Below are 56,622 nucleotides of genomic sequence, written 5' to 3' on the forward strand. Positions count from 1 at the left end.
ATTAGGAGTCATGAAAAGCGAGATGCGGGCAACCAGCATGTCAGGAGGTTGACATTATGGTTCCCATTCTTCTTGTTCTGCTTCTGGCTCTGATCCTGTTCGGCGCCGGATTCGCCGTGAAGGCACTGTGGTGGATCGCGGTGGCAGTTCTCGTGGTGTGGCTGCTGGGCTTCGTGATGCGCAGCACCACAGCGGGCGGCGGCCGGGGACGCTGGTACCGGTGGTGACAAAGAGATAGTTCCCGACAAGCGCTACCCGGCTGCCCCGGAAGTGACCGGCCGGCGAAGCCCGGAAGGCCACCCCCGGGGCAGCAGCGGTTCGAGCAAGCCGAAATCCGGAAGGCCACTCGCGGGGCAGCAGCGGATTGAGCGGAAAACCGTCGAGGTCACTCCCGGGGAAGCAGCGGTCCGAGCGGCCCGAGGTCCAGATTGAGGTCCTCGGGCCGCAGTCCGTAGCGGTCCCGCAGCTCCGCCATGCGCTCCTCGAGCAACATCAGCGTCAATCCGATGCGCTCCTCCTGCTCCTCCGTCAGATCCCCCTGGTCGAAGCGGCGCACCGCCTGCCGCTCCATCAGCTGGCGCAGCAGCTCCACCACGGTCAGCACGAGCTTGACCAGGTCGCGCTCGACCGTGTCGGGTTCCAGGTCGAGCCGGGCCCGGCGCTTCGCGGGCGGCTGCTGGTCGTCGGTCAACGGGACTCCTCGAAGGGCGACGGGACATTGGCGTTCACCGAGCTGATGAGCGCGTTGAGATCGATGCGGACCAGGTCGACGTCCGCGATGCGCAGCGTGATGTCCCCGGTGATGACGACCCCGCCGGCCAGCAGCCGGTCCAGCAGGTCGACCAGCGCGATCTCACGGCGTTCGACGACGGTCACGACCGCTCCTTCGCATTGGGCCGTTCCTCGTCCGAGGCGGATTCCGGAGCGGTGTCACCGGCGAAAGAATAGGCGGCCCAGGGCCCGGTGAGTTCCACCCGAATTCCGGGCAATTCACCCTTTGTCTGGTCCACCTTTTCCACGAATTCCTCGGAGCCGGCGCGCGGCACGAGATAGGCGGCATTCAGCACATTGCGCCCGGAGGCGCCGGAGAGCGCGGGATTCTGCGGGGCGTGCAGCCGGGAGTCCTCGGCGACCCGGGACAGGGTCTCGTGCAATTGGGTCGCGAAGAGCTCGGCGCGCTGCCACAGCTCGTCCTGCGATTTCGTCTGGGAACGCCGCTGCCGCAGGTAGTCGCGGCCGGACGCGGGGCGGGCCGCCGGGGCGGCGGCCTCGGGCTTCGGCGCGTCCTCCAGGAAGACCTTGACGCCCCACTCCACGCGCCCCTCCAGCCGGTCCAGGGTGTGCCGGAACGACTCCTCGCGCGCCTCGATCATCGTCCGTACGCCGCTGTCGTCACGGAACACGGTGCCGAGCCGGAGCGGCAGCGGCGTGGTGACCGTGGTGAGCGCGTCGATCACCCCTTGGTGGGCCCGGGCCACGCCGGTCAGCCAGTCGAGGTCCTCCAGATGCGCGCGCAGCGGCTCCTCGGCGAAGTCCGCCTCCGGCACATGGCTGACCACGGCCACCAGGCCGTGGTGGGTCAGCAGCCGGGGCGGATCACCCGCCACGCCGGACAGCTGCGCCTGGAGGGGTGTGCTGAAGGGGCGGCATACGGCGTAGACGTACCGCAGTCCGATCACGGGGCCTCCCTGTGTGCCTGCTCCTGTGCGGACGCCGTGGACGAGGGCTCCTGGTCGCGGCCGGCCTCCAGTTCCTCCAGTGCGGCCAGCCGTTCCCGCAGCTCCGCGTTCTCCCGGGCCAGCTCGTCACGACGGGCCCGGGAGGAGAGCGCCGGGTCGGTCTCCCACCAGTCGATGCCCATCTCCTTGGCCTTGTCGACCGAGGCCACGATGAGGCGCAGCTTGATGGTGAGCAGTTCGATGTCGAGCAGATTGATGCGGATGTCGCCCGCGATCACGATGCCCTTGTCGAGCACCCGTTCCAGGATGTCGGCGAGGTTGGCGCCGCCGCCCTGGCCATAGGGGTCGGGAAGGCGGCCGGGTGTCGTCATCGGCGGCTCCTGCCCTCGTCACGGACGGGCTCGTCCTCGTCCGCCTCGTCGTCGTACTCTTCCTCGTCCTCGTAGCCCTCCTCGGGCTCGTCGTCGTCCTCGTACTCGGCGTCCTCGGCGTCCTCGGGCTCGTCGTCGTAGCCCTCGGGCGGCTCGCCCTCCTCGTACTCCTCTTCCGGCTCCTCGTCGTACTCGTCCCCTGGCTCGCCCTCTTCGTCCTCGTACTCGTCCTCGGGCTCGCCTTCGGATCCGTGCTCGTCCTCGGATTCGTACTCGTCCTCGGGCGCGCCCTCGGCGGCCTCCGCCCCTGGCTCCTCGCCCTCGGACTGCCCGCCCTCGGGCTCGCGCTCCTGCTCCTCCTCGGCGATGGCGTCCTCGTGGCTGCGCACGACCTCACCCTCGCGGATCTCGCCGCGCCAGCTGTCCTCCGCCTCGCCCTTGATGGTGATGAAGCGGGCGAAGTTCTTCAGGTCGAGCCTGGCCCTGCGGCCCTGGGCGCGCCAGATGTTGCCGGTCTTCTCGAAGAAGCCGGAGGGGTAGTACTCGATGACCAGCAGCACGCGGGTGAGGTTGTCCGCGAGCCTGTGGAAGGAGACCACGCCCTTCGTGGTGCCCTTGGCCCCCTCGGAGGTCCAGGCGATGCGGTCGTCGGGGATCTGCTCGGTGGTCTGCGCCTTCCAGCTGCGGTTGGACCACAGGACCTTCGCCTGCCAGTCCGACGTGGTGTCGTCCGACTTGTTGGCGCTCTTGACCCCCTTGGCGAAGGTGCTGAAGTCCTGGTACTGGGTCCACTGGTCGTAGGCCGTGCGCAGCGGGACGCCGACGTCGATGTGCTCGATGATGACGGTGGGCTTGCTGCCGGCGCTGCGCTTCTTCTTGCCCTTGCCGCCGCCGATGCCCTTCACCGCGCCCTTGACGCTGTCCTTGGCGCGCGAGGCGCCGAGCTCCAGGGCGCTGCGCAGGGGGCCCTTGCCCTCGGCGAGCTTGCGTCCGCCGTCCAGGGCCAGCTTGCCGATGCCGGGACTCTTGCCCTCGGCGATGTCGTTCAGCTTGCCGGTGGTCTCGCCGAGCTTGCGGCCGACTCCGGTGAGCACCCGGGTGGCCTGCGCGGCGAGGTAGTCCTGCAGCTCCGCCTTGAGGCGGTCGGCGGCCTCGCTGTGTGCGAGGTCGGCGAGCGGGTTTCCGCCGCCGTCCTGCCCGCGGGCGGTGTCGCGGGCCGAGTCCACTGTGTCGGTCATCGCTCACCGCCTCCCTTCGTGCTGCCCGAGCGGCCGCCGCGCGGGGCTGCCGTCTTCTTGGCGGCGGTCGTCCTGCGGGCGGCTGTCTTCTTGGTGGCCGCTGCCTTCTTGCCAGGTGCCTTCTTGGCGGGTGCCTTCTTCGCCGCCTTCTTGGCCGGCGGTTTCTGCGCCGCCTTGCGGGCGGGTGCCTCGTCGGCGGACTCCTCGGCCTCGTGCGCGTCGTCGGCCGAGTCGTCCGGCTCGCGCGCCTCCTGGTCCTCGTCGTACTCCTCCGCGGGCTCCTCGTCCGGCTCGTCACCGTCGCCCGTGCCGCCGCCCGCGACCTGCTCGCGCAGCGCGGCGGTGCGGCCGTGCAGCCGGTCGGCGACGGCGCCGAGCTGCCGCTCGACCAGCGCGCCGGAGGCGGCCTTGCCGACCCCGCGCAGGTCGCCGCGCAGCTGGTCCCCGATCTCCTTGAACTGCGGGTTGTTCCGCAGCTGCGGGGAGACCAGGTCGGCGACCATGCGCGGACTGAGATTGAGCTTCTTCCCGGCGACGAGGCCGCCGACGGCGACCGCCATCTTCAGCTTCTTCGTGCGTCCGAGAAGGTATCCGGCTCCTATGGCGAGCCCGAGTCCCATGCGATTCATTGCGGTGCCGTCCCGTCCCCTCTACCCGCGCCTTGGCGCGTCGCGATCTCCAACCGGTCCAGGAGCTCGTCCTCCTGCTGGTCGAACTCCTCCTCCGTGATCTCCCCGGCTTCCAGCTGCTCCTCGAGCCGGGCCAGTTCGGCCCGGATGGTGGCGGGGTCGTAATAGATGCGCTCCGCCTCACGGAGAACCTGCTTGATGGCCCAGCCGCTGCCGCGCACGGGGGCGAACGGCAGCAGCAGCACCTCGGAGATCAGCCCCATGACCTCACCCCGCTCCGGCGTCCGCCCCGCCCGCGGTGGTGCCCGCCGGCTCAGCCGGGCCGGGCTCGACGAAGCTGTACGGGGGAAGCGGACCGTTCAGGCGCACCTCGAGATGCGGCATGTCCGTGCGGACCTGCTCCACGGCGGCCAGGAAGTTCTCGGCCGTCGCCCGCTCCACCAGATACGAGACGTTGCCGAGCCAGCCCGTGGACTCGGGGCCCACGCTCACGGCGTCGGCGGCCGGCTCCAGGGCGCGCTGCAGAGCCAGGGCGTCCTCGGCCTCCTGGGCCTTCACCGCCGCGGCGACCATCTCGCCCAGGCGCAGCTTGTCGTCGTAACTCCCGCCGCCCGCCTGCCGGTTGGACTCGGCGAGGGCGCGGATCTCCGGGTTGGCGGCCATGACGTGGTGCAGCACGGCCTCTTCGACATGGTTGGCCTTGACGTTGTACTCGACCCGGCCGTCCAGGGCGCGCAGCCGCTCCTTGTAGTGGTCGGCCCGCTCGGTGAGCACCTGCGCGGCGGCGTCGTCGCCGGGGGCGACGCTGCCGAAGCGCATCGGCAGCACCGCGCCCGCCGCGCCGATCTCGGCGAGCACGTTCTGGTGGGCGAGCAGCTCCCTGCGCTTGGGGCGCAGGTCCTCGGGCGCGTCGCTGACGACGGCCGCGAGGTCCCCCGCCTTCACCACGCGCAGGGGCAGCGGCGGGTTGCCGACGCCCTCCATGCCCTCGGGGAGCGAGGGGTGCGAGCTCGCCGTGATGCCGTAGACGTAGGTGCTCACTCCTGCTCCTCCTTACGACGCGACGAGGTGCTCTTGCGGGCGCGCGGACGCGACTTGGTCTCGCGTTCGCCCTCACCGTCCCCCTCGCGCCCCTGCTGGAAGGCGTCGGAGATGGTCTCGGCGGCGCCCGACAGGGCGCCCTTGGACTTGCCGCGGGCGCCGGACTCGGTGACCTGGCCGACGATGTCGGGAAGGCCCGGGTCCTTGCGCGGCCCGGCCTCGAGGTCGAGCCTGTTGCACGCCTCGGCGAAGCGCAGATACGTGTCGACGCTGGCGACGACGACGCGAACGTCGATCTTGAGAATCTCGATACCGACCAGGGACACGCGCACGAATGCGTCGATGACGAGCCCCCTGTCCAGAACAAGCTCAAGCACGTCGTAGAGGCCGCTGCTGCCGCCTCCGCCGCCGGACTGCTGTGCCGGAACGACTGTCATGCCGGCTGTTCCTCCCTTGTGTGCGGATGCTGGGTGATCTCGCCCGGGCGGCCTAGCGGCCGCCGGACCTGCGCGCGTCCGAACGCCCGCGTTCATAGCGGCGTACGCGCCGGTAGCCGGTGAGCTGCCCGTCGGAGTCCAGCTCCACCTGGTAGCTCGCCATCAGGCTCATCGTGTCGGGCACGCGCTCGAGTTCGAGGACCTCGACCTCCAGCGACCAGCCCTCGTCCGTCTGCTCGAAGGACGTCACCGATTCGGCTTCCATGCCGGTCAGCTCCGCGAGCTGCCCGCGCGCCTGGCGCAGGATCTCCATCGCGGTCGGACGTTTCGCCGTTCTCGTGCTCTCGGCTCTCTTGGTGCTTCTGGTGCTTCGTGTCGGCTTGCGGGACTCGTGTGAGTCTTGGCTTTCCTGTGAACTCAATGGTTCGTCCGGGTCTTCTGTGTTCGCCATGGCCACCTCCCCCTCCGTGTGGCCGCAAGTCTGTTCGCCAAACCTCCGGGACCCGTCCCGATTGCCACGGCCCTGGTCAGGGGTGGCGGGCCGCCTCGGCCGGGCAGGGCCCGGTGCCTCCGCCGACGGGTCCCAGAGCCCTGGTCAGCGGCTTCCGGGCCTCTGGTCAGCGGCGTGGCGGGCGACCGGGATCAGCGGCTTCCGCGCAGCTCCCGCAGGCGACGGCGGGCCGGGCCGAGGGCGCGGCCTCGGCGCAGGAGTCCCGCCCAGGGATCGGTGCGGGCCTGCTCCAGCGCGTCGGCGACGGTCCAGCGGCGGGCAGTGAGGCCGGGGTCGTCCAGCTGGTCCCAGGTGAGGGGGGTGGCGACGGGGGCGCCGGGCAGCGCGCGCACGGTGTAGGGGGCGACCGCGGTCTGCGCGTAGGCGTTGCGCTGCACGTCCGGGTAGAGCCGGTCGCCGCGGTCCTTCTTGCGGGCGGCGGTGGTGAGCCGGTCGGGGTGGGCCTCGGCGAGGGTGCCGGCGGTCTCCCGGGCGAAGTCGCGCACCTCGTCGAAGGAGTGCCGGCCGTGCAGCGGCACCACCACGTGCAGGCCGCGCGAACCGGTGGTCATCAGCGCCGAGGGCAGCTTCAGCTCCGCGAGGAGCTCCCCCAGCAGCCGCGCCGTCTCACGCACCGTTGCGAAGTCGTCACCGGAAGGGTCGAGGTCGAAGACCAGCCGGTCGGGGTGGTCCGGCGAGTCCGTGCGGGACAGCCACCGGTGCAGGGTGATGCTCGCCTGGTCGACGAGGTACAGAAGGGTGCCGGTGTCGTCGCACACCGTGTGCACGACCGTGCCGCCCTCCTTGCGCAGCTTCGCCCGGGTGATCCACTCCGGGTAGCCGTCCGGGGTGTTCTTCTGCATGAAGGCGGGCCCGTCGATACCGTCCGGGCGCCGGTCCAGCATCAGCGGACGGCCGCGCAGATGCGGCAGCATGTACCGGGCCACCGCCCGGTGATAGTCGACGAGATCACCCTTCGTGTATTCCTGTGCGTTGCCGGAGGTGCCCGGGAACAGCACCTTGTCCGGCCGGTGCACCCGCACCGTGCGGCGGCCCGCCCGCACCGAGCGCGCGGCGCCCTCGCTCACGGCACGATCGCCTCCTCCACGAGAAGCCGCCCGGCCGCCGCGATCGACTCGGCGTCGATGCCGGCCGCGTGCAGCTGCTCTTCGGGAGTCGCCGAACCCGGCATCGAGCGCACGGCCAGCCGCACCAGCCGCGGTACCGGCCGCCCGTCGGTGAAGGCCCCGCTCACCGCGTCGCCGAGGCCGCCCTCGAGGTGGTGGTCCTCCACGGTGACCAGGCAGCCGGTCTCGTCGGCGGCCCGGCGCAGGGTGTCCCGGTCCACGGGCTTGACCGAGTACAGATCGATCACCCGCGCCGCGATGCCCAGCTCCGCCAGCGCATCCGCCGCCTTCAGCGCCTCGGGGACGGTGATCCCGGCAGCGACGAGCGTCAGCCGGTCCTCGCCGGAGGAGCGCAGCACCTTGCTGCCGCCGACGGGGAACCGCTCGTCGGGGCCGTAGATCACCGGGCCCGCGCCGCGGGAGGTGCGCAGATAGCGGATGCCGTCCAGACCGGCCATGGCCTCGACCAGGCGGGCGGTCTGGTTGGCGTCGCACGGGTACAGCACGGTCGAGCCGTGCACCGCCCGCATCATCGCCAGGTCCTCCAGGCCCATCTGGCTGGGCCCGTCCTGCCCGATGGCCACTCCGGCGTGCGAGCCGACGAGGCAGAGGCCGGAGCCGCTGATCGACGCCATGCGGACGAAGTCGTGGGCGCGGGTGAGGAACGCGGCGAAGGTGGCCGCGTACGGGGTCCAGCCGCGTGCCGCCATGCCGACGGCGGTGGCGACCATCTGCTGCTCGGCGATGTAGCACTCGAAGTAGCGCTCGGGGTGCTCCTTGGCGAACTGCTCGGCGCGGGTGGAGTCCCCCACCTCACCGTCGAGGACGACGACATCGGCGCGGGCCGTGCCGAGGGCGGCCAGCGCCTCACCGAAGGCGTCCCGGGTCGCCGCCTCCTCACCCCTGTCCCAGCGGGGCGGAGTGAACTGCCCGGCGGGCACGGAGTGCAGCGCACGGGCGTCCGGCGGCTGGTGCACCCGGACCGTCAGATCGCGGGGGCCGCCGAGTTCGGCGATGGCCTCCTCCGCGTCGGGCAGCGGCTTGCCGTGCAGGCCCTCGCGGTCCTGGACGGCCTCGACGCCCCTGCCCTTGAGAGTGCGGGCGAGGATCGCGGTGGGCTGGCCCGCGGTGGACAGCGCCTCGCCGTAGGCACGGTCCACGGCGTCCACGTCGTGACCGTCGACCTCGACGGTGTGCCAGCCGAACGCCTGGAAGCGGCGGGCATAGGCGTCGAGGTCATGGCCGTGCCGGGTGGGGCCGCGCTGGCCCAGCCGGTTGACGTCCACGATCGCGACCAGGTTGTCCAGGTGTTCGTACGCCGCGTGCTCGGCGGCCTCCCACACCGAACCCTCGGCGAGTTCGCTGTCCCCGCACAGCACCCACACCCGGTAGTCGGCGTGGTCCAGGCGCTTGCCGGCCAGCGCGAGGCCGACCCCGACGGGAAGTCCCTGCCCCAGCGAGCCGGTGGCGGTCTCCACCCAGGGCAGCTGCCGGGGTGTCGGGTGGCCCTCGAGGCGGCTGCCGAGCTTGCGGAAGGTCAGCAGTTCCTCGTCGTCGATGGCGCCCGCCGCCTTGAACGCCGCGTACATCAGCGGCGAGGCGTGCCCCTTGGAGAGCACGAAGCGGTCGTTGCCGGGGTGGTCGGGGTGGTCGAAGTCGTAGTGGAGGTGGCGCGCGAGCAGCACGGCCATCAGGTCGGCGGCGGACATCGAGGAGGTGGGATGCCCGGAGCCCGCGGCAGCCGCGGCACGGACGCTGTCCACCCGCAACTGCTGTCCGAGTTCGGCGAGTTCACCGGTGTTCATGAGTCTCCTTGGCCTGGTAGTGGGCCTTGATCGATAGGGATCGAAGGGGATCGGTAGCGATCGACGGGGATCGACGGGTCGGCGGATGCGGCGGGCGGGGCGCGGGCCCGTTGCGACACGGCCCGCTCGGGTCAGGGCAGCTCGGGGCGCCTCACGGGACCGGGCGCGGGGTGCGCCTCGTCCAGCACCTCGCCGGAGGACGCCCCGGGGCCGGGCTGGTTCCTGGCAGGTTCACCACCCGGCTGATTCTTCGCGGGCTCACCGCCCGGCTGATTCTTCGCGGGCTCACCACCCGGCTGATTCCTGGCAGGCTCCCGGCCGGACCCCGGCCCGGCCCCGGACCCGCCCTGGCTTCTGCCCCCGCTCCCGCTGCTGCTCCTGTCGCCACCGCCCGACGCCTGGGCCGTCCCGTTCCCGGAGCCGTCACCCGCGTCACCGTCCCGCCGCGGGCCGCCCGGCACGCGCGCCAGCTCCGGGGACGCCGTGTCCAGCGGCACGGACCAGGACCGTACGAGCCCCAACTGCACTGCCTGGCGCGGCAGTACGGCGTCCAGCAGCCAGTCGGCGGCGACCCGCACCCGGTTGCCGGGCATCGCCGCGAGGTGGTAGCCACGGGTGACCGCACCCGCCACGGCCCCGGACAGATGGACGCCGAGCGGATTGGCCGCGGCCTTCACCCCGCCGAGGTCCACCACGAACCCCATGTCCTTGTGCCGGTAGGCGCGCCGCTCCCCGTCGCCGAGGGACGCGGCGATGTTGTGGGCGCACACCTTGCCCTGCCGCCAGGCGTGCTGCGCGGTGGGCGCCGTGTACTCCCCCGGCCGGTCCAGGTCCGGCACCGCGGCGGCGTCGCCGCAGGCGAACACCTCGGGCCGGCCCGGCACCTGCAGGTGCGGATCGACCAGCAGCCGCCCGCGCTCCATCGGCAGTCCGAGGGACTCGGCGAGCGGATCGGGCCGGACGCCCACGCACCACACCAGCGTGCGGGTGTCGACGAACTCGCCGTCGGTCAGCAGCACCCCGTCGTGGGTGGCCTCCTTCACCGAGGTGCCCATCCGCACGTCCACGCCCCGCTCGTGCAGCACCCGGCCGGCGGTGCGTGAGAGCCGCTCGTCCAGCTCGGGCAGGACCCGGTCGGCGATGTCGAGCAGCAGCCAGCGGGGCCGCAGACCCGAGCGCAGCGGATGCTTGCGGACCTGCGCCTCGGTGAACAACTGCCCGTGCGCGGCGACCTCGGTGCCGGTGTAGCCGGCGCCGACCACCACGAAGGTGCAGCGTGCGGCGCAGCTCTTGGGGTCCTCGGCGGAGGCGGCCAGCTCCATCTGCCGGGTCACGTGGTCGCGCAGGTACAGCGCCTCCGGCAGCCCGCGGAAGCCGTGCGCGTGTTCGGCCACGCCCGGGATGGGCAGCAGCTTGTTGACGCTGCCGGCCGCGAGCACCAGCCGGTCGTAGGCGAGGGTGCCGGTCTCGCCCTCGGGGCCGGTGTAGTGCACGGTGCGCGCGTCGAGGTCGATGCCGTCGGCCTCCCCCAGCACCAGCCGCACCTCCGGCAGGGTGCCGGAGAGCGAGATGGTGACCCTGCGCGGTTCGAGGATGCCCGCGGCCACCTGGGGCAGCAGCGGCAGATACAGGAAGTAGTCGGTCGGGTTCAGCAGGGTGATGTCGGCCCGTCCCTTGGCCCGCCGGGCCAGGGTGCGGGCCGTGCGGTACCCGGCGAAACCGGCACCGACGATCACAATGCGGGGTCGACTCACGGTTCGCCTCCGGCGCGGTCGCGGACGTCGGGAGATGTCCGCGTCCCCCTGGCCGGGGTGGTCAAACGTCCGCCGGTTGCCGCTCCGGCCCCCGGGTACCCGGTTCCGGACACCGACCGCCCACGTCGCGGAGGCCCCGATGCCCGAGTACGGCTACTTCCTCTCGAGCGAGCAGTACGGCCCGGCGGAACTGATCGAACAGGCCAGGATGGCCGAGCAGGCGGGCTTCCAGCACCTGTGGATCTCCGACCACTACCACCCGTGGAACGACGAGCAGGGGCAGAGCCCCTTCGTGTGGTCGGTGATCGGCGCGCTGTCGGAGGCGGTGTCGCTGCCGGTCGGCACGGCGGTGACCTGCCCGACGGTGCGGACCCACCCGGCGGTGGTGGCGCAGGCCGCGGCGACGGCGGCGGTGATGTCGGAGGGCGCCTTCCGCCTCGGCGTGGGCACGGGCGAGGCGCTCAACGAGCACATCCTCGGCGGCCCCTGGCCGCCCGCCCACGTACGCCTGGAGATGCTGGAGGAGGCCGTCCAGGTGATGCGCCGGCTGCTCACCGGCGAGGAGGTCAACCACCACGGCACGCACTACACGGTGGAGAACGCCCGTCTCTACACCGTCCCGGACGAGCCGGTCCCCATCGACATCTCCGGCTTCGGCCCGGCCGCGACCAAGCTGGCTGCGCGGGTCGGCGACGGCTACATCACGATGATGCCGGACGCCCCGATGGTGCAGCAGTACCGCAAGGGCGGGGGCGGCGGAAAGCCGGTGAGCGGCGGCACCAAGGTCTGCTACGGCACCGACCGCGACGAGTGCGTCCGCACCGTGCACCGCCTGTGGGCGAACGAACTGCTCCCCGGCGAGCTGGGCCAGGTCCTGCCCTCACCGAAGCACTTCGAGCAGGCGCAGACCCTGGTCACCAAGGACATGGTGCGCGACAACCGCGTCTGCGGCGCCGACGTGGACGCCCACGTCACCGAACTGCGCCGCTTCGCCGACGCCGGCTTCGACCGCATCTACGTCAACCAGATCGGCCCCGACCTCCGCGGCTTCTTCGACTTCTACCGCACCAAGGTGCTGCCCCAGCTCCAGCAGGCCGGCTGACGCGCCGCTTCTGCGAGACGGCAGCGGGCCGGTGCCTTCCCTCCTGCAGCCCGCTGCCGCCCCATGGTTGACGCTCCGTCAGTCCCGCCGGATCAGCTCCGGGTCGATACGACGACCGGCCGGCGGCGCCGGTGCCGATGACCGCGACGACGGGGACACCTGCCGTGGCCGCCGGCAGCGGGGGCACGCCCGCGAGGAACGTCCACACACGGGGCGCCCTCGGCACCCCGGAACGACGTGTACTCAGCCGATCGCCGGCCGCGGCGCGCGCGCTCATGCGCCCCGCGAACCAGGCCGGCGCGGGGCAGCCGAGCAGGCAGACGGCGATCGTCCTGATGGAACATCGCTCCGACCGCCGGCCGATGACAGCGCTGGCCCTCGTCGGTTCGTCCAGGTGCTGGAGATGTTCGGAGCGTTGCAACGCGGCCGGGTACCCGGCGGGCGGGGCGGCGTAACGCAGCCGGGTGTGTGCCGTGGAGATCGCCGGAGAGCTCGCCACGGCGCGGGGCCCGCACAACTAGGCTCGTACGCATGGAGATTCTGGGTGCCACACTGCGCGTCTACGTCGACGACCTCGAGGCCGCGATCCCCTTCTACGAGCGGCTGGCGGGCACAGCGGCCCTGCGGTTCGAGCGGGGCGGGGTGCAGGTGGCCGCGGTGGGCTGCTTCCTGCTGATGAGCGGGCCCAGATCCCAGCTGGACCTGCTGCGCAAGGTCGCGGCGACGATCGCGGTCACGGACGTCGAGGAGGCCCACAAGACCCTGGTGGAGCTGGGCGCCGACATCGTCGCCGGGCCGGTCACGACTCCCGGGGGGCGCAACCTGATCGTCCGTCACCCGGACGGAATGGTGTACGAGTACGTGGACCGGCGAGGGTGAGCCACCGGCCGCCTTCAGCGGCCTCGGCGGCCTCGGCGGCTCCCGCGGCCCGGCGGGTCAGGAGCGGGTGAAGGCGGAGACGACCGTGTCGGTGAGCAGGGCCGCCCCGGTGGCGTCGGGGTCGAGGTCGGGGTCGTAGATGGTGACGGTGAGGCCCGCGCAGCGCGGTGATTCGAGCAACGGCCGCAGAAGCGCGACGAGTTCACCGGGCTCCAGGCCGTCCGGGTCGGGGCTGTCGACGGCGGGCATGACGGCCGGGTCGAGGACATCGGCGTCCAGGTGCACCCAGTAGCCGTCCAGGCCGGGCGCCTCGAAGGAGCGGGCGGCGCCCCTGGCGAGGTCGGCGGCGCCCCAGCGGCGCAGGTCCCCGACGGTGACGACGGGGATCTTCAGGGCGGCCAGTTCGGCGCGTTCGTCCTCGAAGTAGTCACGCACGCCGAAGAAGCGGACGTCCTCGTCCCGCAGGTAGGGCCGCAGTCCCTCCAGGTCGGTGAGGTCCTGCTGGCCGCGCCCGGTGGCCAGGGCGACCTCCTCGCCGCCGGCGGCGCCGACGTGCTCGGAGTTGCCGGGGTGGCGGAAGTCGGGCGAGGCGTCCACCGCGACCAGTCCGTAGCGCCCGATCCGGCGCAGGGCGAGCGAGGCGCCGAGCTGGACGGAGCAGTCGCCGCCGAGGACGACGGGCAGGTCCCCGGCGCGCACATGGTGCTCGACGCGGTCGGCGAGCTTGCGGGTGTAGGCGGCGAGGGCAGCCGCGTTGAAGACTCCGTCGCCCTCCTGCCAGTCGCCCCGGTCGTAGCGGGGCGGTACCACCACCCCGCCCTCCTGCGCGCCCAGCCGCTCGACGATGCGCTGTTCGCGCAGCGCGCCGGCGAGCTTGTAGCAGCCGGGGACGGTGCCCGGGGCGGGCGGGCGCAGTCCCAGGTTGCTGGGGGCGTCGATCACGACGATGTTCCGCATGTGATCATCCTCGCCGACGTGGTGTTTCGGGTTCAACGATCTTCCGGGCGTGCATCAACGGGCCGTCGGATCCGTGTCGCCGGGCGGGCGCAGCATGTCCGCGGTGACGGCCCAGCGTTCGTGGTCGCGCCAGGCTCCGTCGATGTAGAGCATGTCGGGCGAGTATCCCTCCAGGCGGAATCCGCATGCGCGGGCCAGGGCGATCGAGGCGCTGTTGCCGGGCTGGACGTTGATCTCCAGGCGGTGCAGTCCCATCGGCCCGAAGGCATGGCGGATCACCAGGCCGAGTGCCTCGCGCATCAGGCCCCGCCCGGCGGCGTGGGCGAAGGCGCCGTAGCCGAGGGCGCCGTTCCGGAAGGCGCCGTGGACGATGTTGTTGATGTTGATGAAGCCGGCGATCGCCCCGCCGGCCGCCTTCTCGCAGACCAGGAAGCCGGCCTTCGCCGGGTCCTGGATCAGCTGCCCGGCGTAGACGGAGTAGGCGGCGGCGGTGTCGGGCGGGAACAGCCAGGGGTGGTGCAGGTCCTTGCTCTCCCTGGCCCGGGCGGTGAACTCGGGGCCGTCCGCGTAGGTGAAGTGGCGTATCCCCACGCGGGGGCCTTCGGCGAGGTAGCGGGAGGTGTCGTGCGGCATCCTGTCACCCTATGGCGGCGTCCGGAGGGGGCCGTTCAGCTCAGCGGTGGTTCGTCGAGGGTCAGCGTGCCCGCCTCGGTGTCGAGTTCGGCCATGACGCCGAGGGGGACGGTGAGCGCGTCCTCGCAGTGACCGAACCCGAACTGCTCGGCCACGGGCACGCCGAGCCCGCCGAGCCGGTCGGCGAGCAGCGACCGCAGCCCGTCGTACGGTTCGCACTCCGTCCAGGAGCCGAGCAGTACGCCTGAGACGCCGTCGAGCAGGCCGGAGCGCAGCAGCTGGGTGAGGTAGCGGTCGATGCGGTAGGTCTCCTCCCCCACGTCCTCCAGGCACAGCAGTCCGCCGCGCGCGGTGGGTCTTGCGTGCGGGGTGCCGAGTTCGGCGGCGAGCAGGCTCAGGCAGCCGCCGAGGGTGACGCCGCGGGCCCGGCCGGGGATCAGCGCGCCGCCCCGGCAGGTGAGGGTGCGGACCGTCTCGGGCGCGAACAGGGTGGCCCGCAGGTGCTCCTGGGCGCGGGCGCTCTTGACGAAGTCGGCGCCGGCCGCCATCGGCCCGTGCAGGGTGACCAGGCCGAGGCGGGTGGCGAACGCCTCGTGCAGCGCGGTGATGTCGCTGAATCCGACGAACACCTTGGGCCCGGCCGCCCGCATCGCCGTCCAGTCGAGCAGATCGACGATGCGCTGGGCGCCGTAGCCGCCGCGGGCGCAGATCACCGCAGCCACGGACGGATCGCACCAGGCGGACTGCAGGTCGGCGGCCCGGTCGGCGTCGCCGCCCGCCAGATAGCCGAAGTCGGCGTGCCGGTCGAGGACATGGGGCGCCACCACGGGGTCGAGATCCCAGCCGCGCAGCACGTCGAGGCCGTTCTGCAGCCGCTCCTCGGGGACGGGGCCGCTGGGTGCGACCACGGCCACCCGTGCCCCGGGGGCGAGCCGGGGCGGGCGGGTCAGCGGTTCCAGGCGGCTCACCGGGTCAGCTCCAGGGGTGGCACGCCTTCGGGTTCGAACCCGAAGACCTGGGCGTACAGCGACAGTTCCGCCTCCAGGGCGCGCACCATGGTCTCGGCGCGGCGGAATCCGTGGCCCTCCCCCTCGAAGGTGAGGCAGGCGTGCGGGATCCCGCGTCCCTTCAGCCGGGCGAGGAAGCGCTCGCACTGCACGGGAGGGCAGATCACGTCGTCCAGGCCCTGCAGCAGCAGGAAGGGCGCGGTGAGCCGGTCGGCGTGGGTGAGCGGCGAGCGCTCGGTGTACCGCTCGGGCACCTCGGCGCGGGGGCCGATGAGGCTCTCCAGGTACCGGGACTCGAAGTCGTGGGTCTCGCCCGGACCCCAGCCGGCCAGGTCGAGCACCGGGTACAGGATGGTGCCGCAGGCGTAGACGTCGGTGGTGGTGAGCGAGGCGGCGGTGGTCCAGCCGCCGGCGCTGCCGCCGCGGATGGCGAGGCGGGCCGGGTCGGCGGTGCCCTCCTCGGCGAGGGCGCGCGCGACGGCCGCGCAGTCCTCGACGTCGACCACGCCCCACTGCCCGCGCAGCCGTTCGCGGTAGGCGCGCCCGTACCCGGTGGAGCCGCCGTAGTTGACCTCGGCGACGCCGATGCCGCGCGAGGTGAAGTAGGCGATCTCCAGGTCGAGCACCAGCGGCACCCGGCCGGTGGGACCGCCGTGCGCCCTGATGACGTACGGCGGCAGCTCGCCCTCGGGGGCCGTGCAGCCGGGGTTGCGGGGCGGGTGGACATGGGCGTGGATCTCCCGGCCGTCCGGGCCGGTGAAGGTGCGGCTGACCGGCTCGGGGTAGTAGGCGGGGTCCACGGCGTCCCGGTGCTCGCAGCCGATCACCCGGGCCCTGCCGGTCCTGGCGTCGAGCTCCACCACCTCGGGGGAGCTGTACGGGCCGGCGCCGACCGACACGATCCGCTCGCCGAGCACGGCGAGGGTCGGGGAGAACTCCGTCCAGGGTCCGGCGGCGTCGACGACCTCGCCGGTCTCGGGGTCGAGTATGCCGAGCCTGGTGGCGCCCCGGCCGTGGACGACGGCGATCAGTCCGTCCTCCAGTGGCGCGAACCAGCGCGAGCCCAGCTTCCACAGCGGTCCGCCGAACTCCTCCTCGCGCGGGCAGAGGGGCTCGCCGTCCCGGTAGAGGTTCCACCAGCCGGTGCGGTCGCTGACGTACAGCAGCCGCCCGTCGGGGGTCCAGTCGGCCTGGGGGATGGACTCGGCGGGGCCGCCGGCCACGGTGCGCGGCCGGCCCAGGGTGCCGTCGGGGGCGACGTCGGCGAGGAGGAGCTCGGTGCCGTCCCAGGGCATGCGCGGGTGGTCCCAGGCCAGCCAGGCGGCGCGCCTCCCGTCCGGTGAGAGCCGCGGCCCGGTGACGAAGCGGTGCCGGTCGTCGGTGAGTTCCCGCACGGCGGCCCGGTCCTCGGCGGCCGAGCCGTCCAGGGGGACGGCGGCGACGACCCGGCGCACGTCGTCGGGTCCGTCGCCGGTGTACTCCTCCAGGACGCACCACAGCTCGCCCCGCTCCGGCAGCAGCAGCGGCTCGGCCCAGCGCAGCCGAGGCCCGGCCGGGGACGCGGAGTCCGGGGTGAGCGGGCGCGGCTCGCCGCCGGGCTCGAAGCGGTAGAGGCGCTGGTCGGCGAAGTGGGCGAAGACCACCAGCGGACGGCCGTCGTGCACGGTCCCGGCCCAGGGGGCGCCGCCGTACTCCATGACCCGGCTGCGCACGTTCCACGGCGGCGGCAGCACCGACTCCTCGGTGCCGTCCGCGTGCCGCCGCACCAGGGCGCGCCGCCCCTGCTCGGCGGGCCGCGGCTCGGTCCACCACACCTCGTCGCCGACGAACCCGGTGTACTCGGGGCTGCCGTCGTGCGAGGCGGCGAGCGCCGCGTCCACGGGCGAGGGCCAGGAACCGTGCCTCAGGGTCCGTACCGTCTGCTCCACACTCATCAGGCCGTCCTCAGGAATCGGTCGAGGACCCGCACCCCGAAGTGCAGTGCCTCGACGGGGACACGCTCGTCGACGCCGTGGAAGAGCGCCTGGTAGTCGAGGTCCGGCGGCAGCTTCAGCGGCGCGAATCCGTAGCCGGTGATGCCGAGCCGGGAGAACTGCTTGGCGTCGGTGCCGCCCGACATGCAGTACGGCACCACATGGCCCTCCGGCGCGAACTCCTCGACGGCGGCCCGCATCCGCGCGTACGTGGGCGAGTCGAGCGGTGCCTGGAGGGCCACCTCGCGGTGCTCGAACTCCCAGTCGACGTCCGGGCCGGTGAGCCGGTCGAGCGTGGCCCTGAACTCGTCCTCGTGGCCGGGCAGATACCGGCCGTCGACGTGGGCCACGGCCTGCCCCGGAATCACATTGATCTTGTAGCCGGCGTCCAGCATGGTCGGGTTGGCGCTGTTGCGCACCGTCGCCTCGACGAGCCGGGCGGCGCTGCCGAGCTTGTCCAGCAGCGCGTCCACGTCGGACAGGTCGGTCTCGACGCCGTTCAGCGCGGCGAGTTCGGTGAGGGCGGCGCGGACGACCGGGGTGAGCCTGAGCGGCCAGCGGTGCTCGCCGATGCGGGTGACGGCGGCGGCGAGCCGGGTGACCGCGTTCTCCCCGTTGACCTTGGAGCCATGGCCCGCGCGTCCGCGCGCGGTGAGCTTCAGCCAGGCGGTGCCGCGCTCGCCGGCCGCGACCGGGTAGAGCTGCCTGCCCTGGTCGTCGTGGAAGGTGAAGGCGCCCGACTCGCTGACGCCCTCGGTGCAGCCCTCGAACAGCTCGGGGTGCCGGTCGGCGAGGAAGCCGGAGCCGTCCTCGGCGCTGGCCTCCTCGTCGGCGGTGAAGGCGATCACGATGTCGCGGCGGGGCCGTACGCCCGCGCGGGCCCAGGCCCGTACCACGGCGAGGATCATCGCGTCCATGTTCTTCATGTCGACGGCGCCCCGGCCCCAGACCACGCCGTCCTGCACCTCGCCGGAGAACGGGTGCACGCTCCAGTCGGCGGCCTCGGCCGGTACGACGTCCAGGTGCCCGTGCACCAGCAGCGCGTCGGCCGAGGGGGCGCTGCCCTCGACGCGGGCGACGACATTGGTGCGGCCCTCGGTGCGCTCGAGGAGCACCGGGTCCAGGCCCGCCTCGGCGAGCCGGGCGGCGGCGTACTCGGCGGCGGGCCGCTCCCGGCAGTCCCCGCCGCCGCGGTTGGTGGTGTCGATCCGGATGAGGTCCGAGGTGAAGGTCACGACCTCGTCCAGCGACAGTGCGTCAGCCATACTGCTCCTCCACCGCCGCCGAGACGATCGTGGTGACCGCTTTGAACGTGCGGATGCCCTCGTACATGGTCCCGCTGGTGTACGCCACCTTCCGCTCCCCGATCCGCGCCACACCCGGCACGACGGTGGCGGACATCGCCAGGTGCTCGGCGTCGAACTCCACGGCCACGGTGAACGGTCCCGCCGCCACCGGTTCGTGACGCACCGCAAGCGCGGCGGCCTGCTTCGCCGCCGCCCGGATGTCGGCGGCCGTGCGGGCCGGGGTGCGGCAGACCGCCGCGTAGCGCGAGACATGGTCCTTGACCGCGACCTTCAGCGCCTCCGGCGCGTATCCGAGCGCGTCCTCGCAGGCCACGTCGTCGCCGGTGACCAGCACCACGGGCACCCCGTACTCGGCGGCCACTGCGGCGTTCAGCAGCCCCTCGCTGGCCCGGGTGTCGTTGAGCCACACTCCGGTGATGGAGTTGGCCAGGTAGGTGTGGGCGAGGACGCCCTCCATGCCGGCGCCCGCGTGATAGCCGACGAAGGCGACCCCGTCCACGTCGCCGTGCTGCACGCCCTCGACCATGGACAGCGACTTGTGCCGCCCGGTGAGCATCTGCGCCCGCTCGTCGAGCTGCTCGAGCAGCAGATTGCGCATGGTCCAGTGCGCCTCGTTGATCAGCACCTCGTCCGCGCCGCCGTCCAGGAAGCCCAGCACGGCGGCGTTGACGTCCGAGGTGAACATGGAGCGGCAGCGCTCCCACTGCGGCGTCCCCGGCAGCACGTCGGCCGGCCAGGTGACGCCGGTGGCGCCCTCCATGTCGGCGCTGATGAGGATCTTCATGCGGCCCACGCTACGTGCTGGGCCCGAAGCGCTGCCAGGGCTGTGGAAAACTCTCACCGGCCCAGACCAATGCCGGTCGGCCACCGGCCCGGGCACGCCGCGCCGGTCGCCTCCGGCCTGGGCCTATCCGGCGCGTCCCACCACGTACCAGACCGAGGGCAGCTCGATGCGCGCGCCGTCCGGGGTGTGCTCGGTGGTGACCAGGGGCAGGGTGCCGCTCGTCAGGACGGCCAGTCCGGCCTCGGTGAGGATCCCGGGCACCGCCTCGTCGGAGACGGCACCGGGCGCGATGCCGTGCCGCAGCACCGGGGCGAGCTTGCGCGGCGGTCCGGAGGGCGAGGTGGCCAGCTCCTTCAGGATCGCTCCCGCGGCCTGGGAGGGTTCCACGACGAAGGCGCGGCCCCGGCCACCCAGCAGGGTGGCTATGGTCTCGGCGAGCGGGCGCCGGTCGTCCGGTTCGCACTGGTGCAGCACGCCCCGCATGTAGATGTTGGCGTCGCCCAGCTCGGCGTGCAGCGCCTGCGCCGCGCTCTTGTCGGAGGCGTCCAGCTCCCGGTAGGTGGCCCGGCCCTCCGGGTCGGCGGCGCGGGCGTGATCCAGGGCGGCGGCGGAGAGGTCGGTGCCCAGCACCTGCCCGAAGCGTCCTGCGAGAAACCGGGTCTGGGTGCCGTTGCCGCAGCCGAGGTCCACCAGGGGCAGACCGGGCTCGGTCAGGTGCGGTTCGAACAGGGCGAGGTGCCGGGCGACGGTGAGGTCGGGCTCCGCGTCCCAGAACACGGCTCCCTGCTCGTCCGGTGCCTCACGCCAGAAGCCCTCCCAGGCCTCCCGGTACCGACTGGTCACGCTCATGCCCAACTCCCCAGGGTGCGTTGCTGATTGAACCAACCGACGGGCCAGTACGGTCTACCGCTCGCGGCGCCGTCGGACAACCACACGGCGCACACCTTCACAAGCCGCACGCCTTCGCGCGCGCCGTCACGCCCCCGGGGACGGCAGCCGGGAGCGTCGCCGGCGACCGGCGTCGTTCGGGCAGGGATCAGCGCTGCAACCGGTCCCAGCGGGTCCCGAGCAGCGCCCCAGCCGGCCCGAACGCGGACAGGCATCAGCTTTCCCCCGATCCGGACGCGGACAGGGATCAGCGGCGCTCCGCCCGATCCGGACGCGGACAGGGAGCGACGTCCGGGAAGCCGGCGTCCAAAGATCAGCGCATCGACCGGCCCGGGGTCCGGGTCCGCTTCCACCCGCGCCGCGGCAGGCTCACCGCCGCCGCGGCAGGCTCAGCTCGAACCACACCGTCTTGCCCGTCTTGGTGCGGCTGGCGCCCCACTCCCGCGCCAGCGTGCTCACCACCCGGAGCCCGCGCCCCTTCTCGTCCGTCGGGCGGGCGCTGATCAGCGTGGGCAGCTCGTGATCGTCGTCCTCCACCTCGCACAGCAGGGTGTCCGCGCGCACCAGCCGCAGTGCCACGGGCCGGGCGTGGGAGTGCCGCACGGCGTTGGTGACCAGCTCGTCCGCCATCAGCTCGGCGTGGTCGGCGAGCTTTCCCAGCGACCACTCGTGCAACTGCTCCCTGACCACGGCGCGGGCCCGGCCCACCTCCACGGGGTCCGGGGCGAGCCGCCACTCGGCGACGTCCTCCGGCTCGATGCCGCCGAGCCGGACCATCAGCAGCGCCACGTCGTCCTTGCGGCCGCCGCGGGTGTTGAGCGCGCGGATGATGGTGTCGCAGGCGTCGTCCATGGAGGCGGCCGGGTGGGCCGCGGACTCGCACAGCGTGGCGAGACCGACACCGATGTCCTCGCCGCGCACCTCGACCAGCCCGTCGGTGCACATCACCAGCCGGTCGCCGGGCTCCACGGGCACCCGGACCTCCTCGAAGGGCACCCCGCCGACCCCGATGGGCGCGCCGGTGGGCAGCTCCAGCAGCTCACTGCGCCCGTCCGCGGCGCGCACCAGGACGGGCGGGATGTGCCCGGCGTTGGCGAGCCGCAGCTCGCCCGCGATGGGGTCGTAGACGGCGTACAGGCAGGTGGCGAGGTAGCTGTCGCCGAGGCGCTGGGCGAGGTCGTCGAGGTTGCGCAGCAGCTGGGCGGGCGGCAGGTCGAGCCCGGCCATGGTCTGCACGGCGGTGCGCAACTGGCCCATCATGGCCGCCGAGTTGAGCCCGTGTCCCATCACGTCGCCGACGACGAACCCGGTGCGGGCGCCGGGCAGCTTCACCGAGTCGAACCAGTCGCCGCCGACCCGGCCGAGCAGGGTGCCCGGCAGATAGCGGGTGGCGATGTCGCACCCGGCCCGGTGCGGCGGGATGTGCGGCAGCATGCTGTCCTGGAGCGTCTCGGCGACGTTCTCCTGGTGCGTGTACATCCGCGCGTTGTCCAGCACGAGACCGGCGCGGGCGGCGAGTTCGGCGCCGGTGACGCGGTCCATGTCGTTGAAGACGGGCCGCTCCGGGTGGCGCAGCAGGATCATGAAGCCGAGCACCACATTGCGCGCCTTGAGCGGCACGACCAGCATGGACCGCCCGGTGATCAGCGGCCGGATGTCGCGCTTCTCGAACTGGGAGGCGATGGCGTGTCCCATCTCCTCGGTGATGCGCGGCACCAGCACGGGCTCGCCGGTGGTCATGCACTGGAAGAACGGGGTGTGCGCGGGGAAGGGCATGGCCTCGCCGACGGGCACCACGTCGTCCCAGCGCCCCGGTTCGTCGGTGTGCTCGATGGCGACCCGGTGCCACATGGTGGTGGTGTCCGGCACGCCCTCGTCGAATCCCTCACCGGCGACGACCTGTTCACGCAGGTAGGTGCCGGCGACGTCGGTGAAGCGGGGTACGACGGCTCTGCTCACCTCGACGATGGTCTGCGACAGGTCGAGGGAGCTGCCGATGCGGGAGCTGACCTCGTTGAGGAATTCCAGGCGTTCGCGGACGGCCGCGTACTCGAGGTCCTCGTCGTCGGCGTCGGCCAGGTCCTCCGGCACCGGCTGCCCGGCGGCGCGTGCCCGGGCCGCCCGCTCCCGCCGCGCCCTGCGCTCGGCCCGCCGGGGCACGCCCCAGTCGGGGGTGACGGGCACCCGTTCGTTCTGGCTGAACTCCAGGATCGGGTACCCGAGTTCGAGCACCTGGGCGACGATCCGGGCGCTGTCGCCGACGCTCATGCTGGGCAGGATCTCGGGGAGCCGGCGGGCGAGGTCCTCGGAGCCGGGGAAGTCGGTGTGCAGAGCGAAACCGGGGGCGATCCGCTCGAACGCCCCCGCGTCCTCCCCGCGCACCGCGTGCGCGTCCGCCGCCAGCACCAGCAGGCGTTCCGGCCCCGGCCCGACCAGCGGGTACGCCCACCAGAGCACATCGGCCCCGCCGGGTCCCGGCACCGCGAGCCGGGCGCGACCCGCGGCCGGGTAGGACAGCCCCTGGTCCAGGGAGGCCTCGAGGTCGGGGCCTAGACCGTCGTAGGCGGCTGTGTGGCCCTCGCCCGAGGGTGCCTCGGGCGGCTCCTCGGGCAGTGCGCCGGAGACGGGCAGCAGATCCACGGCGGGCCTGCCGATCGCGTCCTCCTTGGCGATCCCGAACAGCCGCCGCGCGCCGGTGCTCCAGTGGGAGACCAGCCCTTCCCGGTCGACCACCACGACGGCGAGCGGGATCCTGCCCGCGTCCAGCTGCCCGGCCGGCGGCCCGTCGCCGCTGTGGCCGGCCGCCGCTTCCCCTCCGGCGGCGTGGCCGACAGGTGCCTCCCGCTCGGTGCCACGGTCCATGGCCCAGGCCCTCTCTCCCCCGGCTCGGCAAGATCTGTAGCGCCGTCACCACGGTACGGCCACGGCCGGTCGCGATGTGTGGCAATGCACGAATTCCCCACCGGCGGGTGCACCGGCGCGCGTTCTGGTGTAAACGGCGGCCCCGGCCGGCCTCAGTCCTGGTGCCCGAGCTGCAGGTCCCGTTCGGTGCGGCCGCCCCCGGCGACCTGAAGCACCGTCGCAACCGGCGGGTAGCCGGCCGCGATCACCGTGTACTCGCCCGAGGAGAGGTCGACGAAGCGGAAGCTGCCGTCGGGGCCCGTGGTGAGGGTGTCGACGACGTTGCCCGCCGCGTCCAGCAGTGTCACCCGCGCGTCCTCCACCGGACGCCCGCCGCCGGCCCGCACGGTGCCGCGCAGCACGGCGCCGCCCGCGAGTTCGACGTCCTGCCGGGTCTCGCGCGCCGCCTGGACGGTGACCGGGAGGGCGGCCGGGCGGAAGGCGGGCGCGCTGGCGGCGAGGGTGTACTCACCGGCGACCAGTTCGGTGATCACGTACCCGCCCTCCCGTCCGCTGCGGGTGCTGGCGACGACCTCGCCGTGCACGTTGGTGAGCGTGACGGTGGCGTCCCGGACGGGGGTGCCGTCGGCGGTGAGGACGCTGCCGGCGAGGCGTCCGGCGCCGCCGAGGACGACGTCGAGTTCCACGGGACGCTCGCCGACGGTGACGGAGACGGCCTGCGGCTGGTGACCGCCGGCGGCGGCGATCAGGACGTAGGCGCCGGATCCGGGGGTGGCGAGGGCGTAGCGCCCGTCCTCGCCACTGGCGCCCCGCCCGATCTGCTGCCCGGCGACGTCGATGAGGGTGAGCGCCGCGCGCGGTACGACCGTGCCGTCGGGGTGCTGCACGGTTCCGCAGACGGGGATGCCGCCGGTGTGCGGGGTGCGGGCCTGCGGCACGGCCGCCTGGGCGTGCGGTGCTTCCTGGGCCGGGTCGGCGAGGGGGGTGTTGTGGGACACCAGTGGTTTCTCCTTGAGGAAGAAGGCGATGAGCAGGCCGAGGACGAGCACCGGCACCAGGTAGAGGAAGATGCGCGGCATGGCGTCGGCGTAGGCCTGGATGTAGGGCTCGCGCAGCTCGGGCGGGAGGGAGTGGACCAGCTGCGGGGTGATCGACTCCGGGTCGGGCAGCCCGTGGCCGGCGTGGGCGGGCAGGCGCTCGGCGAGAGCGTCGGTGAGCCGGTCCGCGAAGAGGGTGCCGAAGACGGCGGCGCCGACCGATCCGCCGATCTGCCGGAAGTAGTTGTGGGCACTGGTGGCCGTGCCGAGGTCGGCGGGGCGCACGGAGTTCTGCACGGCGAGGATCAGCACCGGCATGACCATCCCGATGCCGGTGCCGAGGACGGCCATCCAGATGCTGTAGTGCAGGCGCGGGGTACCGGTGTCCAGCCGGGACAGCAGCCACATGCCGACGACGGACAGGGCGGTGCCGAGGATGGGGTGGATCCGGTAGCGGCCGGTGCTGCTGATGAGCTGTCCGGTGACGACGGAGGCGACGACGACGCCGGCCATCATCGGCAGCATCAGCAGGCCCGACTCGGTGGCCGTGGCCCCGTCGACCATCTGCAGGTAGGTCGGCAGATAGCTGGCGGCGCCGAAGAGGCCGACGCCGATCACCAGGCCGACCAGCGAGGTGACGTTGAAGACGGAGTCCCTGAACAGCCTGAGCGGCATCAGGGGCTCGACGGCGAACTTCTCGACCACCAGGAAGAGCACCGTGCTGGCCACGGCGCCCGCACCGAGGCCGAGGATGACGCGGGAGTCCCAGGCGTACTCGGTGCCGCCCCAGGCGCTGAGCAGCAGCAGACAGGTGGATCCCGCGGTCAGCAGCAGGCAGCCGAGCATGTCGAGACGGGGCCGGACGGCGGGCTTGGGCAGCTTCAGGACCAGCCCGACCACGAGGAGGGTGACCAGGCCGAAGGGCACGTTGATGTAGAAGCACCAGCGCCAGGTCAGCGAATCGGTGAAGTAGCCGCCGAGCAGCGGGCCGGCCACGGAGGCCAGGCCGAAGGCGGCGCCGATCAGGCCCATGAAGCGGCCGCGTTCCCGCGCGGGCACGATGTCCGCGATGATCGCCTGGACCCCGATCATCAGGCCGCCCGCGCCGACGCCCTGGACGGCGCGGAAGGCGATCAGCTGGTCCATGGTCCGTGCCCGCCCGGCGAGCGCGGAACCGAGGACGAAGACGACGATCGCGAACTGGAAGACGCCCTTGCGGCCGAGCAGATCGCCGAGCTTGCCGTAGATCGGCAGTCCGACGGTGGCGGTGAGCAGATAGGCGGTGATCGCCCAGGACATCTTGTCGAGGCCGTGCAGATCGCCGACGATCTTCGGCAGCGCGGTGGCGACGATCATCTGCTCGAGCGCGGCGAGCAGCAGCGCCAGCATCAGCGCGAGAAAGACCAGCCTCACCCGGCGCGGACCGAGCCGGGGTTCGGCCACCGGGGGCGGGGGCGGCTGCTGCTGCTCGGCCACGGCGGCCGTCTCCGGCGCCTGTCGCGTCAGGGTGATCCCGCCCACGTACCGCTCCCCTCGTCGTGCTGCTGCACCATTCCCGCGTAAAAGCGACAACTATGAGCAAGCACGACGAGTTACGGCACCATCCCGTTCGCCGGAGAGATCACCCGAACCGGTGAGGGGCCAACACCCCCTCCGTGTCGGCCCGTTGAGGTTCCCGCCGCCGTCCTACTTCTCGACCTCGGCGGCCAGCCGGGCGAGCACCGCGTCGTAGATGCGGCCGAGACCCTTGGGGGCGAAGGTCTTCTCGAAGAAGCCGCCGATACCGCCGGCCCCGTTCCAGGTGGTGGTGACGAGGACCCGGCTCTTGCCCTCGCCGGCGGGGGTGACGCGCCAGGTGGTGACCATGGAGGAGTTGCGGTCCTTCTCGACCAGCTCGCCGTCGCCGGGCTCGGTGACCTCCAGGAGGCAGTCGCGGACCCGCTTGCTGGTGGCCTGGAGCTTCCAGTGGACGACGGTGCCCTCGCCGTCGCCGCCCTCCCGGACCTCGTACTCGCTGAACTGCTCGGGCAGCAGCTTCTCCCGGGTGCCGCTGTAGTCGGCCAGCGCGTCGAACACCGTCTCCGCGTCCGCCGCGACGATCCGCTCCGTAGTGGCTTCGACCTGCGCCATCGCAATCCTCCAGGACCTGGTTTCTCGGGGGTCGGGCCAAGCCAACCACCCCTCGGGCGGCCGCCCAAATCGGGAGTCCGGAAGTGATCGAGTGGGTGACCGAAGTTGTCGCTCGCACGATCAAGGGAACACTTGTTCTATTCTGTGGGCCAGTGCTACCGAGGAGGCGTCATGCGCTGGGAGAACCTCACCGTGGACTCCGAACACAGCCGGGCCGACGCCGCGCTGTTCGGGGCGGAGACGGTCACCACCCGTACCTTCGACACGCCGGAGTTCCGCGGCATCACCTTCCACGAGATCCGGGCCCGCTCGATCATCAACCGGGTGCCGGGGGCCTCCCGCATGCCCTTCGAGTGGACGGTCAACCCGTACCGGGGCTGCACGCACGCGTGCGTGTACTGCTTCGCCCGCAGGACGCACAGCTATCTGGACCTCGACACCGGTCACGGCTTCGACAGCCAGATCGTGGTGAAGGTCAACGCGCCCGAGCTGCTGCGCCGGCAGCTCGCCTCGCGCCGCTGGCACGGCGACCACATAGCGATGGGCACCAATGTCGACTGCTACCAGCGCGCCGAGGGCCGCTACCGCCTGATGCCGGGCATCCTGGCCGCCCTGCGCGACCACGCCAACCCGTTCTCCATCCTGACCAAGGGCACGCTGATCCTGCGCGACCTGGAGCTGCTGCGGCGGGCGGCCGAGGTCACGGACGTCGGCGTCTCGGTCTCGGTCGGCTTCACCGACGAGACGCTGTGGCGCACGGTGGAGCCGGGAACGCCCGCCCCCGAGCGGCGCCTGGACGTCGTACGCACACTGGCCCGGCACGGCATCGGCTGCGGAGTGCTGATGGCCCCGGTGATCCCGTTCCTGAGCGACCGCCCGGAGCAGCTGCGCTCCACCGTGCGGGCGATCGCCGCCTCGGGCGCCACCTCCGTCACACCGCTCGTGCTGCATCTGCGGCCCGGCGCCCGCGAGTGGTTCATGGCCTGGCTGTCGCGCCACCACCCGTATCTGGTGGGCCGCTACGAGCGGCTGTACGCGGACGGCGCCTACGCCCCCAGGTGGTACCAGCGCCGGATCACCCGTCAGGTGCACGAACTGGCCCAGGAGTACGGCATCGGCCCCGCCCGCCCGGGACTGCCGCGCCGCACACCCGCCGCCGCACCGGCCCCGCCCGGGACCGCCGAGCCCACCCAGCTCACCCTGCTCTAGCGCCTCGTCCGCCCCCGCGGTCCGCCCCGAGCATTCGAGCGCATCCGGCGGTCCAAAGGAGTCAAGAAGTCCTCCGGGATGTTCGTCAGGGGTCCGCTTCCCGGAACGATCCGGTGTGGACCGTGAGTTCCGCGGTCGCCGCCCGCCCGTCTGGGAGGACCCGTGAGGAAAGCAGCCGCGCTGTGCGGTGCCGCCGTCGTCATGGCCGCAGGAGGCCTCACCGCCGGGACGGCCGAGGCCGGTCCCTCGGACACCGACCGGGGTTTCCGGGTGGCGGCGCCCGCCTGGAAGGCGTGCGGCACCGACAAGTACCCCACGCTGCAGTGTGCCTCCGTGGAGGTGCCGCTGAGCCACGCCGACCCCGAGGGGCGGACCATCACCCTGGCGCTGTCCCGCGTGCCGCACACCGCGCAGCGCTCGCAGGGCCCGCTCCTCGTCAACCCGGGCGGGCCCGGCGGCAGCGGGCGCACGCTGGCGGGGTTCGTGGCGTCGTCCCTGCCCAAGGAGGTGGCGGCCCAGTACGACATCATCGGCTTCGACCCGCGCGGCGTGGGCGCCAGCACCCCCGCCCTGGACTGCTCACCGCGGTACTTCCGCACGGTGCGCCCCGACCCCGTCCCGGACTCCGCCGAGGCGGAGCAGACCAACCTCGCCCGTGTGAAGTCGTTCGCGGAGTCCTGCCGGACCAAGTACCCGGAGGTACTGCCGCACATCAACACGGTCAGCGCGGCACACGACCTCGACCTGATCCGGCAGGCACTCGGCGCGGAGCGGGTGAGCTACCTCGGCTACTCCTACGGCACCTACCTGGGCGCGGTCTACGCCAAGCTGTACCCGGAGCGCGTACGGCGCCTGGTGCTCGACTCGGTCGTCGACCCCACCCAGGTCTGGTACGACGCCAACCTCGCCCAGAACCACGCCTTCAACGACCGGCACCGCGCCTTCATGGCCTGGGTCGCCCGGCACGACGCGCACTACCGCCTGGGCACCGACCCGGAGCGCGTCGAGGAGCGCTGGTACGAGATGCGGTCCGAGCTGGCGGAGAAGCCGGCCGACGGCACGGTGGGCCCGGCCGAGCTGGAGGACACCTACATCCCCGGCGGCTACTACAACGGCTTCTGGCCGTACCTCGCCGAGGCGTTCTCGGCCCATGTGAACGAGGGGGACGACGGTCCCCTGGTCGAGGCGTACGAGAACTTCGGCGCGCCCGACGACGGGGACGACAACGGCTACAGCGTCTACACGGCGGTGGAGTGCCGGGACGCCACCTGGCCGCGCGACTGGGAACAGTGGCGCAAGGACAACTGGGAGGCGTACGCGCGGGCCCCGTTCCTGACCTGGAACAACGCCTGGTACAACGCCCCCTGCGCCTTCTGGCCGACCGACGCGGTACGCACGGTGGACATCACCAACGACAAGCTGCCGCCGGCGCTGCTCTTCCAGGCCACGAACGACGCGGCGACCCCCTACCGGGGCGGGGTCACGGTCCATCAGCTGCTGGCCGGCTCCAGCCTGGTGGTCGAGCAGGGCGGCGGCAACCACGGCATCACCCTCAGCGGCAACACCTGCCTGGACCGCCACCTCGCCGCCTACCTGGCCGACGGCACGGTCCCGCGCAGCACCCGGGGCGAGGCCGACGCGGTCTGCGAGGCCCTCCCCGACCCGGAGCCCCCGGCCTCCAAGGCGGCCCCGAGCACCGCCCGCGGCTCGGCCCTGCACAGCCTGCTCGGCTTCCGCGGCTGAGCGAGGAGCGAGAGGCCCGGGCCCCTGCGGTCAGCGGGGCCCGGGGACGCGGTGGCCGGGCGGGTTGCGCCGGGAGCGGGGATGCGGGATGCGGGCGAGGGCCCGGGCGGCGGCCTCGGCGAGGGCGGGGTGGGCGAGGGCATCGGTGAGGACGGATTCGGCGCGGGGGTCGGCGAGGGTGCCGAGGCCCTCGACGCAGGCGAGGGCGACCTTGCGGTAGGGGTCGTGCGGTTGCAGGCGGCGGCGCAGGGTGGTGATCAGGGCCGGGACGGACTCCGGGGCACGCAGCTCGGTGAGCAGGCGCACGGGGTGCAGGGCGTAGGCGACGCGCAGTTCGTTGGTGGCGAGGGCGGCGGCGGCGCGAGCGGTGCGCGGGTCGTCGAGGCGGGCCAGCGCGTGGGCGGCGGAGGCGCAGCGCGGGGGGTCGCGGTGGTTGAGGAGGAGCACCAGGGTCTCGAAGGCGCGGCGGTCGCCGGCAAGCCCGAGCCGGACGGCGGCGAGTTCCCGGGCCCACAGCGGCTGTCCGGGGGCGGTGAGCACCGAGGCGAGCGCGTCGAGGTCATGTGTCGCCCGGAGCCGTTCGTACTCCGGCGTGCCGCCGGACTCGGCCCGTAAGCGTTCCGTGAGCGATCGCAACTCTTCGTCCATGTCTCGAGGGTAGGGGCACGGGGCGGTCAGGGACGTACGTCACAGAGACATGGGGCTGGCGCGCTCGTTACCCGCAAGTTAAGCTCAGACGAGCGAGTTACCCACTCGCATCTCTCACGGTGGTCTGGTGACGCGGCCGCCGTGAGCGCAGTCGGTTCGGTACCTGTGTGTACCTGTACGGCTCGGCCTCGGGACAGGGCCGGTCGGATCCGCCGCCGGTGACGGGCGTGTGCGCGCCCGGGCCGCGACGGCACCGGGCGTGTGCGCTTGCAGCCCGGTCACACCCGCATTCACGGAGCACCCGGTGCGCCCTCGGCGCACCCGGGCACCCTTTTCGTCGTCACCCTCATTCCTGGAGTCCCGCGATGGCCACTCCCCTGTCCCACACCCCTCCGTCCCCGCTGAAGAGCGTCGCCGTGGTCGGTTTCGGCACGATGGGCACCGGCATCGCCGAGGTCCTCGCCCAGGCCGGCCGCACGGTCGTCGGCATCGACATCAGCGAGGCCCAGGCCGCCAGGAGTCTGGCCGCCCTTCAGTCCTCCACGGCCCGGGCCGTGGAGCGCGGCCGGCTCACCGAGCAGGAGCGCACCGAGCTCCTGTCCCGCATCACCACCTCGACCGAGCTGTCGGCCGCGGCCGAGGCCGACCTGGTGATCGAGGTCGCACCGGAGTCGTACGAGATCAAGCAGCAGATCTTCCGCGAACTCGACGGCATCGTGCGGCCGGAGACGATTCTGGCGACCGGCACCAACGCCCTGTCCGTGACCCGGCTCGCCGCCGACTCGGCCCGCCCCGAGCGGGTGCTGGGCATGCACTTCTTCAACCCGGCCCCGAAGATGAAGCTGGTGGAGATCGTCTCCTCGGTGCTGACCGCGCCCGCCGCCGTCACCGCCGTCACCGATCTCGCCCTGGACCTGGGCAAGGAGCCGGTGTCGGTCGGTGACCGGCCCGGATTCGTCGCCGACGGCCTGCTGTTCGGCTACCTCAACCAGGCCGCCGCGATGTACGAGGCCAAGTACGCCTCCCGCGAGGACATCGACGCCGCGATGCGGCTGGGCTGCGGCCTGCCGATGGGGCCGCTGGCGCTGCTCGACCTCATCGGCATCGACACCGCCCGCACGGTCCTGGAGGCCATGTACGCCGCCTCCCACGACCGGCTGCACGCCCCCGCCCCGATCCTCAAGCAGCTCAGCGAGGCGGGCCTGACGGGCCGCAAGGCGGGCCGCGGCTTCTACACCTACGAGGCGCCGGGCAGCGGCAAGGTCGTCCGGGACGCGCTCACCCCGCTGGAGGGCGGCACGCTGACGGAGGGCCGTCCGGTCCGCTCGGTGGGCGTGGCCGGCTCGGGCACGATGGCGTCGGGCATCGCCGAGGTGTTCGCCAAGGGCGGCTACGAGGTCGTGCTGGCCGCGCGCAGCACGGAGAAGGCCGAGGCCGCCAAGGCGCGGATCGGCAAGTCGCTGCAGCGTTCCGTGGACAAGGGCCGGATGACGGCCGAGGCGGCCGCCGGGACGCTCGCGCGGATCCGGCCGACCGGCTCCTACGACGACTTCGCCGACGTCGATCTCGCGGTGGAGGCGGTCGCCGAGGACCTGGAGATCAAGCGGCAGCTGTTCGCCACGCTGGACAAGGTCTGCAAGCCGGGCGCGGTGCTCGCCACCACCACCTCTTCGCTGCCGGTCGTGGCCTGCGCCCGCGCCACCTCGCGTCCGCAGGACGTGATCGGCATGCACTTCTTCAACCCGGCGCCGGCGATGAAGCTGGTCGAGGTGGTCCGCACGGTGCTGACCGCCGATGACGTGCACGCCACCGTCCACGAGGTCTGCGGGAAGATCCGCAAGCACGCCGTGGACTGCGGCGACCGGGCCGGCTTCATCGTCAACGCGCTGCTGTTCCCCTACCTGAACAACGCGATCAAGATGGTGCAGGAGCACTACGCGTCGCTGGACGACATCGACGCCGCGATGAAGCTGGGCGGCGGCTACCCGATGGGCCCCTTCGAGCTGCTGGACGTCGTGGGCCTGGACGTCTCGCTGGCGATCGAGAAGGTCCTGCACCGCGAGTTCCGCGACCCGGGACTCGCTCCGGCGCCGCTGCTGGAGCACCTGGTGGCCGCGGGCTGCCTCGGCCGCAAGACGGGCCGTGGCTTCCGCGAATATGCCAAGCGCTGAGCAGCGCCCCGGCGACTGGCTCCAGGCGGGTGCGGAGTGGGGCGGGCTGCTCGGTCCCGACCGCCTCGCGCCCGCCGCGCGCAGCAGCTCCGCCCCGCCCTCCGAGGGCGGGGAGGGGGCCGGTCATGCGCACCGAGCTGCGCCCATGCAGTACGTTCGGGGCATGTCCCAGCCCGCCAAGTCCGCACGTACGCCCGCCACGACCGAGCCGCCGGAGAGTGCCGCAGGCTCCCGCGCCGCCGCCCAGCGGCTGAAGATGCGCCGGGAACTCGCGGCCGCCGCGATGGAGCTGTTCGCGACCAAGGGGTACGAGGCCACCACGGTCGACGAGATCGCGGCCGCGGCCGGGGTCGCCCGCCGCACCTTCTTCCGTCACTTCCGCTCCAAGGAAGAGGCGATCTTCCCCGATCACGACGACACCCTGGTCCGCGCCGAGGCGGTGCTGAAGTCCGCTCCCCCGCACGAGCATCCGCTCGACACGGTGTGCCGCGGCATCAAGGAGGTCATGAAGATGTACGCGGCGCGGCCGGAGATCTCGGTCGCCCGGTACAAGCTGACCCGCGAGGTGCCCACGCTGCGCGAGGCGGAGATCGCGTCGGTGGCCCGCTACGAGCGGCTGTTCACCCGCTATCTCCTGGGCCACTTCGACGAGCACGCGCACCGCGACACGGTGGGCGACGACCCGCTGCTCGCCGAGGTCGCGGCGTCCGCGGTGGTCACCGCCCACAACCATGTGCTGCGGCGCTGGCTGCGGGCGGGCGGTCAGGGGGACGTGGAGGCCCAGCTGGACCATGCGTTCGCCATCGTCCGCAAGACCTTCGGCAGCGGCATCATGGCGGGCCGCCGTACCGCCGCGCCGGAGCAGCCGGCCGCCCGGACCTCGGGGCAGGGCGAGGTGCTGGTCACCGTGGCCCGCACGGACGCCCCGCTCGACGAGGTGATGCGGACCATCGAGCAGGCGCTCAAGGAGCGCTGACCCAGGCTCCCGAGGAGCGCCGGCCGAGGCGTCCGAGAGACGCCGACCCGGCGTTTCGAGGAGCCCGACCCGGCCTCTCGAGGAGCGCCGGCCGGGCTCCGGGCGGTACCGTTCCGCTGTGACAACGGCCACCCCACCGGGTGGCCGTTTTGGCATGTCAGGGCCCGTTTTGCAGCCGCTCGCACCCCCGATTCGATCGATCATCGCTCATCTGTTACGTAAAGATTTCATCTGAGAGCAAGTTCTGGCACTCAGTGCCTTGCGGGGTGACACGCGGTGTCATAGCTTGAAGGTGTCCGGGGTGTCCCCGCGAGCCACTTCGCGTCCCGGACGCCTGCGTCACAGGCAACCTCCCGCGCCACAAAGCGCTGCCGAAGCACCACCGCCGAACCGACGGCACCACCCACAACCCTCAGCAGCACCGACGTAACCCTCAGCGCCCCTCCCTCAGGGCGCTCTTCGCCGGAGGCAACACGTGACCGTCAAGGACATCCTGGCCGCGATCCAGTCGCCCGACTCCACGTCGGAGGACTTCGCCAATCTGCCGCTCCCCGAGTCGTACCGCGCGATCACCGTGCACAAGGACGAGACGGAGATGTTCGCCGGCCTCTCCACGCGCGACAAGGACCCGCGCAAGTCGCTCCACCTCGACGAGGTGCCGCTGCCCGAACTGGGCCCCGGCGAGGCCCTGGTGGCCGTCATGGCCTCCTCGGTCAACTACAACTCGGTGTGGACCTCGATCTTCGAGCCGCTGCCCACCTTCAACTTCCTGGAGCGCTACGGCCGCACCAGCGAGCTGGCCAAGCGGCACGACCTGCCGTACCACATCATCGGCTCCGACCTCGCCGGCGTGGTGCTGCGCACCGGTCCCGGCGTCAACGCCTGGCGCCCCGGCGACGAGGTGGTCGCGCACTGCCTCTCCGTCGAGCTGGAGTCCTCCGACGGCCACAACGACACGATGCTCGACCCCGAGCAGCGCATCTGGGGCTTCGAGACCAACTTCGGCGGCCTGGCGGAGATCGCGCTGGTGAAGTCCAACCAGCTGATGCCCAAGCCGGACCACCTCACCTGGGAGGAGGCCGCCGCCCCCGGCCTGGTCAACTCCACCGCCTACCGCCAGCTGGTCTCCCGCAACGGCGCCGGCATGAAGCAGGGCGACAACGTGCTGATCTGGGGCGCCAGCGGCGGCCTCGGCTCCTACGCCACCCAGTTCGCCCTGGCCGGCGGCGCCAACCCGGTCTGTGTCGTCTCCAGCGAGGAGAAGGCCGAGATCTGCCGGAAGATGGGCGCTGAAATGATCATCAACCGCAGCGCCGAGAACTACCGGTTCTGGAAGGACGAGCACACCCAGGACCCCAAGGAGTGGAAGCGCTTCGGCAAGCGCATCCGCGAGCTCACCGGCGGCGAGGACATCGACATCGTCTTCGAGCACCCCGGCCGCGAGACCTTCGGCGCCTCCGTCTACGTCACCCGCAAGGGCGGCACCATCACCACCTGCGCCTCCACCTCCGGCTACCTGCACCAGTACGACAACCGCTACCTGTGGATGTCGCTGAAGCGGATCGTCGGCTCGCACTTCGCCAACTACCGCGAGGCCTGGGAGGCCAACCGCCTGGTCGCCAAGGGCAGGATCCACCCGACCCTGTCCAAGGTGTACTCCCTGGAGGACACCGGGCAGGCCGCCTTCGACGTGCACCGCAACCTGCACCAGGGCAAGGTCGGCGTGCTCTGCCTGGCCCCCGAGGAGGGCCTGGGCGTGAAGGACCACGCCAAGCGCGCCAAGCACATCGACGCCATCAACCGCTTCCGGAACGTCTGAGGGCCGGGGCATGACAGAGCGTCAGAAGGACCGTCCCTGGCTCATGCGGACCTACGCCGGGCACTCGACCGCCGAGGCGTCCAACGAGCTGTACCGGCGCAACCTCGCCAAGGGCCAGACGGGTCTGTCGGTCGCGTTCGACCTGCCGACGCAGACCGGCTACGACCCCGACCACGTCCTCGCCCGCGGCGAGGTCGGCCGGGTCGGCGTGCCGGTGGCGCACCTCGGTGACATGCGCCGGCTGTTCCAGGACATCCCCCTGGAGCAGATGAACACCTCGATGACGATCAACGCCACCGCCATGTGGCTGCTGGCGCTCTACCAGGTCGTCGCCGAGGAGCAGGGCGCGGACATCACCAAGCTGCAGGGGACCACGCAGAACGACATCGTCAAGGAGTACCTGTCCCGCGGGACGCACGTCTTCCCGCCGGGACCGTCGCTCCGGCTGACGACCGACATGATCTGCTACACGGTCAACAACATCCCCAAGTGGAACCCGATCAACATCTGCAGCTACCACCTGCAGGAGGCGGGCGCCACGCCGGTGCAGGAGATCGCCTACGCGATGTCCACCGCGGTCGCCGTGCTGGACGCGGTGTTCGCCTCCGGCCAGATCCCCGAGGAGCGCAAGGGCGATGTGGTCGCCCGCATCTCCTTCTTCGTGAACGCGGGCGTCCGCTTCATCGAGGAGATGTGCAAGATGCGGGCCTTCGGCCGCATCTGGGACAAGATCACCCGTGAGCGGTACGGCATCGAGAACCCCAAGCACCGCCGCTTCCGCTACGGCGTCCAGGTCAACTCCCTCGGTCTGACCGAGGCGCAGCCGGAGAACAACGTCCAGCGGATCGTGCTGGAGATGCTGGCCGTCACCCTCTCCAAGGACGCCCGCGCCCGCGCCGTGCAGCTGCCCGCCTGGAACGAGGCGCTCGGCCTGCCCCGCCCCTGGGACCAGCAGTGGTCGCTGCGCATCCAGCAGGTGCTCGCCTACGAGAGCGACCTGCTGGAGTACGACGACATCTTCGAGGGCTCGAAGGTGATCGAGGCCAAGGTGGAGCAGCTGGTCGCCGACTCGCTCGCCGAGATGCGGCGCATCGAGGAGATGGGCGGCGCGATGGCCGCCGTGGAGTCCGGCTACCTCAAGTCCCAGCTGGTCGCCTCGCACGCCGAGCGGCGGGCGCGGATCGAGTCCGGCGAGGAGAAGATCGTCGGCGTCAACATCTTCGAGGGCACCGAGCCCAACCCGCTGACCGCCGATCTGGACACCGCGATCCAGACCGTGGATCCGGCCGTGGAGGCCCGGGTGATCGAGTCGCTGCAGAAGTGGCGCGACACCCGCTACCAGCCGCCGTACAACCACCCGCGCCCCTGCAAGGCGCTGGAGCGGCTGAAGGAGGCCGCCCGCGGCACCGAGAACCTGATGGAGGCCACCCTGGAGTGCGCCCGTGCGGGTGTCACCACCGGGGAGTGGGCCGGCGCCCTGCGCGAGGTGTTCGGCGAGTACCGCGCCCCGACGGGCGTCTCCTCCGCGCCGGTCGCGGTCACCGCCGAGGAGGGCACCGCGCTGGCCCGGGTGCGCCGCACGGTGGAGCTGACCGCCCGGGAGCTGGGCGTCGGCAAGCTGCGCTTCCTGGTCGGCAAGCCCGGCCTGGACGGCCACTCCAACGGCGCGGAGCAGATCGCCGTGCGGGCCCGCGACGCCGGGTTCGAGGTGGTCTACCAGGGCATCCGGCTGACCCCGGAGCAGATCGTGGACGCCGCGCTCGCCGAGGACGTGCACGCGGTGGGCCTGTCGATCCTGTCCGGGTCGCACGCCCAGCTGGTGCCGGACGTGCTCCAGCGGCTGCATGTGGCAGGCGCCACAGATATACCGGTGATCGCCGGTGGCATCATCCCCAGCGGTGACGCCGAACAGCTGCGGGCGGCCGGAGTGGCCGCGGTCTTCACCCCGAAGGACTTCGACATCACCGGGATCATCGGCCGCATCGTCGACGAGATCCGCAAAGCCAACAAGCTCGACCCCCTGGAGGTCCCCGCATGACCGCCCACCCGTCGCCCGCCGCCACCCCCGCCACGGGCGGCTCCGCCGCGCAGAACGCCTTCGACCGCCTTCGCCCCCGGCGTTCCTGCCTGGCGGTACCGGGCTCGAACCCGCGCTTCCTGGAGAAGGCCCAGGGCCTCCCCGCGGACCAGGTCTTCCTGGACCTGGAGGACGCCTGCGCGCCGCTCGCCAAGCCGGAGGCGCGGCACACCATCGTGAAGTTCCTCAACGAGGGCGACTGGACCGGCAAGACCCGGGTCGTGCGGGTCAACGACTGGACCACCGAGTGGACCTACCGCGACGTGGTGACCGTGGTGGAGGGCGCCGGCCAGAACCTCGACTGCATCATGCTGCCGAAGGTCCAGGACGCCCAGCAGGTCGTCGCCCTCGACCTGCTGCTGACGCAGATCGAGAAGACCATGGGCTTCGAGGTCGGCCGCATCGGCATCGAGGCGCAGATCGAGAACGCGCAGGGCCTGAACAACGTCAACGAGATCGCCCAGGCCTCCCCGCGCCTGGAGACCATCATCTTCGGCCCGGCCGACTTCATGGCCTCCATCAACATGAAGTCGCTGGTGGTCGGCGAGCAGCCGCCCGGCTACCCGGCGGACGCCTACCACTACATCCTGATGAAGATCCTGATGGCGGCCCGCGCCAACAACCTGCAGGCGATCGACGGCCCCTACCTGCAGATCCGCAACGTGGACGGCTTCCGCGCGGTCGCCCAGCGCGCCGCCGCGCTCGGCTTCGACGGCAAGTGGGTGCTGCACCCCGGCCAGGTGGACGCCGCCAACGAGGTCTTCTCGCCCTCTCAGGAGGACTACGACCACGCCGAGCTGATCCTGGACGCGTACGAGTACTACACGTCCGAGGCGGGCGGCAAGAAGGGCTCGGCGATGCTCGGCGACGAGATGATCGACGAGGCCAGCCGCAAGATGGCCCTGGTCATCGCCGGCAAGGGGCGCGCCGCCGGCATGCAGCGCACGTCGAAGTTCGAGATCCCGGAGGCCTGACCGTCATGCAGTTCGGACGCACCTACGAGGAGTTCGAGGTCGGGGCGACGTACAAGCACTGGCCGGGCAAGACGGTCACCGAGTACGACGACCACCTGTTCTGTCTCCTCACCATGAACCACCACCCGCTCCACATGGACGTCAACTATGCGGAGAAGACGACGGACTTCGGCAAGAACGTCGTCGTCGGGAACTACATCTACTCGCTGCTGCTCGGCATGAGCGTGCCGGACATCTCCGGCAAGGCGATCGCCAATCTGGAGATCGAGTCGCTCAAGCACGTGGCGCCGACCTTCCACGGCGACACCATCTACGGCGAGACCACCGTCCTCGACAAGTGGCCGTCGAAGTCGAAGAACGACCGCGGCATCGTCCACGTGGAGACCAAGGGCTACAAGCAGGACGGCACGCTGGTGTGCGTGTTCCGCCGCAAGGTGATGGTGCCGACCGAGACGTACATCAAGGAGCGCGGCGGCGAGCAGCCGGGCCGCCCCGAGCTCAAGGAACAGGGGAAGTAAGCGATGGCCCGTCTCGCCCAGACCGCCGGTCTGACCGATGTTCAGCAGGAGATTCTCGCCACCGTCCGCGACTTCGTGGACAAGGAGATCATCCCGGTCGCCACCGAGTTGGAGCACCGTGACGAGTACCCGCAGCAGATCGTCGACGGGCTGAAGGAACTCGGCCTGTTCGGTCTGATGATCCCCGAGGAGTACGGGGGTCTGGGCGAGTCCCTGCTCACGTACGCGCTGTGCGTGGAGGAGATCGCCCGCGGCTGGATGTCGGTGTCCGGCATCATCAACACGCACTTCATCGTGGCGTACATGCTCAAGCAGCACGGCACGCAGGAGCAGAAGGAGTACTTCCTGCCGAAGATGGCGGCCGGCGACATCCGCGGCGCCTTCTCCATGTCGGAGCCGGGCCTGGGCTCCGATGTGTCGGCGATCACGTCCAAGGCGGTCAAGGACGGCGACGAGTACGTCCTCAACGGCCAGAAGATGTGGCTGACGAACGGCGGAACGTCCTCGCTGGTCGCCGTTCTGGTGCGAAGTGACGAAGGACACCCCGAGGGCACTCCGCCGCACAAGTCGATGACCACCTTCCTGGTGGAGAAGGAGCCGGGCTTCGGCGAGGTCCGTCCGGGGCTGACCATCCCCGGCAAGATCGACAAGATGGGCTACAAGGGCGTCGACACGACCGAGCTCATCATGGACGGCCTGCGCATTCCGGAGAATCGGGTGCTCGGCGGGGTCACCGGCCGAGGTTTTTACCAAATGATGGACGGCGTCGAGGTCGGCCGGGTCAATGTCGCGGCGCGTGGCTGCGGCGTCGCTCAGCGTGCCTTCGAGCTCGGTGTCCAGTACGCCCAGCAGCGTCACACTTTCGGCAAGCCGATCGCCCAGCACCAGGCCATTCAGTTCAAGCTGGCCGAGATGGCTACCAAGGTGGAGGCCGCGCATGCGATGATGGTCAACGCAGCACGCAAAAAGGACTCCGGGGAACGAAACGACCTCGAGGCAGGCATGGCGAAGTACCTCGCCAGCGAGTACTGCAAGGAGGTCGTGGAGGACGCCTTCCGGATCCACGGCGGCTACGGCTTCTCTAAGGAGTACGAGATCGAGCGCCTCTACCGGGAGGCCCCGATGCTGCTGATCGGTGAAGGCACCGCCGAGATCCAGAAAATGATCATTGGCCGCCGACTGCTCGAAGAGTATCGGTTCCAGGGCTAGATGTCCGGATACGGGGTGTTTTCTTGGAGAACAGGATCACACCCCGTATGCACGTTTCTGGCGCTGACTCGGCTGCCTGGCTTACCCAGTTGCCGCCGGGAGCCGCTACGATCGCCGGAAAGCCGCCGTCCCCCGCAAGTGCGCGGCATCATCCGCTACGAAGGTCATCCATGCCCCACAGCCAAAACTCTGCACCTCGCGACAGCCTCGCCGGCGTACGCCTCGCGCGCGGAGCATCGCCGTGGCTTCTGCCGACCGTCGCCACCGCAGCCGTCAGCCTTCTGCGTGCCCGCCGCTCGGGCGCGGCGAAGGCCATCGCCGTTCCCGCCACCGCGCTGGCGGCCGGGATGCTGTGGTTCTTCCGCGACCCCGAGCGCGAGATCGCCCAGGGCCGGGTCATCTCGCCCGCCGACGGTGTGGTGCAGAGCATCATGCCGTGGAAGGACGGCCGCACCCGAGTCGCCATCTTCATGAGCCCGCTCAACGTCCACGTGAACCGCGCGCCGCTGGCCGGCACGGTCACGTCCGTCGAGCACATCCCCGGTGGTTTCGTTCCCGCCTTCAACAAGGAGAGCGAGAACAACGAGCGGGTGGTGTGGCACTTCGACACCGAGCTCGGCGACATCGAGATGGTCCAGATCGCCGGCGCGGTGGCCCGCCGCATCGTCCCCTACGTGCCGCAGGCCACCAAGGTCGAGCAGGGCGAGCGGATCGGTCTGATCCGGTTCGGCTCGCGGGTCGACATCTACCTGCCCGAGGGCGTGGACGTCGCGGTCGAAGTCGGGCAGAAGACGGTGGCTGGGGTGACTCGCATTGACCGTGATTGATCCGGAGACTCAGGCCGGCTGGGTGCCGGAGGCCGACGAGGACGACGAGGAGGAGATGCCTCTCTCGCTGCGCCTGTCGATAGCGGACACCCTCACCCTGGGCAACGCCACCTGTGGCTTCATGGCGGTGTACTTCACCACCACCGGCATCCTGATCCCGCACCTCACCGGGAGCCAGGAGACCGGCATGGCCCGCCACAGCGCGGCCACCGCGGTGATCCTGATGCTGTGTGCGGCGGTCTTCGACCTCTTCGACGGGCTGGTCGCGCGCAAGCTGCGCAGCTCGCCGATGGGTGCGGAGCTGGACAACCTCTCGGACCTGATCAGCTTCGGCCTGGCGCCGGCGTACTTCGTGCTGGTCTACGGCATGGTCGCGGACGACGCGCACCAGAGGGTGGCCGCGGTCGGGGCGATCGTGGTGCTGCTCGCGGTGGTCCTGCGGCTGGCGAGATTCTCCTGCGTGACGGTCAAGGACGGCACGTTCCAGGGCATGCCGTCGCCGTTCGGGGCGCTGACGGTCGTGTCGATCGTGCTGCTCGAGCTGCCGTTCGTGGCGACGCTGCTGGCGATCCTCGGCACCGCGTGGCTGATGGTGAGCCGCGTCGAGTACCCGAAGCCGCGGGGCCGCCTGGCGGTCGCCATGCTGACCTGGATCGTCCTGTCCATGGGCCTCCTGGCCGCCTGGGCCTTCGACGCCCCGAGCGGCCAGCTGCTCCTCCAGACCGGCTGCGCCCTGCAGCTGGTGATGGGTGCGGTGATCCCCCTGTTCGCCACGGCCCGCCGGGTGAACAACTTCCGCGACAACCGCCGCGAGGCCCGGGCAGCCCAGCTGCCGTAACCCCTCGCCGAGCACATCGGCCCCGGACCATGGAGGTCCGGGGCCGTCTGCTGTGCCGGTGCGCGCCGAGCCCGCCGGAAGGCCCGGCCACCTCCGCGGGTGGCCGAGACGGGTGGGCCGGCCGGGAAACGGTCAGGTCAGGAAGTCGCGGGCGATCCGTTCGGCCGTGCGCTCCAGGACGGGGCCCGCTTCGGTGATGCACTTCTGCACGTCCGGCTCGATGTCCGTGAGCGCGTAGGCCCTGCGGATCCCGGCCTTGCCGAGGGTCTCCGGGGGCAGGGCCAGGCGGCCGCACACCGCGACGACCTCCTTGCCCGCCGCGCGTGCCGCCGAGGCCACCCCGGCCGGGGCCTTGCCGTGCAGGGTCTGCTGATCCAGGGAGCCCTCCCCCGTGATCACCAGGTCGGCCCGCTCCAGCGCCGGGGCGAAGCCCAGGACGTCCAGCATGACCTCGATGCCCGGCCGGAACCGCGCCCCGACCAGCAGCGCGCCGTAGCCGATGCCGCCGGCCGCGCCCGCGCCGGGCGAGGCGGCCAGCTCGGCGGCCTTCGCGCCCAGCTCCCCCTCCAGCACCTTCGCGAAGTGCGCCAGCGCCGCGTCCAGGCGTTCCACATCCTCCGGCGACGCCCCCTTCTGCGGGCCGTAGACCGCCGGCGCGCCCTTCGGGCCGGTGAGCGGATTGTCGACGTCGCTGGCGAGGACGAACTCGACCGAGGAGAGCCGATCGTCCAGGCCGGACAGGTCCGCGCTCGCCAGTTCGGCGAGACCGCCGCCGCCCGGCGCCACCGGCTCCCCGTCGGCCTTCAGGAACCGCGCGCCCAGCGCGGACAGCATGCCCGCGCCGCCGTCCGTGGTGGCGCTGCCGCCCACCCCGAACACGATGGTCCGCGCACCCGCGTCCAGCGCGGCCCGCAGCAGCTCGCCCGAGCCGTACGTGGTCGCCGTGAGCGGCGCGAGGACGCCCTCCGGCAGCCGCTGGAGGCCGCTCGCCTCCGCCATCTCCACGACCGCGGTGCCCTCGCGCAGCGCGTACGCCGCGGTCACCTGGTCGCCGGTGGGACCGGTGACCCGCACCTCCCGCCGCCCGAATCCCGCCGCCACCGCCGCCGCCACCGTGCCGTCGCCGCCGTCGGCGACCGGCAGCGCCTCGACCTGGACGCCCGGCACGACCCTGCGAAGCCCGGCCGCCACCCGCTCGGCGACCTCCACGGCCGTCAAGGAGCCCTTGAACTTGTCCGCGGCGACGAGCACCCGCTGAGCCGGCCGCGCCGACTGCTCGGACCAGGTACCGCTGACTGCGTCAGCCACTTGTCTTCCCCTCGCTACTCGGGCCCGCGCACGCCGTGCACGGGCCAGTCGCGCCGCTGTGACCTTAACCTTCGCTCCCCGTCCCCGTCATTCCCCGCCCGCCCCGTGGACGGCGGTCAGAGCCTGCCCGTGCGGCGTGGTCCGCGCGGGCCTGCCCGTGCGGCGTGGTCCGCGCGGGCCTGCCCGTGCGGCGTGGTCGGTATGGGCTGAACGGCGCGAGCCGTCCGGCCGCGTGCGGAATCCGCTGCGAGGGGTAGACCGAAGCCATGACCGACGTCATGACCGCCGCGCGCACCGCGGCAGGAAAGCCGGACCTGGCCGACCGCATCCTCGGAGGCTGGCTCGGCCGGATCGCCGGCAACATGCTGGGCAAGCCGGTCGAGCGGGGCCACGTGTGGACACGGCAGCGCATCGACCGCTATCTGCGCCAGGCCGGCGCCCTCCCCCTGACCGACTACATCCCCGAGCCGCTCACCGAGGGCATGGCCGAGGATCTGCGCCCGGAGTGGCGCGCGTGCGTGCGCGGCCGCATCCACGGCAGCTGCCGCGACGACGACGTCGACTACGCCGTCCTGGGCCTGGACCTGCTGGAGACCCACGGCTTCGGCTTCACCACCGAGCAGGTCGGCGACCTGTGGCTGCGGCGGCTGCCGTACCTGCAGACCTTCACCGCGGAACGCGCCGCCTACCGGAACCTCGCAAGCGGCCTCAGACCCCCGCTGACCGCCACGTTCGACAACCCGTACCAGGAGTGGATCGGCGCCCTGATCCGTGCGGACATCCATGGCTGGACCTCCCCCGGCGCCCCGCGCCGGGCCGCCGCCCTGGCCCGCCGCGACGCGGTGCTGTCCCACACCGGCAACGGCGTGTACGGGGCGATGTGGGCCGCGGCGCTGATCGCGGCGGCGTTCACCGCGCCCACGGTGCGGGACGCCGTGGAGGAGGCGCTCACGGTGATCCCGCCGAGCTGCCGCCTGGCCCGCACCGTCCGCCGGGTGGCCTCCCTGCACGAGACCGGCCTGTCCTGGGAGGAGACCCTGAACACGCTGGAGGCGGAGACGGCAGGGCTGAACTGGGTCCACGTCGTCCCCAATGCCGCCGTGCTCACCGCCGGACTGCTGCACGGCGACGGCGACTTCACCCGCACCATCGCCCTGACCGTCCGCGGCGGCCTGGACACCGACTCCAACGGGGCCACCGCCGGCTCGGTGGCGGGCGTCCTGTGCGGCGCCGCGGCCATCCCCCGGCAGTGGAAGGACCCCCTGGAGGACACCGTGCGCAGCGCGGTCTTCGGCTTCGACGGTGTCCGCATCAGCGAACTCGCCGAGCGCACCCTGCGGCTGGCACAGGGATCCGAGGCGTAGGACCGACGGCGGAGGCCGTAGAAGCCCGGGGTCCGAGGGGGCCGGTGCCCCTCCGGGCCCGGCGTCAGGACGCTCTGCACCGTCGACCGGGAGCTGATGGTGGCAGCGGATTCGCTGGGGGATCCGGCTGGACCTCGGCGGCATCGCCACGGCCCGCGGCCAGGAGCACCACGCCCTGCTGTTCATCGGCGCCGCCGAGGCCAACGGCGACCACGGCTGCGGCATCCGGGTGCACCGCCGAGGGCCCGCGACTGAGCGCGGGGTTCCGTACGCGGCCTTCGCCCGTCCGTGCCCGGGCGCATGCGACGCGCGATGCCGGTCACGGGACCGGCGTGTGCTGCCGTGCGCCGGGGCAGGCGGGCCGTCGTCGCCGCAGGCAGGACCGGGCGCGCCGTTACCCTGCCGATATGACCACCACCGGCATCACCAGCGACACCACCAGCGACACCACCACGGCCTCCGGCACCGACGACGCACAGGACTTCGCCGCCTACCTCGCCGGCCTCCCGCGGATCTTCGCCGGGGCCGCCGCCCTGTTCCGGGACACGCAGGGACGGGTGCTGCTGGTGGAGCCGAACTACCGGGAGGGGTGGGCGCTGCCGGGCGGCACGATCGAGTCGGACGACGGAGAGACCCCGCGGCAAGGTGCGCGGCGCGAGACGGCCGAGGAGATCGGCCTGAACCGGGAGCCGGGCCGCCTGCTGGCGGTCGACTGGGTGAGCGGCGAGGGCCGGCCGCCGATGGTGGCGTACCTCTACGACGGCGGGGTGCTCGACGAGAAGGACCTGGCCGCGATCCACCTGCAGGAGGAGGAGCTGCTGTCCTGGAAGCTGGTGCCGCGCGAGGAGCTGACCGCTCACCTTCCGGGTGCCCTCGGCCGCCGTGTCCTCGCCGCGCTCGACGTGCTCGACACCGGCGCGGGCACCGCCGAGCTGGAGGACGGCAACCCGGTGCGCTGACGGCGATCCGCGTCCCGGACGGCAGACGAACCCGGGCTCCCCGCGTATCCGCTCGCCGCGCCGCTCCGCACCGCCCTACCCTCGCCCCATGAGCAAGCCCCTCGTCGCCCTCCTCACCGGCGCCGGCGTCAGCACCGACTCCGGCATCCCCGACTACCGCGGCCCCAACGGGCTGTGGCGCAGCGACCCGGAGGCGGAGAAGCTCGTCACGTACGAGTACTACATGAGCGACCCGGAGATCCGGCGGCGCTCCTGGCGGATGCGGCGCGAGAACGGGACGCTGTCGGCCGAGCCCAACGCCGCGCACCGCGCCGTCGCGGACCTCGAGCGCTCCGGGATCCCGGTGCGCGTGATCACGCAGAACGTCGACGGACTGCACCAGCTGGCCGGCATGCCCGGCCGCAAGGTTCTCGAGCTGCACGGCAACGCCCGCACAGTGGTGTGCACCTCCTGTCACGCCCGCAGCTCCCTGGCGGAGGCCCTGGCCCGGCTGGAGGCGGGCGAGGACGATCCGCCGTGCCGTGCGTGCGGGGGCATCCTCAAGACGGCGACCGTGATGTTCGGGGAGGCGCTCGACCCCGAGGTGCTGAGCGAGGCCGTCGCCATCGCCAAGGCCTGCGCGGTCTTCATCGCCGCCGGCACCAGCCTCCAGGTCCAGCCCGCCGCCGGTCTCGCGGGCGTGGCCGCCGACCACGGCGCCCGCCTGATCATCGTCAACGCGGAGCCGACGCCGTACGACGACCTGGCGGACGAGGTGATCCGCGCCCCCATCGGCACCGCACTCCCCCGCCTCCTCCGCCGGATCACCGCCGAGAGCGCCTCCTGACGCCTGCTCAAGCCCCGTTGCCGCCGATCCGCTTGTCAGCGGCGCCGGCGTTGCCGCACGCGGTGGTCGCCGCGGCGCGGTGGAGGGTGGGCGGGTGAGGCGGGACGGGCGGGGTTCCACCGCCCCGGGCGTGGCGCTCCAGGTCGAGCAGCTGCTGTTTGCGGTGGAGGCCGCCGCCGTAGCCGGTGAGGCTGCCGGTGGAGCCGATGACTCGGTGGCAGGGGATGATGATGCTGATCGGGTTGCGGCCGTTGGCGAGGCCGACGGCGCGGGAGGACCTGGGGTTGCCGAGGGTGGCGGCGAGCCGGCCGTAGGTGCGGGTCTCGCCGTAGGGGATGCGGGTGAGCTCGGCCCAGACGCGGCGCTGGAACGGGGTGCCGTGGGGGCGGAGTTCGACGGTGAAACAGGTCAGGGCGCCGGCGAAGTAGGCGGAGAGCTGGTCGCGGACCTCGGCGAAGGGGGTGGCCGCGGGGCCGGTGCGGGGGCCGAAGGTCTCCTCGGGTGGGCGGTGGCGGTGGTCGGTCATGTAGAGGCCGCAGAGGACGCCGTCGTCGGCGACGAGGGTGAGGGGGCCGCAGGGGCTGTCGATGACGGTGTGTTGCTTCATCCTCATCCGGGGATCCGTACCTGTCGTCATGCCGGGATGGAGTTGATGGGGTGGTCGTCGGTGGACCAGAGGTACTGGACGGCATAGGCGCGCCAGGGACGCCAGGGCTCGGCGTGGGCGGTGAGGGCGGCCGGGGTCGAGGGGAGGCCGAGGTGCCGGGCGGCACGGCGGACGCCCAGGTCGGTGGGGAGGAAGGCGTCGGGGTCGCCGAGGGCTCGCATGGCGATGACGTCGGCGGTCCAGGGGCCGAAGCCGGGGAGGGCGAGGAGGCGGGTGCGGGTCTCGGGCCAGTCGCTCTCCTCGCCCAGGTGGAGGGTGCCGTCGGCGAGTCGGCGGACGAGGGTGAGCAGGGTGGTGCGCCGGGTGCGGGGCAGGGCGAGGGCGTCCGGGTCCAGTCCGGCCAGGTGTTCCGGGGAGGGGAACAGGTGGGTGAGGCCGCCCTCGGGGTCGTCGACGGGTTCGCCGTGCGCGGTGACCAGGCGGGCGGCGTGGGTGCGGGCGGCGGCGGTCGACACCTGCTGGCCGAGGACGGCCCGTACGGCGAACTCCGCGGCGTCGACGGTGCGGGGGACGCGTCGGCCGGGCGCCTTGTCGACCAGGGGTGCCAGGGCCGGGTCGGTGCGGAGCCGGTCGTCGATCGCGACGGGGTCGGCGTCCAGGTCGAGCAGGCGGCGGCAGCGGCTGATCGCGACGGGGAGGTCGCGCAGGTCGCCGAGGGTGAGGCGGCAGGCGATGTGGCCGGGGCGCGGGGCGAGGGCGACGATGCCGTGGGCGTGGGGCAGGCGGAGGGTGCGCCGGTAGGCGCCGTCGCGCCACTCCTCCACTCCGGGCACGGCGGTGGCGGCGAGGTGGCCGAAGAGGTTGTCGGGGGTGAGCGGGGCGCGGAACGGCAGGCGGAGGGTCAGGGCGCCGGGGACGGGGCCGTTGCGGCCGGCGGGTGAGGTCCGGGGGGCCGGCGGCGAGGTGCGGGTGCGCAGTTCGCTCGGGGTGAGTGCATAGACCTGGCGGACGGTGTCGTTGAAGGTGCGGATGGAGGAGAAGCCCGCGGCGAAGGCGATCCGCGCCATGGGCAGATCGGTGGTCTCGATGAGCAGGCGTGCGGTCCGGGCACGCTGGGCCCGGGCCAGGGCGAGGGGGCCCGCGCCCAGCTCGGCCCGCAGCTGGCGTTCGATCTGCCGGGCGCTGTAGCCGAGGCGGGCGGCGAGGCCGGGAACGCCCTCGCGGTCCACGACTCCGTCGGCGATCAGTCGCATGGCGCGGGCCACCAGGTCGGCGCGCCGGTTCCATTCCGGTGAGCCGGGGCTGGTGTCGGGGCGGCAGCGTTTGCAGGCCCGGAATCCGGCCTCCTGGCAGGCTGCCGCGCTCGGGTAGAAGACCATGTTGCGCGGCTTGGGCGGCACCACCGGGCAGCTGGGCCGGCAGTAGACGCCGGTGGTCAGGACGGCGGTGAAGAACCAGCCGTCGAAGCGCGCGTCCTTCGACCGGACGGCGCGTACGCAGCGCTCGGTGTCGGTGTGCATCCCCTGGTGCATGGTTCCAGCATCGGCGACACGGGCCGCCAGTGCTGGCGGGAATCCGACATGGTGGTGGTGTGGGCTGCGGGGTCGTGGTTCGCCGTTCGCGAGGCGAAGCGGGTGTCAGTCCTCCGCGGTGGGCCGGCGGGAGAGTCCGGTCGCGTGGCGTACGTCGGTCAGGGGGCGCAGCCGGTAGGTGTACCGGTAGTCGCGGTCGGGGAGGAGTTTGTACTCGTCGTGGGTGTGAGCGCCCCAGCTGTTGTCGCCGCCGACACCCATCTGCCGGTGGTTCACCCGTAGGACGACCGCGTCCCGCGGGGTGAGCTGGTAGTCGTGGCGCACGCCGCAGGACAGGTCCTCAGGGGTGAAGTGGGAGGCGTTGATCTCCACGAGTGGTTCGCCGGAGACGAGCAGGCCGGTGCCGTCGCGCCCGGTGAGGGCGGCCCAGCGCACATCGGTCCGGTTGCCGTTCTCCTGGGGGCGCAGATAGGGGGTCCACTGGTCGGCGACGGTACCGGAGTGGAGTCCGACGTCGGTGCCGTCGGCGCGGTCCCAGTGGTTCTCCTCGGGGCCGCGGCCGTAGTAGTGCAGCTGGTCCAGGCCGCGTGGCAGGAGGAGCAGGGTGCCGACCTCGGGGATGTAGGGGAGGGCGGCGGAGCCGGGGTGCAGGGTGTTGCCGACCTTGATCTCGCCGTTGCCGAAGACGGTGTAGGTGGTGCCGTAGGCCGATGCGGTGGTGGTGGGGAGGGTGCCGGTGACGGTGATCCGTACGGCCCGGTCGCGCAGGGTGCGCACCTCGACCCCGGTGACCTTGCGCCGGGTTCCGGCGTCGCGCCAGGTCTGGTTGCGGGTGTGGTGGCCGTTGCCGCGGTCGTTGTCGGTGGGGGCGCGCCAGAAGTTGGGCACCGGGCCGGAGGTGATCAGGCGGACGCCGTGGGCCCGGTAGGAGGTGATGGTGCCGCTGCGTTTGTCGACGGTGAGGGAGAAGTCCTCGCCGGTGACGGTGATCCGGCGCTCGTCCTCGTCGTGGCGGAGTGCCGGGACGCGGTCCAGCGGTACGGGGGTCACGGGCGGGGCGCCGGCGTCGAGCGGGAGCTGCTGTGCGGCGATCTCGAAGCCCGGGTCGGCCCAAGGGGTGCGTTCCCTGGTGGTGAAGGACAGTTTCAGGAAGTACTCGGTGCCGGGTGCCGGGCTGCGCGGCAGCCGGACGGGCAGGGTGATGTCCTTGCTGGACCGCGGCGGCACGTTCAGCTGCTCGCGGGTCAGCCGCCCGCGCTGGACGGCTCTGCCGTCGGCGACGAGGGTCCAGTGGCCGTCGAAGGCGCGCAGGTTGGTGAAGAGGTACTCGTTGGTGAGGGTCAGCCGGCCCGAGGTGAGGGTGTCGCCGTCGGCCGGGCGGGCGTGGGCCGCCTGGTAGACGCGTTTGACCTCGGCGGCCTTGCCGGTGTGGCGGCGGTCGGCGGTGATGATGCCGTCGCCGGCGAAGGCGCCGTCGTTGGGGTTGTCGCCCCAGTCACCGCCGTAGGCGAGGAAGGTGCGGTCCTTCGGCCGCTCGCGGGTGACGCGGACGTCGGCCGCGTCGAACCAGAAGCGGACGCCCTCGTCGCCGGGGCGGCGGGCGTCGGAGGCGAGTTCGGCGGCGGTCAGGGCGCGGGCGTAGACGCGGGCCCGGCGGATGGTGCCGCTGAACTCGCGGGTGGGGTTGTCGACGTCGGTGGCGAGGGAGAGCGGTGCGGTGTCGGGGTCCGGGCGGCGGGTGGTGGTGCGGGTGGCCCGTACGGTGCCGTCGACGTGCAGGGTGAGGGTGCCGGCGTCGGCGTCGTAGACGCCCGCGATGTGGTGCTCGCGGCCGGTCCAGCCGTCCGGGAGGTCCCAGGCGGCGCTGATCCACTGGCCGTCGGCGTGGATGAAGAACTCGAGCCGCCGGTCGGTCTGTTTGAGCGCGTACTGGGTGTCGCCCTTGGCGATCACCGGCTGGTGGTAGCCGGTGAACTCCGGGGTGACCCACGCCTCCAGCGTCAGTGATCCGGTGAGGTCCAGGCGCTCGTCGCGGGCGAAGACGGTGCCGCCGGACAGGCCCTCGTCCCGGCTGAAGGAACCGCTGGGGTTGACGATCTCGCCGTGCAGTGAGGCGGGGCCGGACTCGGTGAACAGAATGCGCTCGGGGGCCGGGTGGCGCAGGGCCTGGTCGGCGAAGTCCCAGATCCAGCCGCCCTGGAGGACGTCGTGACGGCGCACCACGTCCCAGTACTTCGTGAGGTTGCCGTTGGAGTTGCCCATTCCGTGCGCGTACTCGATCATCACGTAGGGCCGGGTGTCCGCCGGGTCCTCGGCCCTGGCCTCGACGCGGGAGGGGCTCTCGTACATCTTGGAGCGGATGTCGCTGATGCCGGGGCGGTCGTCGCCCTCGTACTGGATGACGCGGGTGGGGTCGTAGGAGCGGATCCAGTCGTGCATCGCGGTGAAGGTGCTGCCGCCGCCGGCCTCGTTGCCGAGGGACCAGATGACCACGCAGGCGTGGTTCTTGTCGCGGTGGACCATGTTCTGCGCGCGGGCCACGCAGGCCGCGGTCCAGTCGGGGTGGTCGCCGGGGTACTCGCCGCGGATGCCGTGGGTCTCGAGGTTGGTCTCGTCGACGAGGTAGAGCCCGTACTCGTCGGCGAGTTCCAGCCAGAGCGGGTTGTCCGGGTAGTGCGAGGTGCGCACGGAGTTGATGTTGAGCCGTTTGATGATGCGGATGTCCTTCACCATGTCCTCGCGGGTGAGGGACATGCCGCGCTCCGGGTGCATCTCGTGGCGGTTCACGCCCCGGAAGGAGACCGGCTTGCCGTTGATGCGCATCAGGCCGTCCTTGAGCGCGAACTCCCGCAGGCCGACGCGGTGCGAGAGGGTCTCGACGACCTTGCCCGAAGGGTCGCGGAGCTGGAGGACGGCGGTGTAGAGGTAGGGGTCCTCGGCGGACCAGAGCCGCGGTCCGGGCACGGCCCGGGCGGCCTCGACGGTGACGTCCTGCCCGGCGGGCGCGGAGGTGACGTCGGCGGTCCGGCGCAGCGGGTGGGACCACACGGCGTGGCCCCGGGCGTCGTAGAGCTGCACCTCGACGGTGTGCTCCCCCGTCCGGCGGGCCGCCTGCGTGCAGGCCCGCACCTGTGCCGTCACCCGGAGCTCGGCCGAGCGGTAGTCGTCGCCGAGCACGGGGTCCAGCTTGAAGTCGCGCAGCTGCACGGCCGGGGCGGAGTACAGGTAGACCGAGCGGAAGATGCCGCTCAGCCGGATCATGTCCTGGTCCTCGAGCCAGTCGCCGTCGGAGTAGCGGTATACCTCCACGGCGATCTGGTTGGTGCCCGGCTTGAGCTGCTCGGTGATGTCGTACTCGGCGGGGGTGTAGGAGTCCTCGCTGTAGCCGACGAGTTCGCCGTTGATCCACACGTAGTGGGCGGACTTGACGCCCTCGAAGTGCAGGAAGGTGCGCCGCCCCGACCAGCCGCGGGGCACGGTGAAGGTGCGCCGGTACTGGCCGACGGGGTTGTAGCGGGTCGGTGCGGCGGGCGGCTGGGCGTCCTCCCCCCGGCCGTTGGGGCCCCACCAGGGGTAGTCGATGTTGACGTAGACCGGGCGGTCGTAGCCGTGCAGCTGCCAGCAGGAGGGGACGGGGATGGTGTCCCAGTCGCTGTCGTCGAGATCGGTGCGGTGGAAGTCGGGGTCCCGGTCGTCGGGCCGCTCGGTGTGGGCGAACTTCCAGTGTCCGTCGAGGCTCAGCCGGTAGGGCGAGCGGGTGCGGTCGGCCGCCAGGGCCTGCTCGAGGTCCGCGTACGGCATCAGGGTGGTGTGCGGGGGTTCGGTGCCCACCCGGAAGACGGAGATGCGGCCGTTCCATTCGGGGGCGCCGGCCGGGTCGGGGGCGGCCGACGGACGCCGCTGGGCGGCCCGCGCGGTGCCGGGGAGCGCGGTGGCGAGGGTGAGGGCGCCGAGGGCGGCGGCACCGGACTCCAGCAGCCGGCGCCGGCTGACGGGCGTGACGGGCAGGTGCGGCATGGCGTGGCCTTCCTCGGTACGACAGAGAGCTGCGCGGACTGAGGGCGAAACGCGTTGCTGCGGGCGCGGATCACACCTGGTGGTGACGGAGTAACCACTGAGCCAGGGTCACCCTAGGACTCGAACAGGATCGAAGCAATCGCCCCGTCCAGATCTGTTCGCTCTTGATGGTTCCCGGGTGACGGTTTCCCGATGCGGCGTCAAGCGCCCGCTGCCGCACGCGTTCTGACGTTCCGTCGGCTGACGGATGTCAGGCGGTGCGCCGCGTCCCCGCGAGCACGCAGTCCCCGCACAGGCCACCGCCGGGCAGGCGGTAGTAGAGGCAGCAGCTGCGGCGGCGGAAGGAGGGGCTCCCGTCGGCGGTCACGGTGAGGGTTCCGGTGCCGGCGAGCGGTTCGCGGTCGAGCAGGGTGCGGACGAGGCCCGTGACCGGTCGCGGCGGGGCGTGGCCGAGCAGTACGCGCAGCGCGCCGACCAGCGCCGAGGCGGAGTTGCCGCGCAGGACGTGGGGCGACAGCCCGCACAGCCGCCGGACGGCGGCGTTCAGCGGCTCCAGATTGCGCAGGACCACGGTGTCGAGGAGGGCGGCGGGCCGGGACGGCAGTGCGCGGGGCGCGGGCAGCCACAGATCGACGGGACCGGTCGGCGGCGTGCGCCACCGCAGCCGCGCCGGGTCGAGGTCGGGCACGGTCCCGGTGAACGCGGCGGCGGCGAGGGCGACCGACCAGAGCCGGGCGGCCAGGCCCAGCTGGAAGGTGGAGGCCGCCACCCGGATCTGGCCGGTTCCCGTCCGCCGGGCCACCTCCCCCACCCGCGCGCCGAGCACGTCCGCATCGCCGTGGAGCAGGGTCAGCGGCCGGAAGCCGTCCGGATCCGGATGCTCGCCGTAGGTGACGGCGAAGTAGGGTCCGAGGTCCGGGATGCGATGCCAGGGGGCGGTGGTCTCCATGAAGCCATCGTCCCGCCCGGCCGGAGGGACCGGCCGGAGGAGGGGGGCGGAAACAGTGCCGGAGAGGCAGCTCACAGGCGCGAAGAGGTCAAGGTCACAGCCGTTTCCCCTGCAGGTCCTTTGTTCTGCTGGCCTACCATCCGAGCATGACGGTCCTGCCTGACGACGGGCTCGAACTGGCCGCCGAATTCCCCGACGTAGCCCACGAGCAGTGGCAGCGCCTCGTGGCGGGTGTCCTGCGCAAGGCGGGCAAGGACGTCGAGGGGGACGCGGCCGAGGAAGCCCTGACCACCGCGCTGGAGGACGGGTTGCGGACCCGTCCCCTGTACACGCCGCGCGACGCCGCTCCCGAGCCGGGTCTGCCCGGGTTCGCTCCCTTTGTACGCGGAAGTCGCGCCGAGGGGAACACCGTGGCCGGCTGGGACGTGCGCCAGCGGCATACGACGGCCGACAACGCGGCGGTGCTGGCGGACCTGGAGAACGGTGTCACCTCGCTGTGGCTGACCGCCGGTGAGGGCGGCATGCCGGTGTCCTCGCTCGCCCGGGTCCTGGACGGCGTCTACCTGGACCTGGCCCCGGTCGTCCTCGACGCGGGCCGGGAGACCGAGGCCGCCGCCAGGGAGCTGCTGCGGCTGTACGAGGAGCGGGGCGTCGCCAAGGAGGCGGCGCGCGGCAACCTGGGCGCCGATCCGCTCGGGTACGAGGCCCGCACCGGGCAGGCGTACGACACCGCCCCCGTGACCGCGCTGGCGCGGCTGTGCGCCGAGGAGTACCCGGGGCTGCGGGCGCTGACCGTGGACGCGCTGCCCTACCACGAGGCCGGGGGCTCGGCGGCGCAGGAGCTGGGCTGCTCGCTGGCGACCGGTGTGGCCTGTCTGCGGCAGCTCACCGAGGCCGGTCTTTCGGTCGAGCAGGCGCTGGGGCAGCTGGAGTTCCGTTACGCGGCGACCGCGGACCAGTTCCTGACCATCGCCAAGCTGCGCGCCGCCCGGCGTCTTTGGGCCAGGGTGGCCGAGGTGTCGGGAGCACCGGCGGCCGGGGCGCAGGTCCAGCACGCGGTGACCTCGCCGGTGATGATGACGCGCCGCGACCCGTGGGTGAACATGCTGCGCACCACGATCGCCACGCTGGCCGCAGGGGTCGGCGGCGCCGCCTCGGTGACCGTGCTGCCCTTCGACCACGCCCTGGGCCTGCCGGACGCCTTCGCCCGGCGCATCGCCCGCAACACGGCGACCATCCTGGTCGAGGAGTCGCACCTGACCCGGGTCATCGACCCGGCGGGCGGCTCCTGGTACGTGGAGCGGCTCACCGATGAACTCGCCCGTGCGAGCTGGGAGTTCTTCCAGGAGATCGAGCGGGCCGGCGGACAGGCCGCCGCGCTGCGGTCCGGCATGGTGGAGCGGCGGCTGGCCGAGACCTGGTCGGTGCGCGCCGCCAATCTGGCGGGTCGCCGCGAACCGGTCACCGGGGTCAGCGAGTTCCCGCTGCTCGCCGAGAAGCCGGTGGTGCGCGAGCCCGCGCCCCAGCCGCCGTCCGGCGGCCTTCCGGTGGTGCGCCGCGACGAGGCGTTCGAGGCGCTGCGGGCCCGCTCCGACGCGCATCTGGCGGCCACCGGGTCGCGCCCCAGGATCTACCTGGCGGCGCTCGGCCCGGCCGCCGCGCACACCGCGCGTCTGACCTTCGCCTCCAACCTGTTCCAGGCGGGCGGCATCGAGCCGGTCACCGAGGGGACCTTCGCGGAGAGCGGCGCGAGCGAGGCCTGCCTGTGCTCCAGCGACGCGCTGTACGAGGAGCAGGCGGAGCAGGCCGCCGCCGAGCTGAAGGCGCAGGGCGCCTCGCATGTGTTCCTCGCGGGCCGGCCCTCCTCGTACGCCGGTGTCGACGCCTATGTCTTCGCGGGCTGTGACGCGGTCGCCGTCCTGTCCGCCGCCCTCGACCGCATGGGAGTGTCCTGATGGGAATCCCCGACTTCTCCGGGATCGATCTGGGGACGCCGGCCCCGGACGGCGGCGCCGACGAATGGCGTGCGGCCGTCAAGCGTGCGGCCGGCGGTGACGACCTGCTGTGGGAGACCCCCGAGGGCATCCCGGTCAAGCCGCTGTACACGGGGCAGGACCTGGAGGGCCTGGACTTCCTGGGGACGTACCCGGGCATCGCGCCCTACCTGCGCGGCCCGTACCCCACCATGTACGTCAACCAGCCGTGGACGATCCGCCAGTACGCGGGCTTCTCCACCGCCGAGGAGTCCAACGCCTTCTACCGGCGCAATCTCGCCGCCGGCCAGAAGGGCCTGTCGGTCGCCTTCGACCTGCCCACGCACCGCGGCTACGACAGCGACCACCCGCGGGTGACCGGTGACGTCGGCATGGCGGGCGTGGCGATCGACTCCATCTACGACATGCGTCAGCTGTTCGACGGGATCCCGCTGGACAGGATGACCGTGTCGATGACGATGAACGGTGCCGTGCTGCCGGTGCTGGCGCTGTACATCGTCGCCGCGGAGGAGCAGGGTGTGCCGCCGGAGAAGCTGGCGGGGACCATTCAGAACGACATCCTCAAGGAGTTCATGGTCCGCAACACCTACATCTATCCGCCGAAGCCGTCGATGCGGATCATCTCCGACATCTTCGCGTACACCTCGCAGCGGATGCCCCGCTACAACTCCATCTCCATCTCCGGCTACCACATCCAGGAGGCCGGTGCGACGGCCGACCTGGAGCTGGCGTACACCCTCGCGGACGGGGTGGAGTACATCCGGGCGGGCCGGGACGCGGGCCTGGACGTGGACGCGTTCGCGCCGCGGCTCTCGTTCTTCTGGGCGATCGGCATGAACTTCTTCATGGAGATCGCCAAGCTGCGGGCGGCGCGCCTGCTGTGGGCGAAGCTGGTGAAGCAGTTCGGCCCGAAGAACCCCAAGTCGCTGTCGCTGCGCACCCATTCGCAGACCTCCGGCTGGTCGCTGACCGCACAGGACGTCTTCAACAACGTCACCCGCACCTGCATCGAGGCGATGGCGGCCACCCAGGGCCACACCCAGTCGCTGCACACCAACGCCCTCGACGAGGCGCTCGCCCTGCCGACCGACTTCTCCGCGCGGATCGCCCGCAACACCCAGCTGCTGCTGCAGCAGGAGTCCGGCACCACCCGGGTGATCGACCCGTGGGGCGGCAGCGCGTACGTGGAGAGGCTGACGTACGACCTCGCCCGGCGGGCCTGGCAGCACATCCAGGAGGTCGAGGCAGCGGGCGGCATGGCCAAGGCGATCGACGCGGGCATCCCCAAGCTGCGCATCGAGGAGGCCGCGGCCCGCACCCAGGCCCGTATCGACTCCGGACGCCAGCCGGTGATCGGTGTCAACAAGTACCGGGTGGACAGCGACGAGGCGATCGAGGTGCTGAAGGTGGACAACTCCGCCGTGCGCGCCCAGCAGATCGCCAAGCTGAGGCGGCTGCGCGAGGAGCGGGACGAGACCGCCTGCCGGGACGCCCTGGACGCGCTGACCCGGGCGGCCGGCGGGGACGGCAACCTGCTGGAGCTGGCGGTGAACGCGGCCCGCGCCAAGGCCACCGTCGGTGAGATCTCCGACGCCCTGGAGAAGGTGTTCGGGCGGCACGCGAGCCAGATCCGTACGATCTCCGGCGTGTACCGCAACGAAGCAGGCGAGTCCCCCTCGGTGGACCGCACCCGCGCCCTGGTCGACGCCTTCGCGGAGGCGGAGGGCCGCCGTCCGCGCATCCTGGTCGCCAAGATGGGCCAGGACGGCCACGACCGCGGCCAGAAGGTGATCGCCTCCGCCTTCGCCGACCTCGGCTTCGACGTGGACGTCGGCCCGCTGTTCCAGACGCCGGCCGAGGTGGCCCGTCAGGCGGTCGAGGCGGACGTGCACATCGTGGGCGTCTCCTCGCTGGCGGCCGGGCATCT

General features: G+C 72.2%; 48 protein-coding genes (1 of these 48 only partly in view). 19 read left to right on the top strand and 29 right to left on the bottom strand.

Features of this window, described 5'->3' with window-relative positions; translation table 11 throughout:
• The first annotated feature begins 56 nt into the window (after window positions 1-56).
• The gene (locus HCJ93_RS23820; RefSeq protein WP_164338052.1) at window positions 57-227 is read left to right on the top strand and encodes a hydrophobic protein; all 171 of its coding nucleotides are present in this window, start codon (window positions 57-59) and stop codon (window positions 225-227) included.
• Between the two features lie 158 nt (window positions 228-385).
• On the opposite strand, the gene HCJ93_RS23825 is transcribed toward HCJ93_RS23820, so the two are convergent.
• From HCJ93_RS23825 to HCJ93_RS23885, 13 genes are all read right to left on the bottom strand, one after another.
• Window positions 386-691: a gas vesicle protein K gene (locus HCJ93_RS23825; protein WP_167997851.1), complete on the bottom strand. Its 306-nt coding sequence runs from the start codon at window positions 689-691 to the stop codon at window positions 386-388.
• The gene (locus tag HCJ93_RS23830) at window positions 688-876 is read right to left on the bottom strand and encodes a gas vesicle protein (RefSeq protein ID WP_055570463.1); all 189 of its coding nucleotides are present in this window, start codon (window positions 874-876) and stop codon (window positions 688-690) included. Before HCJ93_RS23830 ends, HCJ93_RS23825 begins: the two co-directional genes overlap by 4 nt.
• Window positions 873-1,679 carry a GvpL/GvpF family gas vesicle protein gene (locus HCJ93_RS23835; protein ID WP_167997852.1) on the bottom strand — a complete coding sequence of 269 codons (807 nt, stop codon included), beginning with the start codon at window positions 1,677-1,679 and terminating at the stop codon, window positions 873-875. The genes HCJ93_RS23830 and HCJ93_RS23835 overlap by 4 nt, the downstream gene beginning before the upstream one ends.
• The gene (locus HCJ93_RS23840) at window positions 1,676-2,050 is read right to left on the bottom strand and encodes a gas vesicle protein (protein WP_167997853.1); all 375 of its coding nucleotides are present in this window, start codon (window positions 2,048-2,050) and stop codon (window positions 1,676-1,678) included. Before HCJ93_RS23840 ends, HCJ93_RS23835 begins: the two co-directional genes overlap by 4 nt.
• Window positions 2,047-3,288, bottom strand: a complete 1,242-nt coding sequence (locus tag HCJ93_RS23845) for an SRPBCC family protein (protein WP_167997854.1) — start codon at window positions 3,286-3,288, stop codon at window positions 2,047-2,049. Before HCJ93_RS23845 ends, HCJ93_RS23840 begins: the two co-directional genes overlap by 4 nt.
• Window positions 3,285-3,917, bottom strand: a complete 633-nt coding sequence (locus tag HCJ93_RS23850; protein WP_167997855.1) for a DNA primase — start codon at window positions 3,915-3,917, stop codon at window positions 3,285-3,287. The genes HCJ93_RS23845 and HCJ93_RS23850 overlap by 4 nt, the downstream gene beginning before the upstream one ends.
• Window positions 3,914-4,180, bottom strand: a complete 267-nt coding sequence (locus HCJ93_RS23855; RefSeq protein ID WP_167997856.1) for a gas vesicle protein GvpG — start codon at window positions 4,178-4,180, stop codon at window positions 3,914-3,916. Before HCJ93_RS23855 ends, HCJ93_RS23850 begins: the two co-directional genes overlap by 4 nt.
• A gap of 4 nt (window positions 4,181-4,184) precedes the next feature.
• Window positions 4,185-4,958, bottom strand: coding sequence for a GvpL/GvpF family gas vesicle protein (locus HCJ93_RS23860; protein ID WP_167997857.1), 774 nt, complete (start codon window positions 4,956-4,958; stop codon window positions 4,185-4,187).
• Complete coding sequence (locus HCJ93_RS23865) at window positions 4,955-5,395, bottom strand: gas vesicle structural protein GvpA (protein ID WP_167997858.1); 441 nt, start codon at window positions 5,393-5,395, stop codon at window positions 4,955-4,957. Before HCJ93_RS23865 ends, HCJ93_RS23860 begins: the two co-directional genes overlap by 4 nt.
• A gap of 52 nt (window positions 5,396-5,447) precedes the next feature.
• Window positions 5,448-5,846 (bottom strand): gas vesicle protein GvpO, encoded by a 399-nt coding sequence (locus tag HCJ93_RS23870; RefSeq protein WP_167997859.1) that lies wholly within the window; start codon window positions 5,844-5,846, stop codon window positions 5,448-5,450.
• Between the two features lie 191 nt (window positions 5,847-6,037).
• Window positions 6,038-6,973: a non-homologous end-joining DNA ligase gene (gene ligD, locus HCJ93_RS23875; protein WP_167997860.1), complete on the bottom strand. Its 936-nt coding sequence runs from the start codon at window positions 6,971-6,973 to the stop codon at window positions 6,038-6,040.
• Window positions 6,970-8,817 (bottom strand): transketolase, encoded by a 1,848-nt coding sequence (locus HCJ93_RS23880; protein ID WP_167997861.1) that lies wholly within the window; start codon window positions 8,815-8,817, stop codon window positions 6,970-6,972. The genes ligD and HCJ93_RS23880 overlap by 4 nt, the downstream gene beginning before the upstream one ends.
• Before the next feature lie 131 nt (window positions 8,818-8,948).
• Complete coding sequence (locus HCJ93_RS23885) at window positions 8,949-10,571, bottom strand: NAD(P)/FAD-dependent oxidoreductase (protein WP_309141491.1); 1,623 nt, start codon at window positions 10,569-10,571, stop codon at window positions 8,949-8,951.
• 139 nt (window positions 10,572-10,710) lie between these two features.
• On the opposite strand from HCJ93_RS23885, the gene HCJ93_RS23890 reads away from it, so the two are divergent.
• Window positions 10,711-11,673 (top strand): TIGR03557 family F420-dependent LLM class oxidoreductase, encoded by a 963-nt coding sequence (locus HCJ93_RS23890; RefSeq protein WP_167997862.1) that lies wholly within the window; start codon window positions 10,711-10,713, stop codon window positions 11,671-11,673.
• Window positions 11,674-12,204: 531 nt separating this feature from the next.
• Window positions 12,205-12,552: a VOC family protein gene (locus HCJ93_RS23895; RefSeq protein WP_167997863.1), complete on the top strand. Its 348-nt coding sequence runs from the start codon at window positions 12,205-12,207 to the stop codon at window positions 12,550-12,552.
• 57 nt (window positions 12,553-12,609) lie between these two features.
• Here the strand turns inward: HCJ93_RS23895 and HCJ93_RS23900 are convergent, their stop codons facing one another.
• The 10 genes from HCJ93_RS23900 to HCJ93_RS23945 all read right to left on the bottom strand — a co-directional run bounded on the left by HCJ93_RS23900 (window position 12,610) and on the right by HCJ93_RS23945 (window position 26,130).
• On the bottom strand, window positions 12,610-13,509 hold the full coding sequence (locus HCJ93_RS23900; RefSeq protein WP_167997864.1) for an arginase family protein: 900 nt from the start codon (window positions 13,507-13,509) through the stop codon (window positions 12,610-12,612).
• 54 nt (window positions 13,510-13,563) lie between these two features.
• Complete coding sequence (locus HCJ93_RS23905) at window positions 13,564-14,142, bottom strand: GNAT family N-acetyltransferase (RefSeq protein ID WP_167997865.1); 579 nt, start codon at window positions 14,140-14,142, stop codon at window positions 13,564-13,566.
• A 35-nt stretch (window positions 14,143-14,177) separates the two neighbouring features.
• Window positions 14,178-15,110, bottom strand: coding sequence for a S66 peptidase family protein (locus tag HCJ93_RS23910; protein ID WP_167997866.1), 933 nt, complete (start codon window positions 15,108-15,110; stop codon window positions 14,178-14,180).
• Entirely contained in the window at window positions 15,107-17,083 is a 1,977-nt protein-coding gene (locus HCJ93_RS23915) for a dipeptidyl-peptidase 5 (protein WP_206317878.1), read from the bottom strand. Before HCJ93_RS23915 ends, HCJ93_RS23910 begins: the two co-directional genes overlap by 4 nt.
• Window positions 17,083-18,387 carry a M20/M25/M40 family metallo-hydrolase gene (locus HCJ93_RS23920; RefSeq protein WP_167997867.1) on the bottom strand — a complete coding sequence of 435 codons (1,305 nt, stop codon included), beginning with the start codon at window positions 18,385-18,387 and terminating at the stop codon, window positions 17,083-17,085. The genes HCJ93_RS23915 and HCJ93_RS23920 overlap by 1 nt, the downstream gene beginning before the upstream one ends.
• Window positions 18,380-19,213 carry a M55 family metallopeptidase gene (locus HCJ93_RS23925; protein WP_167997868.1) on the bottom strand — a complete coding sequence of 278 codons (834 nt, stop codon included), beginning with the start codon at window positions 19,211-19,213 and terminating at the stop codon, window positions 18,380-18,382. Before HCJ93_RS23925 ends, HCJ93_RS23920 begins: the two co-directional genes overlap by 8 nt.
• Window positions 19,214-19,336: 123 nt before the next feature.
• Window positions 19,337-20,062 (bottom strand): class I SAM-dependent methyltransferase, encoded by a 726-nt coding sequence (locus HCJ93_RS23930; protein WP_167997869.1) that lies wholly within the window; start codon window positions 20,060-20,062, stop codon window positions 19,337-19,339.
• Between the two features lie 408 nt (window positions 20,063-20,470).
• Window positions 20,471-22,963, bottom strand: coding sequence for a SpoIIE family protein phosphatase (locus HCJ93_RS23935; protein WP_167997870.1), 2,493 nt, complete (start codon window positions 22,961-22,963; stop codon window positions 20,471-20,473).
• Between the two features lie 152 nt (window positions 22,964-23,115).
• Entirely contained in the window at window positions 23,116-25,521 is a 2,406-nt protein-coding gene (locus HCJ93_RS23940) for an MFS transporter (RefSeq protein ID WP_373563607.1), read from the bottom strand.
• Window positions 25,522-25,686: 165 nt separating this feature from the next.
• The gene (locus HCJ93_RS23945) at window positions 25,687-26,130 is read right to left on the bottom strand and encodes an SRPBCC family protein (protein ID WP_167997871.1); all 444 of its coding nucleotides are present in this window, start codon (window positions 26,128-26,130) and stop codon (window positions 25,687-25,689) included.
• Window positions 26,131-26,301: 171 nt separating this feature from the next.
• Here HCJ93_RS23945 and HCJ93_RS23950 point away from each other — a divergent pair, with 171 nt between their 5' ends.
• Together HCJ93_RS23950 and HCJ93_RS23955 are read left to right on the top strand one after the other, a co-directional pair.
• A complete protein-coding gene (locus HCJ93_RS23950) occupies window positions 26,302-27,339 on the top strand; it encodes an Rv2578c family radical SAM protein (protein WP_167997872.1) in 1,038 nt (345 codons plus the stop codon).
• A 201-nt stretch (window positions 27,340-27,540) separates the two neighbouring features.
• The gene (locus HCJ93_RS23955; RefSeq protein ID WP_167997909.1) at window positions 27,541-29,082 is read left to right on the top strand and encodes an alpha/beta hydrolase; all 1,542 of its coding nucleotides are present in this window, start codon (window positions 27,541-27,543) and stop codon (window positions 29,080-29,082) included.
• A gap of 30 nt (window positions 29,083-29,112) precedes the next feature.
• Here HCJ93_RS23955 and HCJ93_RS23960 read toward each other — a convergent pair whose 3' ends face one another.
• Window positions 29,113-29,730: an adenylosuccinate lyase gene (locus HCJ93_RS23960; RefSeq protein ID WP_167997873.1), complete on the bottom strand. Its 618-nt coding sequence runs from the start codon at window positions 29,728-29,730 to the stop codon at window positions 29,113-29,115.
• Window positions 29,731-30,095: 365 nt separating this feature from the next.
• On the opposite strand from HCJ93_RS23960, the gene HCJ93_RS23965 reads away from it, so the two are divergent.
• From HCJ93_RS23965 to pssA, 9 genes are all read left to right on the top strand, one after another.
• A complete protein-coding gene (locus HCJ93_RS23965) occupies window positions 30,096-31,901 on the top strand; it encodes a 3-hydroxyacyl-CoA dehydrogenase family protein (RefSeq protein WP_167997874.1) in 1,806 nt (601 codons plus the stop codon).
• A 163-nt stretch (window positions 31,902-32,064) separates the two neighbouring features.
• Window positions 32,065-32,877 carry a TetR family transcriptional regulator gene (locus tag HCJ93_RS23970; RefSeq protein ID WP_206317879.1) on the top strand — a complete coding sequence of 271 codons (813 nt, stop codon included), beginning with the start codon at window positions 32,065-32,067 and terminating at the stop codon, window positions 32,875-32,877.
• Window positions 32,878-33,352: 475 nt separating this feature from the next.
• Entirely contained in the window at window positions 33,353-34,696 is a 1,344-nt protein-coding gene (ccrA, locus tag HCJ93_RS23975) for a crotonyl-CoA carboxylase/reductase (protein ID WP_167997876.1), read from the top strand.
• A 10-nt stretch (window positions 34,697-34,706) separates the two neighbouring features.
• Window positions 34,707-36,734 carry an ethylmalonyl-CoA mutase gene (locus HCJ93_RS23980; RefSeq protein ID WP_167997877.1) on the top strand — a complete coding sequence of 676 codons (2,028 nt, stop codon included), beginning with the start codon at window positions 34,707-34,709 and terminating at the stop codon, window positions 36,732-36,734.
• Window positions 36,731-37,747 (top strand): HpcH/HpaI aldolase/citrate lyase family protein, encoded by a 1,017-nt coding sequence (locus HCJ93_RS23985; RefSeq protein ID WP_240967800.1) that lies wholly within the window; start codon window positions 36,731-36,733, stop codon window positions 37,745-37,747. The genes HCJ93_RS23980 and HCJ93_RS23985 overlap by 4 nt, the downstream gene beginning before the upstream one ends.
• A gap of 5 nt (window positions 37,748-37,752) precedes the next feature.
• A complete protein-coding gene (locus HCJ93_RS23990) occupies window positions 37,753-38,265 on the top strand; it encodes a MaoC family dehydratase (protein ID WP_167997878.1) in 513 nt (170 codons plus the stop codon).
• A gap of 3 nt (window positions 38,266-38,268) precedes the next feature.
• Window positions 38,269-39,474 (top strand): acyl-CoA dehydrogenase family protein, encoded by a 1,206-nt coding sequence (locus tag HCJ93_RS23995; protein ID WP_167997879.1) that lies wholly within the window; start codon window positions 38,269-38,271, stop codon window positions 39,472-39,474.
• A gap of 170 nt (window positions 39,475-39,644) precedes the next feature.
• A complete protein-coding gene (locus HCJ93_RS24000; protein WP_167997880.1) occupies window positions 39,645-40,301 on the top strand; it encodes a phosphatidylserine decarboxylase in 657 nt (218 codons plus the stop codon).
• Between the two features lie 22 nt (window positions 40,302-40,323).
• A complete protein-coding gene (gene pssA / locus HCJ93_RS24005; RefSeq protein WP_167997911.1) occupies window positions 40,324-41,139 on the top strand; it encodes a CDP-diacylglycerol--serine O-phosphatidyltransferase in 816 nt (271 codons plus the stop codon).
• Window positions 41,140-41,271: 132 nt separating this feature from the next.
• On the opposite strand, the gene HCJ93_RS24010 is transcribed toward pssA, so the two are convergent.
• The gene (locus HCJ93_RS24010; RefSeq protein WP_167997912.1) at window positions 41,272-42,390 is read right to left on the bottom strand and encodes a glycerate kinase; all 1,119 of its coding nucleotides are present in this window, start codon (window positions 42,388-42,390) and stop codon (window positions 41,272-41,274) included.
• A gap of 323 nt (window positions 42,391-42,713) precedes the next feature.
• On the opposite strand from HCJ93_RS24010, the gene HCJ93_RS24015 reads away from it, so the two are divergent.
• From HCJ93_RS24015 to HCJ93_RS24025, 3 genes are all read left to right on the top strand, one after another.
• The gene (locus tag HCJ93_RS24015) at window positions 42,714-43,811 is read left to right on the top strand and encodes an ADP-ribosylglycohydrolase family protein (protein WP_373563608.1); all 1,098 of its coding nucleotides are present in this window, start codon (window positions 42,714-42,716) and stop codon (window positions 43,809-43,811) included.
• 407 nt (window positions 43,812-44,218) lie between these two features.
• Window positions 44,219-44,770 (top strand): NUDIX domain-containing protein, encoded by a 552-nt coding sequence (locus HCJ93_RS24020; protein WP_167997881.1) that lies wholly within the window; start codon window positions 44,219-44,221, stop codon window positions 44,768-44,770.
• Window positions 44,771-44,858: 88 nt separating this feature from the next.
• Entirely contained in the window at window positions 44,859-45,596 is a 738-nt protein-coding gene (locus HCJ93_RS24025) for an SIR2 family NAD-dependent protein deacylase (protein ID WP_167997882.1), read from the top strand.
• 7 nt (window positions 45,597-45,603) lie between these two features.
• On the opposite strand, the gene HCJ93_RS24030 is transcribed toward HCJ93_RS24025, so the two are convergent.
• The 4 genes from HCJ93_RS24030 to HCJ93_RS24045 all read right to left on the bottom strand — a co-directional run bounded on the left by HCJ93_RS24030 (window position 45,604) and on the right by HCJ93_RS24045 (window position 52,701).
• Complete coding sequence (locus HCJ93_RS24030) at window positions 45,604-46,203, bottom strand: methylated-DNA--[protein]-cysteine S-methyltransferase (RefSeq protein WP_167997914.1); 600 nt, start codon at window positions 46,201-46,203, stop codon at window positions 45,604-45,606.
• 26 nt (window positions 46,204-46,229) lie between these two features.
• Complete coding sequence (locus tag HCJ93_RS24035) at window positions 46,230-47,723, bottom strand: AlkA N-terminal domain-containing protein (RefSeq protein ID WP_167997915.1); 1,494 nt, start codon at window positions 47,721-47,723, stop codon at window positions 46,230-46,232.
• Between the two features lie 117 nt (window positions 47,724-47,840).
• Window positions 47,841-51,752, bottom strand: a complete 3,912-nt coding sequence (locus HCJ93_RS24040; protein WP_167997883.1) for a glycoside hydrolase family 2 TIM barrel-domain containing protein — start codon at window positions 51,750-51,752, stop codon at window positions 47,841-47,843.
• 250 nt (window positions 51,753-52,002) lie between these two features.
• Entirely contained in the window at window positions 52,003-52,701 is a 699-nt protein-coding gene (locus HCJ93_RS24045) for a (2Fe-2S)-binding protein (RefSeq protein ID WP_167997884.1), read from the bottom strand.
• A gap of 146 nt (window positions 52,702-52,847) precedes the next feature.
• On the opposite strand from HCJ93_RS24045, the gene HCJ93_RS24050 reads away from it, so the two are divergent.
• Both HCJ93_RS24050 and scpA read left to right on the top strand, forming a co-directional pair.
• Window positions 52,848-54,656, top strand: coding sequence for a methylmalonyl-CoA mutase subunit beta (locus HCJ93_RS24050; RefSeq protein WP_167997885.1), 1,809 nt, complete (start codon window positions 52,848-52,850; stop codon window positions 54,654-54,656).
• Window positions 54,656-56,622: the 5' portion of a methylmalonyl-CoA mutase gene (gene scpA, locus HCJ93_RS24055; protein ID WP_167997886.1), read on the top strand. Its footprint extends 208 nt past the window's final position; 1,967 of the gene's 2,175 nt are visible here — the first part of the coding sequence; its start codon is at window positions 54,656-54,658; the stop codon falls past the right edge of the window. The genes HCJ93_RS24050 and scpA overlap by 1 nt, the downstream gene beginning before the upstream one ends.

Origin of the sequence: Streptomyces composti, assembly GCF_012034205.1 — a bacterium.
Taxonomy (GTDB): Bacteria; Actinomycetota; Actinomycetes; order Streptomycetales; family Streptomycetaceae; genus Streptomyces; species Streptomyces composti.

What these genes read in the sequence shown, in the direction of transcription:
- HCJ93_RS23820 (WP_164338052.1), top strand. Translation starts at nt 57, where the DNA reads ATGGTTCCCATTCTTCTTGTTCTGCTTCTGGCTCTGATCCTGTTCGGC.
- HCJ93_RS23840 (WP_167997853.1), bottom strand. Translation starts at nt 2,050, where the DNA reads ATGACGACACCCGGCCGCCTTCCCGACCCCTATGGCCAGGGCGGCGGC.
- HCJ93_RS23845 (WP_167997854.1), bottom strand. Translation starts at nt 3,288, where the DNA reads ATGACCGACACAGTGGACTCGGCCCGCGACACCGCCCGCGGGCAGGAC.
- HCJ93_RS23850 (WP_167997855.1), bottom strand. Translation starts at nt 3,917, where the DNA reads ATGAATCGCATGGGACTCGGGCTCGCCATAGGAGCCGGATACCTTCTC.
- HCJ93_RS23855 (WP_167997856.1), bottom strand. Translation starts at nt 4,180, where the DNA reads ATGGGGCTGATCTCCGAGGTGCTGCTGCTGCCGTTCGCCCCCGTGCGC.
- HCJ93_RS23865 (WP_167997858.1), bottom strand. Translation starts at nt 5,395, where the DNA reads ATGACAGTCGTTCCGGCACAGCAGTCCGGCGGCGGAGGCGGCAGCAGC.
- HCJ93_RS23870 (WP_167997859.1), bottom strand. Translation starts at nt 5,846, where the DNA reads ATGGCGAACACAGAAGACCCGGACGAACCATTGAGTTCACAGGAAAGC.
- HCJ93_RS23880 (WP_167997861.1), bottom strand. Translation starts at nt 8,817, where the DNA reads ATGAACACCGGTGAACTCGCCGAACTCGGACAGCAGTTGCGGGTGGAC.
- HCJ93_RS23890 (WP_167997862.1), top strand. Translation starts at nt 10,711, where the DNA reads ATGCCCGAGTACGGCTACTTCCTCTCGAGCGAGCAGTACGGCCCGGCG.
- HCJ93_RS23895 (WP_167997863.1), top strand. Translation starts at nt 12,205, where the DNA reads ATGGAGATTCTGGGTGCCACACTGCGCGTCTACGTCGACGACCTCGAG.
- HCJ93_RS23900 (WP_167997864.1), bottom strand. Translation starts at nt 13,509, where the DNA reads ATGCGGAACATCGTCGTGATCGACGCCCCCAGCAACCTGGGACTGCGC.
- HCJ93_RS23905 (WP_167997865.1), bottom strand. Translation starts at nt 14,142, where the DNA reads ATGCCGCACGACACCTCCCGCTACCTCGCCGAAGGCCCCCGCGTGGGG.
- HCJ93_RS23915 (WP_206317878.1), bottom strand. Translation starts at nt 17,083, where the DNA reads ATGAGTGTGGAGCAGACGGTACGGACCCTGAGGCACGGTTCCTGGCCC.
- HCJ93_RS23920 (WP_167997867.1), bottom strand. Translation starts at nt 18,387, where the DNA reads ATGGCTGACGCACTGTCGCTGGACGAGGTCGTGACCTTCACCTCGGAC.
- HCJ93_RS23925 (WP_167997868.1), bottom strand. Translation starts at nt 19,213, where the DNA reads ATGAAGATCCTCATCAGCGCCGACATGGAGGGCGCCACCGGCGTCACC.
- HCJ93_RS23930 (WP_167997869.1), bottom strand. Translation starts at nt 20,062, where the DNA reads ATGAGCGTGACCAGTCGGTACCGGGAGGCCTGGGAGGGCTTCTGGCGT.
- HCJ93_RS23935 (WP_167997870.1), bottom strand. Translation starts at nt 22,963, where the DNA reads ATGGACCGTGGCACCGAGCGGGAGGCACCTGTCGGCCACGCCGCCGGA.
- HCJ93_RS23945 (WP_167997871.1), bottom strand. Translation starts at nt 26,130, where the DNA reads ATGGCGCAGGTCGAAGCCACTACGGAGCGGATCGTCGCGGCGGACGCG.
- HCJ93_RS23950 (WP_167997872.1), top strand. Translation starts at nt 26,302, where the DNA reads ATGCGCTGGGAGAACCTCACCGTGGACTCCGAACACAGCCGGGCCGAC.
- HCJ93_RS23955 (WP_167997909.1), top strand. Translation starts at nt 27,541, where the DNA reads ATGGCCGCAGGAGGCCTCACCGCCGGGACGGCCGAGGCCGGTCCCTCG.
- HCJ93_RS23960 (WP_167997873.1), bottom strand. Translation starts at nt 29,730, where the DNA reads ATGGACGAAGAGTTGCGATCGCTCACGGAACGCTTACGGGCCGAGTCC.
- HCJ93_RS23965 (WP_167997874.1), top strand. Translation starts at nt 30,096, where the DNA reads ATGGCCACTCCCCTGTCCCACACCCCTCCGTCCCCGCTGAAGAGCGTC.
- HCJ93_RS23970 (WP_206317879.1), top strand. Translation starts at nt 32,065, where the DNA reads ATGTCCCAGCCCGCCAAGTCCGCACGTACGCCCGCCACGACCGAGCCG.
- HCJ93_RS23980 (WP_167997877.1), top strand. Translation starts at nt 34,707, where the DNA reads ATGACAGAGCGTCAGAAGGACCGTCCCTGGCTCATGCGGACCTACGCC.
- HCJ93_RS23985 (WP_240967800.1), top strand. Translation starts at nt 36,731, where the DNA reads ATGACCGCCCACCCGTCGCCCGCCGCCACCCCCGCCACGGGCGGCTCC.
- HCJ93_RS23990 (WP_167997878.1), top strand. Translation starts at nt 37,753, where the DNA reads ATGCAGTTCGGACGCACCTACGAGGAGTTCGAGGTCGGGGCGACGTAC.
- HCJ93_RS23995 (WP_167997879.1), top strand. Translation starts at nt 38,269, where the DNA reads ATGGCCCGTCTCGCCCAGACCGCCGGTCTGACCGATGTTCAGCAGGAG.
- HCJ93_RS24000 (WP_167997880.1), top strand. Translation starts at nt 39,645, where the DNA reads ATGCCCCACAGCCAAAACTCTGCACCTCGCGACAGCCTCGCCGGCGTA.
- HCJ93_RS24015 (WP_373563608.1), top strand. Translation starts at nt 42,714, where the DNA reads ATGACCGACGTCATGACCGCCGCGCGCACCGCGGCAGGAAAGCCGGAC.
- HCJ93_RS24020 (WP_167997881.1), top strand. Translation starts at nt 44,219, where the DNA reads ATGACCACCACCGGCATCACCAGCGACACCACCAGCGACACCACCACG.
- HCJ93_RS24025 (WP_167997882.1), top strand. Translation starts at nt 44,859, where the DNA reads ATGAGCAAGCCCCTCGTCGCCCTCCTCACCGGCGCCGGCGTCAGCACC.
- HCJ93_RS24030 (WP_167997914.1), bottom strand. Translation starts at nt 46,203, where the DNA reads ATGAAGCAACACACCGTCATCGACAGCCCCTGCGGCCCCCTCACCCTC.
- HCJ93_RS24035 (WP_167997915.1), bottom strand. Translation starts at nt 47,723, where the DNA reads ATGCACACCGACACCGAGCGCTGCGTACGCGCCGTCCGGTCGAAGGAC.
- HCJ93_RS24040 (WP_167997883.1), bottom strand. Translation starts at nt 51,752, where the DNA reads ATGCCGCACCTGCCCGTCACGCCCGTCAGCCGGCGCCGGCTGCTGGAG.
- HCJ93_RS24045 (WP_167997884.1), bottom strand. Translation starts at nt 52,701, where the DNA reads ATGGAGACCACCGCCCCCTGGCATCGCATCCCGGACCTCGGACCCTAC.
- HCJ93_RS24050 (WP_167997885.1), top strand. Translation starts at nt 52,848, where the DNA reads ATGACGGTCCTGCCTGACGACGGGCTCGAACTGGCCGCCGAATTCCCC.